This window comes from Calothrix sp. CBUCES-K 9914 (assembly GCF_059640475.1).
Window position 1 is genome coordinate 1 of sequence record NZ_JBXXZH010000028.1, and the last position, 57,671, is coordinate 57,671.

The 57,671-nt window shown below is 38.4% G+C and carries 51 protein-coding genes (1 of these 51 running past the window's edge); 23 read left to right on the forward strand and 28 right to left on the reverse strand.

All coding sequences use genetic code 11. The features are described 5' to 3' along the window. Together AC2JBO_RS08915 and AC2JBO_RS08920 are read left to right on the forward strand one after the other, a co-directional pair. Positions 1–2,702: beta strand repeat-containing protein (locus tag AC2JBO_RS08915; RefSeq protein WP_496953280.1), on the forward strand; the 2,702-nt coding region annotated here is incomplete at its 5' end. Between the two features lie 91 nt (positions 2,703–2,793). Then, positions 2,794–3,069, forward strand: coding sequence for a hypothetical protein (locus AC2JBO_RS08920; protein WP_496953281.1), 276 nt, complete (start codon positions 2,794–2,796; stop codon positions 3,067–3,069). 233 nt (positions 3,070–3,302) lie between these two features. Here AC2JBO_RS08920 and AC2JBO_RS08925 read toward each other — a convergent pair whose 3' ends face one another. Both AC2JBO_RS08925 and AC2JBO_RS08930 read right to left on the reverse strand, forming a co-directional pair. Continuing rightward, the gene (locus AC2JBO_RS08925; RefSeq protein WP_496953282.1) at positions 3,303–3,581 is read right to left on the reverse strand and encodes a peptidoglycan-binding domain-containing protein; all 279 of its coding nucleotides are present in this window, start codon (positions 3,579–3,581) and stop codon (positions 3,303–3,305) included. A gap of 78 nt (positions 3,582–3,659) precedes the next feature. Continuing rightward, on the reverse strand, positions 3,660–4,187 hold the full coding sequence (locus AC2JBO_RS08930) for a peptidoglycan-binding domain-containing protein (RefSeq protein ID WP_496953283.1): 528 nt from the start codon (positions 4,185–4,187) through the stop codon (positions 3,660–3,662). Positions 4,188–5,628: 1,441 nt separating this feature from the next. Between AC2JBO_RS08930 and AC2JBO_RS08935 the strand changes: the two genes are divergently transcribed. After that, positions 5,629–6,066, forward strand: a complete 438-nt coding sequence (locus AC2JBO_RS08935) for a hypothetical protein (protein ID WP_496953284.1) — start codon at positions 5,629–5,631, stop codon at positions 6,064–6,066. Positions 6,067–6,119: 53 nt separating this feature from the next. Continuing rightward, positions 6,120–8,432, forward strand: coding sequence for a tetratricopeptide repeat protein (locus tag AC2JBO_RS08940; protein WP_496953285.1), 2,313 nt, complete (start codon positions 6,120–6,122; stop codon positions 8,430–8,432). 93 nt (positions 8,433–8,525) lie between these two features. Here AC2JBO_RS08940 and AC2JBO_RS08945 read toward each other — a convergent pair whose 3' ends face one another. The 10 genes from AC2JBO_RS08945 to AC2JBO_RS08990 all read right to left on the reverse strand — a co-directional run bounded on the left by AC2JBO_RS08945 (position 8,526) and on the right by AC2JBO_RS08990 (position 17,322). Further along, the gene (locus AC2JBO_RS08945; protein ID WP_496953286.1) at positions 8,526–8,777 is read right to left on the reverse strand and encodes a hypothetical protein; all 252 of its coding nucleotides are present in this window, start codon (positions 8,775–8,777) and stop codon (positions 8,526–8,528) included. 95 nt (positions 8,778–8,872) lie between these two features. After that, positions 8,873–9,124 carry a hypothetical protein gene (locus AC2JBO_RS08950; RefSeq protein ID WP_496953287.1) on the reverse strand — a complete coding sequence of 84 codons (252 nt, stop codon included), beginning with the start codon at positions 9,122–9,124 and terminating at the stop codon, positions 8,873–8,875. Between the two features lie 77 nt (positions 9,125–9,201). Next, on the reverse strand, positions 9,202–9,849 hold the full coding sequence (locus AC2JBO_RS08955) for a HEAT repeat domain-containing protein (protein ID WP_496953288.1): 648 nt from the start codon (positions 9,847–9,849) through the stop codon (positions 9,202–9,204). Positions 9,850–10,010: 161 nt separating this feature from the next. After that, positions 10,011–10,505, reverse strand: a complete 495-nt coding sequence (gene cpeA / locus AC2JBO_RS08960; RefSeq protein WP_496953289.1) for a C-phycoerythrin subunit alpha — start codon at positions 10,503–10,505, stop codon at positions 10,011–10,013. Between the two features lie 80 nt (positions 10,506–10,585). Beyond that, positions 10,586–11,119: a phycoerythrin subunit beta gene (gene cpeB, locus AC2JBO_RS08965; RefSeq protein WP_496953290.1), complete on the reverse strand. Its 534-nt coding sequence runs from the start codon at positions 11,117–11,119 to the stop codon at positions 10,586–10,588. Positions 11,120–11,576: 457 nt separating this feature from the next. Continuing rightward, complete coding sequence (locus tag AC2JBO_RS08970; protein WP_496953291.1) at positions 11,577–12,899, reverse strand: DUF58 domain-containing protein; 1,323 nt, start codon at positions 12,897–12,899, stop codon at positions 11,577–11,579. A 79-nt stretch (positions 12,900–12,978) separates the two neighbouring features. After that, positions 12,979–13,929 carry an AAA family ATPase gene (locus AC2JBO_RS08975; RefSeq protein ID WP_496953292.1) on the reverse strand — a complete coding sequence of 317 codons (951 nt, stop codon included), beginning with the start codon at positions 13,927–13,929 and terminating at the stop codon, positions 12,979–12,981. 146 nt (positions 13,930–14,075) lie between these two features. Further along, positions 14,076–15,260: a DUF4350 domain-containing protein gene (locus tag AC2JBO_RS08980; protein ID WP_496953293.1), complete on the reverse strand. Its 1,185-nt coding sequence runs from the start codon at positions 15,258–15,260 to the stop codon at positions 14,076–14,078. Between the two features lie 73 nt (positions 15,261–15,333). Further along, positions 15,334–15,939, reverse strand: coding sequence for a DUF4129 domain-containing protein (locus AC2JBO_RS08985; protein WP_496953294.1), 606 nt, complete (start codon positions 15,937–15,939; stop codon positions 15,334–15,336). A 24-nt stretch (positions 15,940–15,963) separates the two neighbouring features. Then, positions 15,964–17,322 (reverse strand): pentapeptide repeat-containing protein, encoded by a 1,359-nt coding sequence (locus AC2JBO_RS08990; protein WP_496953295.1) that lies wholly within the window; start codon positions 17,320–17,322, stop codon positions 15,964–15,966. A 506-nt stretch (positions 17,323–17,828) separates the two neighbouring features. On the opposite strand from AC2JBO_RS08990, the gene AC2JBO_RS08995 reads away from it, so the two are divergent. Further along, complete coding sequence (locus AC2JBO_RS08995) at positions 17,829–18,566, forward strand: tetratricopeptide repeat protein (protein ID WP_496953296.1); 738 nt, start codon at positions 17,829–17,831, stop codon at positions 18,564–18,566. 130 nt (positions 18,567–18,696) lie between these two features. Beyond that, positions 18,697–19,437 (forward strand): diaminopimelate epimerase, encoded by a 741-nt coding sequence (dapF, locus tag AC2JBO_RS09000; protein ID WP_496953297.1) that lies wholly within the window; start codon positions 18,697–18,699, stop codon positions 19,435–19,437. Here the strand turns inward: dapF and AC2JBO_RS09005 are convergent. After that, positions 19,397–20,137, reverse strand: a complete 741-nt coding sequence (locus AC2JBO_RS09005) for a class I SAM-dependent methyltransferase (protein WP_496953298.1) — start codon at positions 20,135–20,137, stop codon at positions 19,397–19,399. The genes dapF and AC2JBO_RS09005 overlap by 41 nt on opposite strands. 172 nt (positions 20,138–20,309) lie before the next feature. Here AC2JBO_RS09005 and AC2JBO_RS09010 point away from each other — a divergent pair, with 172 nt between their 5' ends. Beyond that, positions 20,310–20,840: an NADPH-dependent FMN reductase gene (locus tag AC2JBO_RS09010; protein ID WP_496953299.1), complete on the forward strand. Its 531-nt coding sequence runs from the start codon at positions 20,310–20,312 to the stop codon at positions 20,838–20,840. An 8-nt stretch (positions 20,841–20,848) separates the two neighbouring features. On the opposite strand, the gene AC2JBO_RS09015 is transcribed toward AC2JBO_RS09010, so the two are convergent. The 4 genes from AC2JBO_RS09015 to AC2JBO_RS09030 form a co-directional block, all read right to left on the reverse strand. Then, positions 20,849–21,064 carry a hypothetical protein gene (locus AC2JBO_RS09015; protein ID WP_496953300.1) on the reverse strand — a complete coding sequence of 72 codons (216 nt, stop codon included), beginning with the start codon at positions 21,062–21,064 and terminating at the stop codon, positions 20,849–20,851. 48 nt (positions 21,065–21,112) lie between these two features. Continuing rightward, the gene (locus tag AC2JBO_RS09020; protein ID WP_496953301.1) at positions 21,113–21,274 is read right to left on the reverse strand and encodes a hypothetical protein; all 162 of its coding nucleotides are present in this window, start codon (positions 21,272–21,274) and stop codon (positions 21,113–21,115) included. 105 nt (positions 21,275–21,379) lie between these two features. Further along, on the reverse strand, positions 21,380–22,183 hold the full coding sequence (locus tag AC2JBO_RS09025) for an MOSC domain-containing protein (RefSeq protein ID WP_496953302.1): 804 nt from the start codon (positions 22,181–22,183) through the stop codon (positions 21,380–21,382). Positions 22,184–22,225: 42 nt separating this feature from the next. After that, positions 22,226–22,381, reverse strand: coding sequence for a DUF4058 family protein (locus AC2JBO_RS09030; RefSeq protein ID WP_496953303.1), 156 nt, complete (start codon positions 22,379–22,381; stop codon positions 22,226–22,228). Between the two features lie 264 nt (positions 22,382–22,645). On the opposite strand from AC2JBO_RS09030, the gene AC2JBO_RS09035 reads away from it, so the two are divergent. Next, positions 22,646–23,536 (forward strand): class I SAM-dependent methyltransferase, encoded by an 891-nt coding sequence (locus AC2JBO_RS09035; protein WP_496953304.1) that lies wholly within the window; start codon positions 22,646–22,648, stop codon positions 23,534–23,536. A 41-nt stretch (positions 23,537–23,577) separates the two neighbouring features. Here the strand turns inward: AC2JBO_RS09035 and AC2JBO_RS09040 are convergent, their stop codons facing one another. Next, positions 23,578–24,225, reverse strand: coding sequence for a DUF4337 domain-containing protein (locus AC2JBO_RS09040; RefSeq protein ID WP_496953305.1), 648 nt, complete (start codon positions 24,223–24,225; stop codon positions 23,578–23,580). Between the two features lie 207 nt (positions 24,226–24,432). Between AC2JBO_RS09040 and AC2JBO_RS09045 the strand changes: the two genes are divergently transcribed. Then, on the forward strand, positions 24,433–24,891 hold the full coding sequence (locus AC2JBO_RS09045) for a DUF2127 domain-containing protein (protein ID WP_496953306.1): 459 nt from the start codon (positions 24,433–24,435) through the stop codon (positions 24,889–24,891). Positions 24,892–25,321: 430 nt separating this feature from the next. On the opposite strand, the gene AC2JBO_RS09050 is transcribed toward AC2JBO_RS09045, so the two are convergent. Beyond that, positions 25,322–25,774 carry a DUF8738 domain-containing protein gene (locus AC2JBO_RS09050; RefSeq protein WP_496953307.1) on the reverse strand — a complete coding sequence of 151 codons (453 nt, stop codon included), beginning with the start codon at positions 25,772–25,774 and terminating at the stop codon, positions 25,322–25,324. Positions 25,775–25,780: 6 nt separating this feature from the next. Continuing rightward, on the reverse strand, positions 25,781–26,749 hold the full coding sequence (locus AC2JBO_RS09055; RefSeq protein WP_496953308.1) for a stage II sporulation protein M: 969 nt from the start codon (positions 26,747–26,749) through the stop codon (positions 25,781–25,783). 76 nt (positions 26,750–26,825) lie between these two features. On the opposite strand from AC2JBO_RS09055, the gene AC2JBO_RS09060 reads away from it, so the two are divergent. Both AC2JBO_RS09060 and AC2JBO_RS09065 read left to right on the forward strand, forming a co-directional pair. After that, a complete protein-coding gene (locus AC2JBO_RS09060) occupies positions 26,826–27,695 on the forward strand; it encodes a DUF975 domain-containing protein (protein ID WP_496953309.1) in 870 nt (289 codons plus the stop codon). Between the two features lie 7 nt (positions 27,696–27,702). Then, the gene (locus AC2JBO_RS09065; RefSeq protein WP_496953310.1) at positions 27,703–28,500 is read left to right on the forward strand and encodes an RDD family protein; all 798 of its coding nucleotides are present in this window, start codon (positions 27,703–27,705) and stop codon (positions 28,498–28,500) included. A gap of 385 nt (positions 28,501–28,885) precedes the next feature. Here AC2JBO_RS09065 and AC2JBO_RS09070 read toward each other — a convergent pair whose 3' ends face one another. The 3 genes from AC2JBO_RS09070 to AC2JBO_RS09080 form a co-directional block, all read right to left on the reverse strand. After that, a complete protein-coding gene (locus AC2JBO_RS09070) occupies positions 28,886–29,305 on the reverse strand; it encodes a type II toxin-antitoxin system VapC family toxin (RefSeq protein ID WP_496953311.1) in 420 nt (139 codons plus the stop codon). Then, a complete protein-coding gene (locus AC2JBO_RS09075) occupies positions 29,305–29,604 on the reverse strand; it encodes a helix-turn-helix domain-containing protein (RefSeq protein ID WP_496953312.1) in 300 nt (99 codons plus the stop codon). The genes AC2JBO_RS09070 and AC2JBO_RS09075 overlap by 1 nt, the downstream gene beginning before the upstream one ends. A 218-nt stretch (positions 29,605–29,822) precedes the next feature. Next, the gene (locus tag AC2JBO_RS09080; RefSeq protein ID WP_496953313.1) at positions 29,823–30,614 is read right to left on the reverse strand and encodes a TIGR01548 family HAD-type hydrolase; all 792 of its coding nucleotides are present in this window, start codon (positions 30,612–30,614) and stop codon (positions 29,823–29,825) included. A gap of 210 nt (positions 30,615–30,824) precedes the next feature. Between AC2JBO_RS09080 and AC2JBO_RS09085 the strand changes: the two genes are divergently transcribed. After that, positions 30,825–31,124: a 30S ribosomal protein PSRP-3 gene (locus AC2JBO_RS09085; protein WP_496953314.1), complete on the forward strand. Its 300-nt coding sequence runs from the start codon at positions 30,825–30,827 to the stop codon at positions 31,122–31,124. 122 nt (positions 31,125–31,246) lie between these two features. On the opposite strand, the gene AC2JBO_RS09090 is transcribed toward AC2JBO_RS09085, so the two are convergent. Continuing rightward, positions 31,247–33,025, reverse strand: a complete 1,779-nt coding sequence (locus AC2JBO_RS09090; protein WP_496953315.1) for a protein kinase domain-containing protein — start codon at positions 33,023–33,025, stop codon at positions 31,247–31,249. 327 nt (positions 33,026–33,352) lie between these two features. Beyond that, on the reverse strand, positions 33,353–35,479 hold the full coding sequence (locus AC2JBO_RS09095) for an SPFH domain-containing protein (RefSeq protein WP_496953316.1): 2,127 nt from the start codon (positions 35,477–35,479) through the stop codon (positions 33,353–33,355). 329 nt (positions 35,480–35,808) lie between these two features. Here AC2JBO_RS09095 and AC2JBO_RS09100 point away from each other — a divergent pair, with 329 nt between their 5' ends. The 4 genes from AC2JBO_RS09100 to AC2JBO_RS09115 are packed head-to-tail and all read left to right on the forward strand — an operon-like array spanning position 35,809 to position 39,456. After that, positions 35,809–36,387: a slr1658 family protein gene (locus AC2JBO_RS09100; protein ID WP_496953317.1), complete on the forward strand. Its 579-nt coding sequence runs from the start codon at positions 35,809–35,811 to the stop codon at positions 36,385–36,387. Between the two features lie 43 nt (positions 36,388–36,430). Beyond that, entirely contained in the window at positions 36,431–37,006 is a 576-nt protein-coding gene (locus AC2JBO_RS09105; RefSeq protein ID WP_496953318.1) for a slr1658 family protein, read from the forward strand. A gap of 59 nt (positions 37,007–37,065) precedes the next feature. Further along, complete coding sequence (locus AC2JBO_RS09110; RefSeq protein WP_496953319.1) at positions 37,066–37,410, forward strand: slr1659 superfamily regulator; 345 nt, start codon at positions 37,066–37,068, stop codon at positions 37,408–37,410. 30 nt (positions 37,411–37,440) lie between these two features. Continuing rightward, positions 37,441–39,456, forward strand: a complete 2,016-nt coding sequence (locus AC2JBO_RS09115; RefSeq protein ID WP_496953320.1) for a PP2C family protein-serine/threonine phosphatase — start codon at positions 37,441–37,443, stop codon at positions 39,454–39,456. 40 nt (positions 39,457–39,496) lie between these two features. Here the strand turns inward: AC2JBO_RS09115 and atpC are convergent, their stop codons facing one another. Together atpC and atpD are read right to left on the reverse strand one after the other, a co-directional pair. Then, complete coding sequence (gene atpC, locus AC2JBO_RS09120; RefSeq protein WP_496953321.1) at positions 39,497–39,910, reverse strand: ATP synthase F1 subunit epsilon; 414 nt, start codon at positions 39,908–39,910, stop codon at positions 39,497–39,499. Positions 39,911–40,016: 106 nt separating this feature from the next. Further along, entirely contained in the window at positions 40,017–41,465 is a 1,449-nt protein-coding gene (atpD, locus tag AC2JBO_RS09125; RefSeq protein WP_496953322.1) for a F0F1 ATP synthase subunit beta, read from the reverse strand. A 626-nt stretch (positions 41,466–42,091) separates the two neighbouring features. Here atpD and AC2JBO_RS09130 point away from each other — a divergent pair. The 4 genes from AC2JBO_RS09130 to AC2JBO_RS09145 all read left to right on the forward strand — a co-directional run bounded on the left by AC2JBO_RS09130 (position 42,092) and on the right by AC2JBO_RS09145 (position 48,481). After that, positions 42,092–42,910, forward strand: coding sequence for a SirB1 family protein (locus AC2JBO_RS09130; RefSeq protein WP_496953323.1), 819 nt, complete (start codon positions 42,092–42,094; stop codon positions 42,908–42,910). A 210-nt stretch (positions 42,911–43,120) separates the two neighbouring features. Then, entirely contained in the window at positions 43,121–43,882 is a 762-nt protein-coding gene (locus AC2JBO_RS09135) for a peptidylprolyl isomerase (RefSeq protein ID WP_496953324.1), read from the forward strand. A gap of 22 nt (positions 43,883–43,904) precedes the next feature. Then, positions 43,905–46,877, forward strand: coding sequence for a peptidase domain-containing ABC transporter (locus AC2JBO_RS09140; RefSeq protein WP_496953325.1), 2,973 nt, complete (start codon positions 43,905–43,907; stop codon positions 46,875–46,877). Positions 46,878–46,921: 44 nt separating this feature from the next. Next, complete coding sequence (locus AC2JBO_RS09145) at positions 46,922–48,481, forward strand: beta-barrel domain-containing protein (RefSeq protein ID WP_496953326.1); 1,560 nt, start codon at positions 46,922–46,924, stop codon at positions 48,479–48,481. Between the two features lie 88 nt (positions 48,482–48,569). On the opposite strand, the gene AC2JBO_RS09150 is transcribed toward AC2JBO_RS09145, so the two are convergent. Further along, positions 48,570–49,565 (reverse strand): hypothetical protein, encoded by a 996-nt coding sequence (locus AC2JBO_RS09150; RefSeq protein ID WP_496953327.1) that lies wholly within the window; start codon positions 49,563–49,565, stop codon positions 48,570–48,572. 639 nt (positions 49,566–50,204) lie between these two features. On the opposite strand from AC2JBO_RS09150, the gene AC2JBO_RS09155 reads away from it, so the two are divergent. The 3 genes from AC2JBO_RS09155 to AC2JBO_RS09165 form a co-directional block, all read left to right on the forward strand. Then, the gene (locus tag AC2JBO_RS09155; RefSeq protein WP_496953328.1) at positions 50,205–50,477 is read left to right on the forward strand and encodes a hypothetical protein; all 273 of its coding nucleotides are present in this window, start codon (positions 50,205–50,207) and stop codon (positions 50,475–50,477) included. Positions 50,478–50,905: 428 nt separating this feature from the next. Beyond that, a complete protein-coding gene (locus AC2JBO_RS09160) occupies positions 50,906–51,178 on the forward strand; it encodes a hypothetical protein (protein WP_496953329.1) in 273 nt (90 codons plus the stop codon). Positions 51,179–51,446: 268 nt separating this feature from the next. Further along, positions 51,447–57,671, forward strand: part of the annotated coding region (locus AC2JBO_RS09165; RefSeq protein WP_496953330.1) for a DUF4347 domain-containing protein (this coding region is incomplete at its 3' end). 2,307 nt of the annotated region lie beyond the right edge of the window; 6,225 of its 8,532 annotated nt are in view.

Sequence of the window (57,671 nt, forward strand, 5' to 3'; positions counted from 1 at the left end):
AAGGTGATGGAGGCGATATTACCATTAATGCACGCGATATAATTCAACTTTATGGTGATAGCGAGATATCAACTAGTGTTCTTGGACAAGCCGTAACTAAGGGTGGAGATATCCAAATTACTACAGGCTCGCTTTCGCTAACTAATGGCGCGAAAATTGATACAAGTGTATATGGACAAGGCAATAGCGGAAATATTATCGTGAATGCCCTTGATAACATTAGACTTGATGGTGTCGTGAATAATGCACCTGGTGGCATTAAAAGCGACTTGCTTGGAAGTGTGGGTAAGGGTGGAAACATCCAAATTGCAACCGGGTCGCTTTTGGTAACAAATGGGGCAGAAGTATCTAGCGGAACTAATGGACGCGGAGATGGTGGTAATATCACTATTAATGCCCGCGATAAAGTTACTGTTCAAGGCTTTGGAGGCAGCACGACGATTAGTCGCATCGGCAGCACTTCTGTTGGTAATGAAATCGGGAATGCTGGTGACATTCGCATCAGCACAGGCGAACTATTGCTTAATGATGGAGGTGGAATCAAAGCCTTTAGTGGCGGTTCGGGAAAAGGGGGTAATATTAATCTTGATGTTGGCAATACAACTACAATAGATGGTTTCAGTGCCTTTGGTTTAGTTAGTAGTGCAGATACTTTTACAATTGGTAACGGCGCTGATGCTGGAAATATTCAGTTGAAAACAGGGTCGCTGTTTATGACTAATGGCGGTCAAATGAATACGACAGTACTCGGTGCCGGAGGAAATGCAGGTAAGATTACAATTGTTGCACGCGATCGCATAAGTATTGATGGTGTCGCTGGAAATATCGTTTCTTTTGAAGGTGAGACTGTTAGTGCAATTAGCGGCTTGAAAAGTGGCTTGCTTAATGGTGATGGTAGAGGAGGAGATATCGAAATTACCACAGGGTCGCTTTCAGTCACGTCGGGGGCAGAGTTATCTAGCCTTACTAATGCACGAGGAAACGCAGGTAATATTACCATCAATGCCCGTGATAATGTTACTTTTGATGGTACAGGCAATAATTTTTCTAGCAATGTATCTAGTGTTTCGGGACTTGCAGTGGGTGATGGTGGCGATATCCGCATTAATGCCAAAGCACTATTTTTAACTAATGGTGGTGAAATCAATACATTTAGTTTTGGACAAGGTAATGCAGGTAATATCATTATCGATACAAGCGACAGAGTTAATATGGATGGTGTCGGCAGCAACGGTTTAGCCAGTGGTACTAGTGCTGCTGCATCTGGAAGTGGTAACGGTGGAAATATTCAAATCAAAACTGGGACTCTGGCATTAACAAACCGTGGCAACATTCTAACTTTCTCTAACCGTAAAGCGGGAAATATTATTATTAATGCCCGTGATGCTGTCATCTTCGACAGTACAGCAGGTAATGGTTTCCCAAGTGGCGCCTTTAGTTTTTTGGCGACTTCTGGTATAGGTAGAGGAGGAAATATCGAGGTAACAACCCCTTCACTTTCGCTAACAAATGGCGCCGGACTGTTTTCTAGTACTTTTGGGCAGGGCAATGGAGGCGATATTATTATCGATGCCCGCGATACAGTTAAGTTTGATGATTCTGGAGCGTTCAGCACGGTTGAAGCATCTGCTATTGGTAATGCAGGTAATATCAAGCTAACTACTGGTTCATTGTCTTTACTTAATGGTGGGCAACTTAATGCTACTACTGTTGGAAAAGGTAATGCAGGCGATATCACAATTAATGCCCGCGATGCCATTAATATTGATGGTGTTGGTAACAATCGAAATTCTGGTATATTCAGTGCAGTAGGCGCCACGGGTATTGGTAAAGGTGGAAATATCACAGTTGAATCTAGAAAACTATCTGTATCTAAAAGTGCGTTCATATCTTCCAGTGGTGCAGGATTTGGAAACGCTGGAGATATTAATATTAATTCTGGCTCGGTAAAGCTCGATAATAGAAGTGAAATCATAGCCGTAACAAATTCTACTGATGGTGGAAATATCAAGTTAAAAGCCGCAGATTTTTTACTATTACGTCGCGGTAGTAACATTTCTACAACTGCTGGACTTGCTTCTTCTGGCGGAAATGGCGGCAACATTAACATTGATACACCTTTTATTGTTGCCGTTCCCAAAGAAGATAGCGACATCACCGCAAATGCTTTTACAGGGAACGGTGGAAACGTTAACATCCGTGTTCAAAGCATTTTCGGAATCAAACGATTATCACAAGCATCTCCCAACAGCAGTGACATTACCGCAAGTTCGCAATTTGGCATACAGGGACAAGTTAGCATCCAGCAACCAGAAGTCCAACCCACTCAAGCAATTCTTGAATTACCAGGGCAAGTACTCGACGCAACCACTAAAATTAGTCAAATTTGCCCTAGGGGAAACTCAGCATCGCGTCGTCCTCTCGGCGAATTTACCGTTACTGGACACGGCAGCTTACCACCCAGTCCTTTAAACCCATTATCAGGTACAAACGGATTGAGAGAATTGGCAACATTAGAAAACAGTACACCTAGCTTTGGAGCGCTTCGACAAGTGGATGGAAATATTAAAGTCAAACTGACAAATGCAATTGTAGAAGCGCAAGGTTTGATAAAAAATGCTGACGGTACAATTTCATTAGTTGCTCAAGTACCATCTTCTACACCCACAAATCGTCCTTACGTGCCAACTTGCCCTACCTGACCGGAATGCACCTGCCTGACTACATGTAATATTATTTACTCTTTATAAGTAACCAGACAGAATTAATTACAATACTCATTCTTCTGATTCTATGCTAGGCAAGAATTTCAGCCCAGATTTTGTTCGTCCGACAGGTGCTTTTACAGATAGCAGTACTGAGTGGATTGTAAAGCTTAATTTAGACCAGTCTGGTATTTATACTTATTCAGGTCAAAATACTAAACAAGGAAGTGATTTAACTTTAAAAAATCCAGAAATATCTGGCAATAGCCAAAGTTACATTTATACTTTCAAAAATAATAACTACAAATATATTTATTACTTATCAACCAGCAGACAAAAAACATATTCGTCTCACGGTTGTTAACCCACAAGGAAGCACAATCTTAAATAAACTGATGGCTAAGGTATGAACTTATAGAGATGTTGACGTTGAGCCGAGATAAATGTAAAAACCTGCAAGATGGCCTCAAAAGGCTTAATTTCTCGTTACCAAACACGACTTTTTTAACCCTAATGTAGCAATTTATCAAACCCTTACAGGATAAGGCTTTTCAGTCCATCTTGCCGGAAATTACTTGTATCTCGGCTTAACCTCTATTAGCCAGCCCTTCTTGCACTTGCTGCTAATTCATGAAGGATTTGCCAAGTTTTAGCTCCAACAATTCCATCGACAGTTAAGTTATGGCTACGTTGGAACTCTTTGACTTTAGCTTCGGTTTCCGTACCAAAGTCACCATCAACTACTATTGGATGGCTATTAGGTTGACCGTCAACTGCATTTTTACCAAAACCATAAATCGCAACATTCAGATCATCCTGGAGATGCTTGACATTATCGCCTTTAGAGTGGAGTTTCAATATTTGGTCTTGTGGCATAACTTTCTCCTGATAAGATTGCTTAAGTGTAAAGCTTGTTTTTATACTAAAAACGAATCAGAGCTTGTGACTCGTTTGCTAAACATTGAACAGGTGTTCGCGGACAATAATTGAGGCATCAAGATTATCAAAAGTGAGGACACCAGATAAAGCTTTCCAAGTCGCACCGCCAACAACCCCATCAGCTTTGAGCTTGTACTTAGTCTGAAATTTGACTACATTTGTTGTAGTTTGCGAGCCAAAAACCCCATCAATGGCGTACTTGATTGAAACACCAGCAGTAGCATCGCCCGAATTTTCTACCTCTTGTGCCAATAATGTCTGCAAGAGTTTGACATCACTATGAACTGTACCTTCCTTTAAATTTGCTCTTTGGGCAACCCAAACATCGCGTTCTAAACTCGCCTCGGTTTCCAAGCCTACAATCCCATCGGCAGTTAAGGCGTGGTTTTGCTGAAATTTGATTACCGCCGCTTTGGTTTGAGTCCCAAATGAGCCATCGGCTGCACCTGTATATACATTGAGTGTTTTCAAACGCTGTTGCAGTTTAGTAACTTCTGCACCTGTGGAACCTTCTTTGAGAACGACAAAGGCTGTAGTAGTCATATGGTTGATTTATGTGAAAGGATGTACTCCAGCAGAAGTATACATTATTACTCTTTCTGGGTTAATAAATTCCAAAAATTTTAATGTTAATTGTTACAAAGGCCACATTTTGGATTTAAGATTTAATGAATACACCAGATAAAATCTTCCTAGCTGTCCTAAATTTTATCTGTTATGTTAAAATCCTTGAAAGCGATACCCAGAGCGGCAAGTCCTCCCAAAGTAACATATTTACAAACTTGAACAAAAGGCGTTTGTTCGCCACCGAATGTGCTAGGCGAAAATGCTACAAAACCTGTAAAAGACAGGGTAATGCCGATAGCTGTGGTTTTCCATTTTTTTAAGCAACGCACTTTTAACGGGTGAAAGTGTAGAGGTTGGGGTCTACTCTTGGGTGAAGTCCAACATTTTAACCTAATGTGTATTAGCAATTTAGACTTCTGCTCATTGATAAGCTGAAAAAGGCGATTATAGATGTCCCAAATTATCAAAATAACGACCGTTAAATTGAATTGTAAATTACCATTTTAAAACAAATATTTGTATTAATGTAACTAACAAATAGCCTTAAAAACAGATTTTTTTGAAACTTGATAAAGGCTAATACACATTGACGTTGAGCCGAGATAAATGTAAAAACCTGCAAGATGGCCTTAAAAGGCTTAATTTCTCGTTACCAAACACGACTTTTTTTAACCCTAATGTAGCAATTTATCAAACCCCCTACAGGATAAGGCTTTTCAGGTCATCTTGCCGGAAATTACTTGTATCTCGGCTTAACCTCTATAACTGGAGTTTAGACTATTTTGACAAATCAAGCCGCCAAACCCTTATCCAGCAAGGCTTTTATGATTTATTGACTGTTTCTAATTCCAAAGTCTAGAATGCTTGCTACACAAGGGTTTTAGATTATTTAGTCTAAACTCCAGTTATAAGCCCAGTAAGCCTTAATTAAACCATGAAGTCAAAAATGAGCGAACGGGCAGTAATTACTGGGACGATTCGCAGAAAAGACGCTAATTTATGGATTTCCACAATTAAATGTAAAAACTCTTGCTATAGTTAGCTTTTAGCACATTGGGCTAATGGTTGTATAAGGAAAATACCTTTTACAGTACTTTTGTTCGATTACCTAAATTGTCGGTATGCCTATGTTTATTGCTCTCATTTGCAGAAAGCCTAAAAAATTAACCCTTACAATAAACACATCCAAGATTTACCTACAGCACTATCACAGGTAACTACTGAACACTTTTAGTACATATTCTTAGCAAAAAGTCAAATGTAATATTTTTTTAACATATATATTAATTATTCTCCTGTATAATTATGGACTATTAGTAGTAAAATATTACTAAAGTTTGAATTATATTTTCTATTTTTAGCAAAATGTAATTTATAGATAAGCTTAATTATAACTATAAGCAAACCAGATAAAACAATGGATATAGCTTTACTTGTGAAGTTTTTGGCGCCATGTTTACCATTTTTACTAAAGGTAGGCAACAAGGCTGTGGAAGGTGCATCGCAGAAACTTGGTGAGGATGTTTGGCAAAAGGCAACTGCTATTTGGGGTAAGCTACAACCAAAAGTAGAAGAAAAGCCGATAGCAAAAGGAGCAGCAGAAGAATTGGCGAATTCCCCTAACGATGCAGATGCTTTAGATACACTTCAAAAACAACTCAAGAAGTTATTCGATGATGACAAAGCATTAGCTGCCCAGATAGCTGGTTTGATGTCAGAGGCGCCGGAAGTAATTTCTAAAGCTGTTAATACTTTTAATCAAAATATTAGCGGTGATGATAATGTGGTGCAAAACGTGACTGGAGACGGCAATAAGTCGATTGGAAAAGTAGGCGGTGATGCAACTATCAATTAGTACTTATTTTAACTAACAAATATACCCACACTTGACTAAATCACCCCGGTTGTATGGAAAATGAAAAAATAATTTCGGGCAATGAGAATGTAGTTCAAAATGTTCATGGCGACAATAATACCACTGTGGGTGCGGTATTTGGAAACCTAACTATCAATAAAATATTTGAGGATGTACGCGCTGGTGGTGACATTACAGTCAGTAACATTACTCAAGTTTACCAAACAATAAACAATTTAGATAATATATCCAAACCAACGGGATTTCCGCAGAATATTCCTAACAGCAGCACAGAGAAATTTGTGGGACGGGAAGATGAATTAAACCGTCTTCATCAACAGTTACAACGAAATAATGAGGTAGTAATTGCTTCAGTTGAAGGGATGGGTGGTATTGGAAAAACTGAATTAGCGATTCAATATTCACTATTGCATTTGCAATCGTATAGTTACCCCGGTGGTATTTGTTGGTTACGAGCAACAGAAGCGGATATTGGTTTACAAATAGTCAATTTTGCCCGTACAGATTTAGGTTTGCAACCTCCAGAGGATTTTGAGTTATCTGAACAAGTCCGTTGGTGTTGGAGACGTTGGCGTGAGGGTAAAACACTGGTTGTACTTGATGATGTCAAAAATTACAGCGATATCAAACCTTATTTACCCCCACAACCATCGCAATTTAAAGTATTAATTACTACCAGATTAAAGTTGGATTTAGCTGGTTCTCTATATTTGTCAGTTTTATCGGAGTTAGACGCGCGACAATTATTAGCTGAATTAGTTGGTTCCGAGAAGGTAAACCAAGAGTTAGAAAAAGCAAAAGAACTTTGTCAACGTTTAGGATACTTACCTCTGGCATTGCAACTAGTTGGACGTTACATCAAAAAACGTAAGGTAAGTTTGCTAGAAATGTTGCAACGCTTAGAAGAAAAAGGGCTAGGTCATCCTTCATTAGTAGTTAAAAACTCTGACCCCGCTTGGAATTTAGAGATTAAGCGGGGAGTCGAAGCAGCTTTTGAATTGAGTTGGTTAGAATTAACTCAATCGGCTCAAGATTTAGGATGTTTACTAAGTCTATTTGCTTTAGCTCCTATTCCCTGGTCTTTGGTCGAAAATGCTGTTGTTGAGCAAGACTCGGAAGAATTAGAAGATGCTAGACTGGAGTTAGAAAATTTGCACCTGCTGCAAAGTGAAGATAATTACCAGTTACATCAACTCATTCATAAGTTTTTTAGCAATAAACAAAACAACCTAGCGATTGCAGATAAACAAAAATATAAATTTTGTATCGCGATGGTAGAAGCTGCAAAGACAATACCTGAAACACCTACTTTAGAAGAAATCAATAAACTAGCTCCTATTATCCCCCACCTAGCTCAAGCCGCCACAGATTATAAGGATTGGTTGAGTAATGAAGATTTAATTGAGCCATTTATTGGTTTGAGTCTTTTTTATAAGGGTCAAGGAGCTTACGCGCAAGCCCTTCCTTGGCTAGAGCAATGTGTATCATTTGCAAGAGAACGCTTAGGAGAAGACCATCCCGATGTTGCCACCAGTTACAACAACCTGGCTCTTCTCTACAATTCGCAAGGACGGTACAGCGAAGCTGAACCTCTGCTTCAAAAAGCATTAGAACTAAGGCAACGGCTGTTGGGAGAAGACCATCCCGATGTCGCAGGCAGTTACAACAACCTGGCTATTCTCTATAATTCGCAAGGACGGTATAGCGAAGCTGTACTTCTGTTTCAAAAAGCATTAGAACTAACGCAACGGCTGTTCGGAGAAGACTATCCCAATGTCGCCAGCGGTTACAACAACCTCGCTATTCTCTACAATTCGCAAGGACGGTACAGCGAAGCTGAATCTCTGTATCAAAAAGCATTAGAACTAAGGCAACGGCTGTTTGGAGAAGACCATTCCGATGTCGCCGGCAGTTACAACAACCTGGCTATTTTCTACGATTTGCAAGGACAGTACAGTGAAGCTGAACCTCTGTATCAAAAAGCATTAGAACTATACCAACGGCTGTTGGGAGAAGACCATCCCCATGTCGCCACCAGTTACGACAACCTGGCGAGTCTCTACAAATCGCAAGGACGGTATAGCGAAGCTGAACCTCTGTATCAAAAAGCATTAGAACTAAGGCAACGGCTGTTGGGAGAAGACCATCCCGATGTCGCCAGCAGTTACGAAAACCTGGCTATTCTGTACTATTCGCAAGGACGGAACAGCGAAGCTGAACCTCTGTTTCAAAAAGCATTAGCACTATGCGAGAAAAAGTTAGGTCTAGCTCATCCAAGGACTATACTAGTTCGGCAGAAGTATGCATATTTTTTGAAAATGTACATGGTTAGGCGCCGATTCTAGAAATTAGCGGCTTATGCGCGAAAAAAAATTAGTAGCTTTTGCGCGAAGATTAGCGCCTTTTGCGCGAACCTACAGGTGAGTGGTGAGTGCTACTTAATTATTACATGACTCAAAGTTTGTATCATACTCGTCTTCGTCATAATCATCATCATCATCATAGTCATCGTCATCATCGTCCGACCATGTAAGTTTTAATACAGAAAGTGCCACTTTCAAACGCTGTTTATCCGCTGGGCTAAATTCACTCTCTTTTAAAGCCAATGCTGTCTCGATAAAATTGGCGGATGCCTTTGCTGCTTTGTACAGCGCATCGAGAGCTTCGTTAAAAGAATTAGAATCCGACATTATTGACTCACAAAAATGTTGAACAACTTAATAGTACTATGGACAAGTCATTCCCTTCTACTCTGTGCCCTCTGCGTCTCTGTGGTAAATATATATCATCCCAGTGCAATATCAAAAAACATCATCACTACAAAACCAGCCATTACACCAATCGTTCCTTCTTTCTCCAAACCTTTACAATGTGACTCTGGTATAATTTCGTCGCTAATCACAAATAACATGGCGCCTTTCTCAAATGCCATTGCCCAAGATAAAACAAAATTAGCAATGGTCACAACTGAGGCGCCAATAAATGTAGCCAGTTCCGCACATAAGCTTGCAACTTCACCAATAATTAAATTACTCATATCTTAATATTACTTTACAACTCAAAGTATACTCGATATGACTATGAGTTACAAGGATATATGTAAAATGGCTTTCTTTACCACTTCCTATTTTTATAATTAATTACCTGTTCTAAACGAGGTAGTGCGCTAATTGCAGACTCACGGACGTAAGAATCTACAGAGTCGTCATTGCTCAAAGATGTAAGTATTTCTACGGCTTTGGGATTACCGGAATCACCTAAAGCATTTACGATAGCAACAGCAACTGCGACATTATCTGTAGTTTGCAGAGTATCAGTTAATACTTCAAATGCGGGTTCGCCAATTTCGCCAAGTGCCATTACAGATGCAATATGAACAACAGGATTAGAATCATTAACAGCTTGCTTGAGTGCTTCGATACCAACGGTTGGAAAAGCTGCTTCGGGATGGTTGACTGCAACTTGTGCCATCACTTTCGCACAGCTAGCGCGAATAGTTGCATCTGTATTGTTGAGTAATAAATCTATCAAAGGCGCCACAGCGTCGGGTCCAATAACACCTAAAGCTTGAACAGCCGCGCGGCGATAGACTATATCATCTTCATCAAGAATGCTAATTAAACGGGGAATTGTATTTTCATCGCGATTATCAGCAATTTCTAACATCGCGCGGTTCCGCATATTCGGATTAGGATGTTTGAGTTGTTCAAACAAAGCATCATTAGCCATAAATTTTGAATGCGCTGATATAGAGACCATCATAGTTAAGGGACTTCCTGAATATAACTTCACCTGAAAGTGGAAAAGCAATATTCTGAAAGTCCCTACACATGTTATTTGCGCTCGTACTCAGTACCAACTACCAAATGCAAAATTCCCTCGAAATCTAACACTCAGCACTCAGCACTCAGCACTATAAACTCTTAGGACAAAGAGTTGATAGCGTAGTCAAGAAGCGCGCGGAATTCAAGAAGTGCTTGAGGTGACATGTCACGAGGAGAGCAAGCGCGGTCACGTGTGAACTGCAAACCAGCAACGTAAGGTGCTGTTGGTAGGTTCAAGCTGCGGTATACTTCACGGGCGCCAGCAATACCCCACTCATCGAGAGGGCCAGTACCACCAACGATTAAGGAGTATTGGATAAGACGTAAATAATGTTTGAAGTCGCGGTAGCACTTGTCTACTTTGGTTTGGTTTTCACCAGCTTCTCCAGCTTGCTTGAGGTAAGGATACTTGGTGAAACAAGCATCTCCAGCTTCTTTAGCAACTGCATCGATACCAGTAGAAAGCTTTTCAGCAGCTTCTAAACGAGCATTCGCGCGTTGGATACTACCTTGTACTGATTCTAAATCTGATAAACTTGGAAAACGACCGGCTGCATCAGCAGCTGCAACAACTGTGGTAATAACTGATTTCATCTTCTGATATCTCCAGAATAATTTTTGAATGCAGGACTTTTATTCAACCAGTGCTTGATTTACTTACTTTCAGCTTACGATTAGCTAAGAGCAGAGATAACACGGTCGAAGTAGCTAGCTGCTTCAGAAGCTAATGCCGAGCAGTCACCTTGGGGAGTATCCATCTTGCGCTTGGTTGCAGTGTTATTGATGTGAGCAACTGCACAAGCTTTCATGATTTGTACTGCGCGCGCAGCTGATGTTGCAGGTACACCTAATGCTGTGTAGGTTTCTTTCAAACCGTTCAAACAACGGTCATCTAATACGGAAGAATCACCAGACAATAGTGCGTAGCAAACGTAACGTAAAATGATTTCACCATCGCGTAAGCAAGCAGCCATACGACGAGTTGGATAACAGTTACCACCAGCTTGAATTAAGCCTTGGTTTTCGCAAATCATTCCAGATACTGAATCGGAAACGATGCAGCTAGCGTTACTAGCAACACAGTTTACTGCATCCAAGCGCTTGTTACCTTCTGCAACAAACGACTTGAGCGCAGCCAAGTCAGAACCACCAATACAAGAAGTTTTGGTATCTGCTGTAATTACAGCTCTAGAAAAAGCGTCAAGCATTCAGCGCTCCTTGATATTCACAAGAAAATAATCGGACAAATACTTATCTCTGGCTCGCCTCTGTGTTTAGAAGAGTGAGCTTAAAAAACAACATAGGGGATGAAATACCTTTGAGTCTTTTCTATGAGAGACAAAGTAACAATCTGTAACAATTATCATCAGTTCTTTGCGCTTCGTTACTAGCCCGCTTCATTATTTTGAATAATTTTGAATATATAGTACTCAAGAACTAAAAAATAGTCCCTACAAAATTTAATGGCAGAAACAGCTAATATGCTTGTATTTATTGATAACACTACTAATATTAGTAGTACATTTACTTCAATTTTACTTGCTCAAAAAGGCAGTAATAAGCCCATAATGTAGAGACGCGATTAATCACGTCTCTACAATGATTTTATTACGGTTATGCTACTTAGAGAATGTTTTAAAAGCTAAACAACGTATGAATTTTGAATTACAGTTGATTACGCGCTTTTAGCTGTAAATATCTTTCTACCAAATCATTACTAATTTGATTTGCTGGTGCATCTAATACCAATACACCACGTCCTTTAAGTTTAGCAAATGCAACTTGACGCTGTGCGATTAAATCTAAAGCAACCGCGCGTGTATAGGCGCCAGTTACATCTTGGGTAAAAGTATGCGCGATGGTATCAACTTGAGGGTCACGTAAAGCAACGCAAAACGATAAATAACGAGGTGTAAGTCGTGACAAAGCACTTAATAACTCAGCCGAAGCAGTAGTATCGATTAAATCAGTAATAACAACAACTAAACAGCGTCGAGTTTGCTGCTGGACAACGTGGGTAACTGCACCAACATAATCAGATTCAAGAAGCACTGGTTGAATTGGAGTCAAACGGTCGATAAGATGATTAAGTTGATGCTGTCCACGTTCCGGAGGAATCCAAGTATGAATTTGACGGTCAAATACACCAACTCCAACTCGATCACCACGATGTAAACCTGCTAATGCGAGCGCTAAAGTTGCATTCAAACCCCAGTCAAACCTTTGTAAACCCTGAACTTGTGCTGTCATCAGCCTTCCTCGGTCAAGTAAAATTAACAGCGTTTGCTCCTGTTCCGGTTCCAATACTCGTACAAGTGGTGATGCATTACCACTGGCGCCAATACGTCGCGCGGTAGCTTTCCAATCAATTAATCTCAAATCATCACCAGTACGATAGTTTCGTAACTCCGAAAACTCTGTCCCAATACCCAACTGGCGAAATTGACGCATTGCCCCCGATGATTGTAGCGTTAATCGAATCGAGAGATTTCTTAACCCAACTAAATCAGGATATACTTTAACCTTCAAACGTTGGGCAATTTTCCAACTATCCCACCCCAAACCCCAGGCGCCAAGTTGGCGTATTTGAATATCTCCCCAATCAAATTCTCCGCGTTTTGTTGGAAATACCGTATAAACTACTTCGTTTGTCGTATCCTTCTCAACTTTTACACGTTGTTCTGGCTGTTTAATATCAAACGTATTTGGATAATTATCGCGAATTTTAATAATAGTGCTAGCTGTAGATTTTACTAACAGTTCAACAGGATTATCACGCCCAATTGATAACCTGGGTGGTAAAGAGCGCATGACTTCAACACGATAACGGCGCGCGCGTAAACTATCGAAAATCATTAAAATTAAAATAACTACATCGTATATCAAAATAATAACGATGCCAGTTAAAACTTGAGTATAACTTGCAATAACAGGGGCAAGTACAATTCCCAAAGATAACAATAAATAAACTTTTCGAGTTGGAATCATATTTTAGATATAATAACTTGTTCTCAGCACTCAGCACTCAGCACTCAGCACTCAGCACTCAGCACTCAGCACTTTATACTTATCTTGGTACTGATACTTTATTGAGAATCGATGCAATAACACTATCAATTTGTAAACCATCGAGCATTGCTTCAGGTTTTAAAATTAATCGATGGCGTAATAATGGAGATGCAACGACTTTTACATCATCTGGGGTGACAAAATCTCTCCCTGCTAAATATGCACAAGCTTGTGAGGTTTGTAACCATAAACCAGCAGCGCGCGGAGAGGCGCCTAAATTTAAATCGGGATGCTGACGCGATGCACCAACCAAAGCGAGAAGATAATCAATAATCGCTTCAGAAACTTTGACTTGTTTTGAAGCTTGACGCGCTTCTAATATTTGAGCAACCGTAGCAACAGGTTGTAATTGAGCTATATCCAAACGACGCGCGGCAAACCCAGCTTTACGATTTAACAGCATTTGCTTTTCAGCAGCGAGTTCGGGGTAGTCTACTATTAGCTTGAATAAAAATCTATCTAACTGCGCTTCTGGTAAAGGATAAGTACCTTCAAATTCAAGCGGGTTTTGTGTAGCAATTACCCAAAATAAGTCTGGAAGCGGTAAACTCTCACCATCAAGTGTCACCTGCATCTCTTCCATTGCTTCAAGGAGTGCTGCTTGAGTTTTAGGAGGAGTACGGTTAATTTCGTCTGCCAGCAGTACTTCTGTAAAAACAGGTCCTTTTTTGAGGGAAAAGCTACGAGTATTAATATCAAATATATTAGTACCAGTAATATCACCGGGTAAAACATCAGGTGTTAGCTGGATACGATGAAAATCAGCTTTAACTAATTGAGCAAGTACTTTAACTAGTAATGTCTTACCAGTTCCCGGTACTCCTTCTAAAATTATATGTCCACCTGATAATAATCCTATTATTGTTTGTTCAATTAAAGTAGACTGCCCAACAACAACTTGATTGAGTGCAGCTTTCAAACGGGTTAGAACTGGGTTGACTTGATTCATGAAAAAATTAAGTAGGGTGCGTGACACTATCAACAATCTTAAAACGAAGCTAACTATCCTGTGGTGTCACGCACCAAAGCAAAGAGCGGAGCTAGGTCATACAAATTGTTACTAGTCATTGATAACATAATTGTGTAAGTTAGGAGTTAGGAGGAAATTTTCTTAATATTTTGCCATTTTGCTAACCAGGCTATCAAATCTTTCTCGCTCAGGCGCCGTCGTTGAGATTGTTCTTGTTGAGATTGTATTTGTAAGGCAGCTTTTAAGTCAGAGTTGGCGCCGACTTTATTTTGCCATGCGCTGAGTAACTCCTCTGAGTCGGGTGTTGTAGCATCAATGATATTTTTTTTGCCCAAACCAAGACTTTGCTGAAGTTGCAATAGTTCTTGTTTACCTATCATTTCTACAACAAAGTCGCTAGAGTCAGCTTTTTGCAATACTGCGGCAAGTGCTTCAATATATGCTTGACTGTTATCTACAGTTGGTGCTTCTACAACAGCTAGTTTACCAAACCGACGATTCTGTCCCAATATTAGTACTATGAGTAATACACTCGCTTGAACTATTGCGGCAAAAATTGGCTTCTGGATAAAGTAACTATATATATCACCTTCACCTTTGGCTTCTTTAATATCTTTGTCTTTATAACCATGTAGATATTCATTTACATATATTTTTCGAGTGTTATTATTGTCACTCACTAACTGCGCTAGGTATTCAAAATTTCCGCGTTCATCTTGGTAAGCGTTAGCAGCAAGATGTTCAGTAATACAATATATAACCTTGCCTTTACCGTATCTTTTTTGGTAAATAATCGTGCCCTGTGAATCTTTTAATAAAGGTTCCGCTTTTGGTTCTGGAATTTCAGGCATTGGAATAGGCTTTGTTTTTGATTTTACTGACGGCGGTTTTAATTCATAGCGTCGAGTAGTATCTATTTTAACATCGCCATAAGTTGTTTTATGGAGTGTAGTAAATTCTGCTGCTGTTGCTTTTCCTCCATAAACACCTAAAACTACCAATATATTGCCTTTTTGAATCCAATTTTTCAATTCATATTCACCTGAACTCCCTCCAGTATCAGCATTTACTTGTAAAAGTGTTACAAGGTCTTGTTGAGATTCAATATATGAAGTAGGTCGTTGCCAACGTTCTATTTTTGCTCCACGACGCTGCATATAACTATACCAGGCACCATATCCTTCAGGCGCCCGATTATAAGTCGAGCCATTATTGAGTCTACCGCCACTAGGAGCAGCGATTAAAGTTATTAAAATTAAAACCGCAAGAATGATTCCAGCAAATATAGTTAAACGATTTGGACGTTTCATTATAATAGTTAGGAGTTAGGAGTTAGGAGTAGAGACGCGATTAATCGCGTCTGTACAGTTAGGAATTACACATTTAATCTTGTGTAATATCTTTGTATGCCTGACGACATTGTTCATAAGTATCTTGTGCAACTTGCATTTCATCAAAACATATTTGCTCGTGGGTTGTAATTAATGCCTCGTATGGCTGCATAGAAGAATTTGATAACCGTAGTATTTGTAAATATTCTCCGTCGGTACGGCTTTTTTTATGGGGGAGGGTTTGTTTTTCGTGTAAATACTGCAACAAGGACAAGTATAAACATTTACACGCTTCACGGTAGCGCCCTTGACGATAGAGTTCCTGTGACTGTGACAGCAATGCTGCTGCTGATAATTCTTTATCGTTCTTTTTACTACTAACGTTATTTGATTGGGCTTCGTTTAACCAAGCATACAAGTAGGGGTTAAATTCTTTCCACAGGCGCCACATTAACCACAAAACAAAAAAAGTAACCGCTACCCAAAACAAAAAATTGAGTACGTTTAAAAACCATTGGCTAAATCTTAAATTAGAAGCAGCTTCTGGTATTGGAGAATCGAAGCGAGAAAGAAAATATTCTAACCCTTCTCCTGCTCGCTTCTGAAACAGGTAAAACTGCCAACCTGGACTACTAGTTTCAAATTCTTGTGTGGACATAGAGGAAGAGGGTTACTTTTCTTATTACTTTTCTATGGGCTTTTCTAACTTATTGGGAATACCTTCGCAACCACCAGGAATTGTGCTACGAGTTTTTTCACCTCCCCAAGCGCAGCAATAATAGCGCATTGGTTCAGACATTCGCTGAACATTAGTAAAACTTGCATGTTCAACTACTGCACCAGTATGTTCACCCGTTTTGTAGTTAGGGGGGTTGGTACGACTACGAGGTGATGCTGTTTCGTGAGAACCATAAAATAAGCGAGTTGTTTTCAAGTCAGCGTTGCTCAGGTCAGCTTCGTATAAAATAGCACGTGACAAATTAGCTTTAACTAAATCACAACCGCTAAGGTTTGCACGTACAAGGTTTGCTTCGGACAGGTCTGTCCAGCGTAAATCGGTATTGGAAAGGTCGGCACCTGCTAATGTTACACCCAAATCGATCACACGCAGTCCGTACATACGGTCTTCGGCGTATCCTCCGCTACCATCAAGTATTGCGCGTCCAAGAAGACGGTCGCGTCGAAGTGGAGTTAGTAATTTTGAGCGTGACAGAAAACGAAGAATTTTGGCTTTGCCACTACCATCAACACTACTAAGAATTGCAGCAGTACGTCCTTCGGCAATTGCTCGTTCTTGTGGCCAGTCTTCGAGTTGTCCTTCTTCGTCAAGAACTAAATCGGAGATACCTTGGAAGTAAGAGTCAATAGTTTGTTGCTGAGTAATAATATTTTGTTGGACGGTGAGTAAATTTTGTTGAATCGTTAAGTCTTTGGAAATAACGTACTGGCGCCAAGCTACATAAACGGCAATAATAGCGATTGAAATTTGCCCTAATGCACCGAACCATTCCCCTAATGCTCCGGAAGCATCCCAGTTAACAGTTTTTCCCCAGCGCAAAATATCATCCCCGACTCCTGTAAATTTAATGGCGCCTATGATTCCTATAGTTAATATAAGAATAGCAAATATAACCGCACGTTCTTGGGGCGAAAACCACTCGGCAAAGACTTCGCGGAACCACGGGAAAAGTATTGCTAGTGATATTATCAAAGTTAGAACTGTTCCAATGGCGCCTATAATCCAAATATTTGTAGCAAAACCAATAAAAATTAACCCAATAGAGACAAGAGAGATTAAAAATGCCCTTGGTTTGACTACTACAAGGTTATTGGAGCGGACGTGCGTATTAGAATGCACCTCTGTCAGAGCATTTGTACTTTGTTGAGATTGCAATGAACTTATTACAGCTAAAGCTTGCTGTGTAGCAAGTTTCTCTGAGGTTAGACCATTTTCGCTTACAGTATCAAAGTCATCAAGTTGCGAACTGTCTTCGGATAATTGCTCTGGTGAGCTTCTGGAGTTAGAGTTGTTATCAATCATGCCTTATGTGCCGTTATCGACTCCTTAAACGATTTTTCTTCTATGGTATCTGCTACAGGGTCTTTATCGGCAAGAACCATTACCCATTTTTTGTTGTGAAAATCATGCGTTGTAGAGATGCTCCTGAACCGAGGCGCCTTCCTCTAACATGTACACGTAATAAAGTGTTAAAAACGCTACATAATTTTGTTTATTTTTATAAATTTATCTTTACAAGTGACAAAAAATAATATTATTTAACTGTACACAAATAATGGCGTTAAAAAAAGCTTGCTTATTTGCTAGCTTTTACCAGGGATAAATAGTTGAGATTTAGCTAAAAATATGAAGTACTTGCAAAGAGTTTGTGTAAATCAGTTGAAGTCAAGCAAAAATATGCATGTGACAAAAATTATTTCATGAAAACTAAAAAGAATTTATAAAATATTACTCAATAGTAATGCATCTTACTTTTTTAATTGAAATATAAGTTTTAGCATGATATGCATGAATTCTGTGGGTACAAAATGACTTATTCAGGAAGTTTTGCTGCCTCTGGCTTAATAGCCTTATTGATTGGCTGTAGTAACGTGGCGCCATCTGGAGAATATACGAATCAAGCGGTACAGGAATCAAATGTAGCGCAGCTACTTACAGAAGCTCAAACAACTCAGCAAGTAGATAGCTTGTTTAGCCAAGCCAACAGTTTATTGAACGCACACTCATACAGTAATGCAATTACAGCGTATGACAAAGTACTAAAAATTAGACCGAACAAAGCAGAAGCTTGGATTAATCGCGGCAATGCATTAACCGCTTTACAGAAAAATGAAGATGCGATTACATCTTATGATAATGCAGTCAAAATCAATCCACAGCTTAGTACAGCTTGGTTCAACCGAGGTAACGTGCTTAGTGAACTAAAACACTATCAAGAAGCTATTGCATCTTACGACAAGTCAATTGCAATTGAACCAGACAAAGAAGAAGCTTGGATAAACCGGGGTATAGCTCTAGCAAAGCTACACCGCTATAGTGAAGCAATTGCCTCTTACGACAAAGCCATTGCCATCAATCCCAAGAAAGATTTAACTTATTACAATAAAGCATGTGCCTATGCCTTACAAAGCAATCACGAAGAAGCCATCAAAAACCTTCAATTAGCAATCAAATTAGAACCAGCTAGGTACAAAAATCTAGCCAAATCTGACACAGACTTTACTGCATTGCGTCAAGACAAGCGCTTCCAAGACTTACTCAATTAACCCAAATCTTCTTGTAGGGTGGGCATCCTTGCCCGCCCTCTGAAAAAGGAATTTAAAAATTATCGCCTGAAATAGTTTCTGCTATCGTAGCGCATTATAATAAAATCTTTGTAATTAATTGGATAGTCAAGTGAAATATTCTAAGTATCACGCACTAGGAAACGATTATTTAGTTATTGCTCATGAAGATGTGGAGATTGAATTAACGAAAGAAAATATTGAGCGAATTTGTCATCGTAACTTCGGTGTTGGTTCCGATGGAATTCTACTTGGTTCTTTACCATCCCAAAATTCAGACTTTGCACTACGCATTTTTAACCCTGATGGCAGTGAAGCAGAGAAAAGTGGTAATGGTTTGAGAATATTTTCTCGTTATTTATGGGATAAAAAGCTTGTTAGTGAGGAGTTTAGCATTAATACACTTGGTGGGAAAGTTAAAGCGCGCGTTTCTTTTGATGGCAAAAGCGTTCAAGTCGAGATGGGACATGTAAGCTTTGACAGTGAAAAAATTCCCGTTAAAGGAGAACCGAGAGAAGTTATTCAAGAAAGCATCACAGTTGGCGCCCAAACCTTTACTTTCTGTGATGCTACTATTGGTAATCCTCATTGTGTTATACAATTGCCAGAAGTGGCGCCGGATATACCGACGAAGTACGGTTCTTTATTAGAAGTTCATCCAAAATTTCCTAACCGTACCAACGTTCAATTTATGAAAATCATCGACCGTGAAAATATACAAATCGAAATTTGGGCAAATTTTTATACAAATTACTGGAACTACTGTAATACTTATAATGATAAGGTGGTGCGTGAAGGCTACAAGTGTGTAACTACGTTGAATTTTTTTGATAGCCTTCACACACCCTACTAACAATAAATATTACTGAAGCAGGCTTTTGTATTTTTGGATGGATAGGTTCACGCATCTCAATCAACCGCAACCCATTATCATTAAACAACTTTACCCAACTCTCTAAAGTTCTAAAATACCACGGCGCCGGGTCGATAAAATCATCATTAAATCCTGCCCAAGAACCTTCTCTCCAGCCATCTTGGTATGGAAAATCACCACAAGCAACTAAGGGATGAAGCGTTTGAACAATAAATAAACCGTTAGCATTTAAAAGTGTTGTAATCGTTTTAAATAATCCTTCTACAGATTCTTTGCCAAACAGCGCAAAATTACAAACAATGACATCAACAGAAATACCTAGTTTACTTTCTTGTATCTCCTCATAAGATATACTAAGGAAATTTCCCCCAGATTGTTTAGCTTGCTCAATTAATTCTGGAACAACATCGACTCCAATTACACTAATTCCTTGAGTTGCAAGTTCACGACTCAACCATCCTTCCCCGCATCCAAGGTCAAGTACAGACTGCGGAGAATAACTCATTACTGCGTCGATTATTGCTTGATTGGTAATTAGCTTGCGACTCTCAATCTCTCCAGAACGTACCGCATTTGTCCAAGGTAAAGCATTTTTATACCATGAATCAATAATTTTGTTATCGCTGAGTGGCTCAATATTCATAATGCTGAATGCTGTCTTCCAAGTTACTGCATTCATCTTAGACCAATAACATTACAACGAAAAATAGACGGGCACCTGTATGCTTACAGTAAAACAAATGCGCGCGCTAGCCAATAACAAGTTCCAAATGTCATTATATGAAGTAGTGAATGTAGAGACGTGATATATCACGTCTCCATAATTGCGCGATTTTTACAAATTGATTATTATGCAAATCCTTGCTATATCTGGTAGCCTTAGAGCAGTGTCATCGAATACAGCCGTTTTGCGTGCAGCAGCAATGTTGGCGCCAACTGGTGTAAACATTACTATCTACTCAGGACTTAGCGACTTACCACATTTTAATCCAGATAATGATGTTGACTCGGCGCTGCTACCAGTTGCTTGTTTTCGTGAGCAGCTAAAAGAGTCTGACGGTGTACTAATATCAAGTCCAGAATACGCGCATGGTGTTCCAGGTTCAATGAAAAATGCTCTTGACTGGTTAGTTGGCAGTGGTGAACTTGTTGGAAAACCCGTAGCGCTTATTAATACCTCTCCACGAGCGACTATTGCCTTAGCTTCTTTAACTGAAATTCTTACAGTAATGTCAGCAAGGATTATTAAGAAAGCGAATATTACATTACCTATTGCAGGAAGTGGCTTAGATGAAGTTGGTATTACTACACATCCAGAAATATCACATTCTTTAAAACTTGCAATTGAAGAATTCACGCGCGATATTACTTTACTAATTTAAAACCTTGATTACTTCTCGCCAGTTGCTACACCCTTTTGTACTTTGCGCGCTTCACCTCTCCAACCTGTTTGCCGCAACCAAGTTTCAAACGTCGTTAAGTTGGGATGAATTTTTCGTAGTTCTTCATGGTCACGGTAAGGACTACACTCACGATGATAACGTAGTTGGTTAAGGGCATCATGAACGTTGGGAAATCCTAATGCCAAATATTCAGCATCGCTCATATTTTCAAAGTAAGCAAGAGTTCTCAACACCGTAACATGTTTAGAATACTAACCATTAGGTATCTGTTGCATAAACTCATGGGAACGGCGCCAGTCTATTTCATGTTCGACTGCTGCTTTTGCGTCAAAGTGAGCAACAGGAATTTTATCTTCAGAAATATAAGCACAGGATTCTAATGATGAGTAAATAATGATGTGGCACGAACGCAAACAGCGCGAACCTGCTCATGAATGGTTACGAGAGATAATAGTCGAGATAACTAAAAATTTATAGTATTTCATTTTGAATATTGGGGTCAGTATAACAAACGAGCTTTATTGATTAGATGAGTGAATTCTAAGTTCATCACCAATGCAAATTGTTTTACCTTCTTCGGTAGCAGGTAGTCGCGTGTTAATCGCCAATCGATAGAAGTGATTAAATCGCGCTTTTTTTGCCCATTCCGGTAAAGTTGTTCGGCGTTGTGCCACAAAAGTTTTTTGGAAGTTTGGATAAGCTTCTCCTGTTTGGGAATCACGAGTAACTACAACACAGCGTTGACAAGGGTTAATGCCCATAAACTGTATATTCCCAATCTGAAAATTAACTGTCTCGTCTGCTTCTGTAAAAAGCTTATCCTCCCAAAAGGCAGGGACACCAGAAATTTCAATATTAGAGCGGAAACGCAAGCGAACTTCTTCAACGTCAAGTTCGGGATACCATGAGGCAATCGTTTCTAGTGTCGCTGTGCTAATTATGGTTGGGCCAGGAGACGCAGTATCATCTGGAAATCCTGTATCAAGGTTTTGCTTCACTTCTACTGGAAAACCAAAAAATTCACCTAGCCAATATTCAAGTGCTTCACGCTCTTTTACAACATGAAATACTTTTGTATGCTCTGTTCCTTGTACCCGCAAGGAAACAATGTTAGTTTCGAGGTCAAACTCAGAGCGTATGGCATGAATTCGAGCGTTACGCTTACCATTGACAAAGTGACCTGCTTGATCAAGAATTGCAAACTCGCGGTCTTGGTTCAGGGCGCCGCTTTTAAGAACATTTATACTCTCAACACCAACCCTATCCAAAGATTTAATTGGATAAATGAATAATCTTGAAACATAGGGAATTACATCAGTCATAACTAACTCCTGAGTATCCAAAGTTTAAATTTCGGCGCCAGCTTACCTTAATCGATTAGCTTTCAAAACTTCATCAACCCAGGTAGCATTTTCTAATGTCAGTGAAGGTACAGGCTCTTGAGTATAGTCAATTACCAAATCATAATTACCTTCATCGTATAATTGATTAATTAAGGACTGTATATACGATGAAGGCATCACAGCACCTCAAGATAATTTTTACTCCTAGTGGTTTATGTCATTAATTCTTGTAGGTTAGGCGTCTCGCCTGACCAGAAGCACAGGCGAGACGCCTATGCTACGAACACACCAAAACTATTGACACGAACTACTAGTAAACGCACGGGTTATAGTGATACTAAATTATTATATCTAAATCGGTAGACATTGGTTGTGCAAATTGACATAATACATAAATTAAGGTGCCAATCTACGAATCCACCAAATAGTTTAACCTTTTTTATGAATACATCAAATATAAGTAACTTTGGTAACGACATTAGTTCCACAGCGTTCATAGCTAGTTTATGCAGGCAGTTTACTAATATCCCCTATACAAAAGAATTTGCAAAACTCGTTGAAACACAAGGTTTAGTAAATGCATCATTGAGCCAACATGTTAGTAAAGCCTTTGTAAGTATTATAAATTTGGAAGCGCGTTATCAAGCTATCAATAAGCTAATTACTGAATTGCAACTTACGCAAATTATCGAGTTAGCATCTGGTTTAATACCGCGTGGAATAATAATGTCTAATGACCCAAATCTTACTTTCGTTGAAAGTGATTTATCTCCTTTAATTAATTATAAAGAAGAACTGGTACAGCAGCTAATTGGAAGGCGCACTAATCTGCACTTTCTAGAAATTGATGCAACTAACGAAAATCAACTAATGCAAGCTAGCAAGCATTTTAACATGAAACAACCTATTTTAATTATATGTGAGGGACTATTGATGCATCTCACACGTCTAGAGCAGCAAAAAATGTGTGCTAATATCCACAAAATGCTTTCCATTTCTGGTGGTGTTTGGATAACCTCTGACTTTACTTTTACATCTGGATTAAAAAAATCACGTTCATTACTTCAAAAAGATTCTATGCTTTTACCTCAAATACAAGGGATTCTTGATAGAACAATCATATCTCCAGATGATGAATTTGAGACTCTTGAAAAAGCACGGCAGTTTGCCTTAGAACAAGGTTTCAGCATCACAAAGCACAATATATTAAACTTAATAGACGGGTTAAGTTGTTTGAATATTCTAAATATAGATGCTTCTGAAGCAGAAAGAATAATTGCTGAACAATATGTTTTTGTTTTAACACCAAATCAATCTTCAACAATTATTTAATCATACTTGGCGATGGTGTCAATATTTTTGTTATCAGGCGCCTATGCAATTTTTTGTTCTATTGTTGGTTGTGAAGAATTATCAGACAACAGTTTAGTTAAAGCATCGGGATGTAGGCGCCAGCTAAATAATCCAGATAACCCCATAATTACTCCCATTGTAGTTGGTATCAAAGCAAAATATAACAGCCAACGTTTTTGAGACAGCGAAGTAATGGCAAACATTGATACAGCAATTGAGAGTGCAGCATCCGCTAAGTCAAATTGATCGTCGTGAAAATTTAACTCATCATAAGTTTTTTGGTCATTCTCAGCAGCTTTTTTCAACTCCTGCTTTTTTTGTTCTTCTCTATCAGCAAGCGTTTGGTAAGCACTAATCTGTTTTTCATAAAGCTTACGTGCGGATTCTGGTTGAGAAGTTTGTTGTAATTGAAGTTGAGTTACAGTTGCTCTTGCAACCTCCGCGCGAATGTTACGCGACTGATACCAACTCCAATCATCAATTTTATTTGCTTGTGCTTGCTGCATAGCCTGAACTATATTATCATCTTTAATTTTGCAGATTCCTAAAAACGTCGATATCAATGCAACAGCAATGGCAACAGCACTATTTAAACGGCTTTTACGTTTTTCCTTCTTAGTTTCTACTTCCGAATCATCTTCAAGCAAGTCCATTGGATTGATATCCATATTGTTTTTCGCGCTTTAGTATATATACAATTACACTTTTACTAGAACTTATTTAGTATAATCATTTCAACCTAATGAAGTTCAAGTATGTAATGTTTTGTAATGTAAAATTAAACACTTTAACTTTCGTGGTATAATTGTGTATATTTTAAATTACTTAATTACAAAACTTTATATTCTAGTTTAAGTATAAATTCATATAGCTTTATGAAAAAACGTCCATTCGGTTTAGTTGCTATCGTCTTTTATAAGTCTTTTGTTGCTTCACTATTAATGGTAACATCAATAGCTTTATTACTCGCGTTGAAAAATTATCAAAGCTTAGAGGAGTTTTCCGACTCTTACATTTTGGAAGGGAAATCACAAATTATCGACTTTGTTTTAGATAAAATTCTTAATTTAAATCCTAAAACTTTAGCATTTAGCGGTATCGGGGCAGGTATTTATGCAATTGTAACTGTAATAGAAGCGATTGGTTTGTGGTATGAAAAGCGCTGGGCACATATCTTAGTAGTAGCGCTTGTTGCTATTAGCATTCCACCAGAAATTTATGAATTAGTTAAAAGCATTACTCCGTTAAAATTTATTATTTTTGTATTAAATATATTAGTTTTAGTGTATTTAATACGTACATTTCCTAAGCATAAGAAAGAATCAAATAGCTAAGTTAAAATTCATATAGATGCTTTCGATAAGAGTTTTTACCACAGAGTCGTAGAGACGCGATTAATCGCGTCTCTACACAGAGGAGAAAGTAAGAGAAGTTTAACATCGGCGCCGACGAGAGCCACTTGCTTTTGCAGTCTGAAATGAATATCGCTACGTAACGTAAATAAACTAAGAAGAAGTTTACTGTTGTGTCAATTAGCGAAACATATTAATTGATAGAGACACCTTTGCCATAAAAAATCAAGATTATAATATTGTTATGGAAACTCATGAAACATATTGCCCTGCACAAATAGATTGCAAGATGATGACGGGAGTTGTATATAATTGCCCTAATCTTTTAGATTGTTTATCTAATTCTCGTTTGAGTAGAAACGAGGCAATGCGACTTTACTATATAAACAAAGGTGCCGACTCAGGAAGAGGTTCAGGTAGTGGAATCATTGGCTGCTGTGTTGAGTCGAACTACGCTACCTGACTTATTAGTGTGGTAAACCAGTACTTTAGAATTACCTGTTACTTTTACTTGCCAACCTGGTACTAGTGCTTGAGTACAAAGAACCCCTGGTTCAGCTAAACCCAAACAACCATCATTCCACGTGCGTGCTTCCGACGCAGTAATTTTTAACTCACTAGCAGCTTTACCTGTACGTTTAGAAGCATCCTTCAAAACGGCACTTGCAACAGCATCCGGTAATTTCTTATTTTCACTACTATTTTCACCATCGTTCCGACTAGGCAAAGATTCTACTGGTTTTTCTGCTTGAGTTGGAGGTGCCTTACTACCTGTCGTACAACCCATCAACGTGCTACTTATTACAACAACAGCAAACAAATTAACTAAAATTAAGCGAATACTTTTCTTATTCAAGCCAAACATAAAAAATCATCCGCGTTTATATCCGTTACCACGCCGACTACAATATACCACTAAAGTCGCAAACAACCCCGTCCCAACTAAATATTTTAATGGTTCAGGTACACTGGGATTGGGAGAAAAGAAACCCTCAATAATGCCAGCAATAAATAGCATCGGTATAATTCCAAATACTAACTGTGCAGCCAAATTCCCATAATACTTGAGTGCATCAAGGCGCCTATATTTCCCTGGAAACAAAATTGCACGCGCGATTAAAAATCCTGCACCTCCAGCAAAAAAAATAGCTGGTAACTCTAATGAACCGTGGGGAAGAACGAATGCCCAAAATTGATATGCAAGATTTCCCTGTCCAACCAAAGTTCCAACGGCACCGATTAGTAACCCGTTAAATAACATGATATAGAAAGTATAGATGCCAACAGTTATTCCACCAGCAACAGCTTTAAACGACACCATAATATTATTAATCATGATACCGCTTGATGCTAGTGGTTCGATGCCCAAAATAGAACCCATCCACAGCTTGCGGTCGTCTCTAACCGTTTTTATCAAATGTTCAGGTACAACTAGTGACATAAAACTAGGGTCTTGCCAAGCATACCACCAAGCTACTAAGCATCCTAAAATAAACAACGCTGTTGCAAAAGCTATATATAGCGAAGTTTGTTGTACTACCGCAGGAAACCCCCATAAGTAAAAATCCTTTACACCCTGCCATTCTTGCCGACGCGAACCTTGATAAATTTGGTTGTACGCGCGCGTCGTATAAGATTGTAAATTTTGTATAAGAGTGTTGCTTACCTGAGTTGTACGAGCTCGCGCTAAATCAGCTGCAACAGTACGGTAAAGCGAAGCCAATTCACGAATTTCACTTGATGGCAGCGATTTTAACCCAGATTTCTCGATTTTATTTAATAATACTTCAAGACGCTGCCAATTTGGCTCACGTCGTGCTATCCAACGTTGAATATTCATTAATTTAAGGGAATACTAGGTATACCTTAGCTTAAGATACCCTCAAAACAGTAACTTGATAATTGTACTAACCTGTATGTCTTTTAATCCTGGTTCTCCCCAGCCTATTCAACCGTTAAGCATTGGTAATGTCGTCAGTGCTGGACTGCGACTATATGGTGGGCATCTCAAATCCTATTTAAAACTAGCATTTATCGCTTATGCTTGGGTATTTATACCGATTTATGGCTGGGCTAAATGTGGCGCCACTTTAGGATTGATATCTCGTTTGGCATATGGCGAATTAGTTGAGCAACCAGAAAGCGAAAGAGAAGCAGGTCGTGTAATTAACACGCGGTTGTGGCAGTTTTTTGTTATGAATTTACTAATGTTTTTGATTGGCTCAGGTGTGATCGTTGGGGTAATTATCCTCTCTTTTGTTGTGGCTTTGATAGTAGGGCTAGTCTTCGCAGCACTTGTACCTGGTGGCGCCCAAAACAGTGCCGCAAGTCCCATCTTGTTTGTGGTAACATTTTTACTGACACTCTTATTCTTCGTATTTATTTTTGCTGTTATTTTATGGATACAAGCGCGCTTTATTGTAGTGGAACTGCCGCTAGCAGTAGAAAACACTGTTGATGGTACATCAACAATTGGACGAAGCTGGGATTTAACAAAAGGCAGTGTATGGCGAATTGCTGCAATTGTATTTCTCGCATATTTAATCACGTTTCCACTCCAGCTACCTTTTAGTATATTGAGTTTTGTAATTCAAGTCTATCTACAACGTTTAGCAGTCGAAAATGCAAATTATGCGTTTCTATCAGTACTAGTTAATATAATTTTAAGTTTAATCAGCGCAGCTATCGTAGTACCTTTCTGGCAATCAATAAAAGCTGTACTTTATTATGACTTACGAAGTCGCCGTGAGGGTTTTGGTTTAAAACTGCGCGAACGTGAGATTTAAGGGAATTATGCACATTTTTAATCGCGTCAAATTTGTTACACCTGAAAGTGTTGAACTTGAATTTACTTTAGCGGGTATTGGTAGTCGAACTTTTGCTCTATTAATCGACTACCATATTCTAGGCTTAATGATAGCGCTGATTATTACTGCCTTACTAACTATTTCTTACCAAATAGAGACTTTTTGGAAACAAATATTCGGTGATAAAGCTGACCTTTGGGTTTTTGCAATTGCAGGTCTAATTTTATTCGCTGTCTACGCAGGGTATTTTGTATTTTTTGAAACTTTATGGCAAGGTCAAACACCTGGTAAACGTTTTGCAAAAATTCGTGTAGTTCGTGATGATGGCAGACCTGTTGGACTTCAACAAACGACTTTACGCGCGTTACTGCGACCTTTTGATGAAATTTCTTTTATCGGCGCCTTGCTAATTATACTGAATCGCAAAGAAAAGCGTTTAGGCGATTTAGTTGCAGGTACAATCGTAATTCAAACTCAAAGTGTTACCATCTCAGAAAAACAAAAATTAATACTGTCAGAAGCTTCTAAGACTGCTTCTAGCAAAATCTTAGAAACTGCTGATTTATCACCAATGCTTCCTGATGATTTCGCAGTTATTCGTGAATATTTAGTAAGGCGCCATATCATGTCTAAAAAAGCACGAGCAGCACTTGCTATTGAATTGACTCAGCAAGTACAGTCAATAATTAAATTAGATAATATACCTGATGGAATTAGTCCAGATACCTTTTTAGAAGGTATTTATCTTGCTTATCAAAAAGACTCAGATACTCGACTGATTTAAATACTTTACCTGAATGCACACTCCGTATTAATACAAATTATTCTTGTATTCGATGAATATAGATTTAAATTCTACGTAGATTGTAAATTTTGATCCCCCAACTCTCCGTGTGGAAGCTACTGTGTACACATAAGTCTCTAAAAGTCACCTTTCTTCTCTTTTTACCCTACCCTTCGGGATATCCTTCGGATAACGGGAAAAGCTCCGCTTTACGTGTTCTTTGTGCCTTTGTGGTTCATTAAAAAAATTAACCACATAATCCGGAGGATTTCCCGCAGGGTAGACACAAAGGGCACAAAGGAGGGATATTGAGGAGGATTATTAAAGATGTGTGGGGGCTTACGTTTGTATAACCTAATCTATGCTCCGGATATAGGAGCAAATCTTAATCGACCCAATTGACAACTCGCAAACCAGGTATCTGTTTGAAATGACGAGTGTTTCGCGTTACTATGGTAGCTCTATTGGCTAGAGCAATGCTAGCAATCAATAAATCGGCTCTTCCTATTTTGCGTAGATTGGACACTGCACGCAATCGTTCAAATTCTAATGATGCTGCTTGGTTAATAGGAACTATTAAAATTCCATGCAAAAACTCTTGTGTACGAAAAAAAAGCTCTTGCGCCTTAAGCCAATCTGCCCCTGTTTCAGCTTTAAGAAGGTAATCAATGCGTCCACGTAAAATTTCAACTTTATTAATGATAGTGATTCCCACTTCTAAGTCTTCTACAGTCTTTAATCGTGCAATCACATTCATGTTTCCAGCTTGGAGGCGTGTAAGTGTGTCAGTATCAAGTAAATACATTAACTACCTGGCTTCTCATCAACTTCAGAACGTCCCCTTTCTTGATAAATTGCTGCCGTTAAGTCTATGAGAGTATCATCATCCTCGAAGGCACCTGCTCGGCTGAGGAGAATGGAGCGACTGCTTTGAAAACTCAACCAATTGTCAACAGCAACTTTTAAAAACCTCCATTCGTCTCCTATTTTGCGGCCTGGAATATTTCCTATTTGAGCTTGATGTAACACCAATTCAACAGGTAAGCGTAAATATTCGGATGTTTCTTCAAGCGTTAAAACGTCAGGTAAAGTAACTTTATCCATAATCTAAAAAAGTAGCTGTACTATATATCATATCTTATTATATTTGAACCCTCATCTACACAATTTTGCGTCATTCTATACTATGTAGAGACCGGACTAATACGGTCTCTACCCACCAATTTGTCTGAAACGATGGGTGTTACCCCTGAATCGCTCTTCTGTATTTTTACAGCGTGTAGGCGCAAGATATTAATTACTCATTTGTAGTATGCTTGTTTTTAAAGTAAACTTAATACCCGCGCGCTCGTTAAATCTTGAACGTTACAAAAAACAACTTCGGCGCCTGCATCTATTAGCATTTTTGCATAAGCTTCCCGTCGTGAAGGTGTTTTCTGGACATGAGGTGGTAGTACTCCCACACCAATCCATTTTCGCTCTGGCTGTTTTTCTCTAGCATTGACAACCGTGTACATGTCAGCTACTGTATCTCCTACATATATGATACTTGCCGTATTGTTAAAGTTAGATTCTAGACGCTGAACTGTGGCAAACAAACCTGTAGGGTCTGGTTTACCTGGTGCATCTTCCATTGCAATTAAAGTAGGTGCTTTTAAACCAAGGCGCCTTTCTAACACATAGGTAGCAGAAGCACGAGTGGCGCCGCTAAAGAAACCCCACAAAATCCCAGCTTGAGTTAAGTCGTCTAAATATTTTGATTGCAGCAATAAAGGTTCATCACAAATATACCCCGTCCAGTTTTTAGGGTCTGTACCTCTATACCGCGACTGAAAAAAAGTGACTATATTTTTATACTCAATATGAAATTGATTACGGTCTTTTCCTTGAGTTTCAAAGTATCTAAATACTAACTCCTGTGAAGCATCCCAGTCATTGTTCCAAATACCTTCTGACTTGAGTTTATCAATGTCTACTGGTGTTGGACGATACGCAAAATCGGTGAAATGCTCGACAGTATCCGCTATAGCACGACGGTAAGAACCGCTAACATCACGGATAACACCATCAATATCAAAAACAATAATCGCGCGTGTTGAGGATTGTTCGGTCATGGAGTACAACGCTCTTCTGAGTTCCTGAACTACTTTAGCCGATACTTTTTCAGTAATGCTAGTTTAATTCCTTATCCTAATTTGCTCAGATGGTAGACTATTAAGTTAAAATAGGCAATCGTTAATGTCACGCCAGCGCGACGAGCGCTCCTGTGGCTGTTTGTTTAATTTGCTTGTACCATTTTGCCCGGATGCGTCCCGGAGGTGTGATTGTCCAAATTTCTCTTAAAAATTCTCTGGTTAGATGAGAATGTTGCTCTAGCAGTTGACCAAATTGTTGGTAAAGGCACGAGTCCCTTGACCAAGTACTTCTTTTGGCCTAGAAATGATGCTTGGGAAGAACTTAAAAAAGAACTAGAGTCGAAACACTGGATTACTGATGTAGATCGAGTCGAATTACTCAACAAAGCTACAGAGGTAATTAACTACTGGCAAGAAGAAGGTAAAAATCGACCTATGAGCGAAGCTCAGTTGAAATTCCCTGAAGTTACCTTCACTGGTAGTGCTTAGTATTAGAGTGCTGAGTGCTGAGTGCTGAGTTATGAGTTATGAGTTATGAGTTATGAGTTATGAGTGCAAAATTTTAACTCCTAACTCCTAACTCCTAACTCCTAACTCCCAATTCCTAACTTCTAACTTTCCTGCTCCCACAATTTGATTGTTTTGTCGGTGCCGCAACTGACAATAAATACATTGGTATTGGCTAGAGCGATGCTGGTAACAGAGTCTGTATGACCTAAAAGTGTCACTGCTGCTTTGTTGCTATCGCTTAATTGCCAAACTTTTATACTTTTGTCTTTACTCGCACTTATTAAGATTTCTCCAGTAGAGTCAAATACGAGTGATGTAATTGACCAAGAATGTCCGGAAAGTGTAGTTATTTCTTGACAGGTGTTAACGTCCCATAGTTTGATTGTGTTGTCATCACTGCCTGTTACTATAGTTTTTCCGTCTGGACTAAGTGCTATACATGTTACTGCCCATGTATGACCTGACAAAGTATTGTGTAAGGTACAGTCAAATTTATTTTCAGATTGAGTTAATCTCCACAGGCAAGTTGTTTTATCAAAGCTGCTACTTGCTAGCAATAAACCGTCCGAACTGAATATAACTGCACTTACTTGTAGTTTGTGTCCTAATAAGACACAAATTTCTTTACCTGTTGTTACATCCCAAAGTCTGACAGTTTTATCCCAACTACCACTAGCAATTATTTTACCGTCAGGATTAAAGGCAAGTGATTTGACGGCGTGTTTATGTCCAGTAAGAGTATATACTTCTTCGTATGTATCAAGATTCCACAGTTTAATCGTTTTATCATCGCTAGCTGTTGCGAGTAGCTTTCCATCAGGACTAAATGCAACAGACTTTACAGGTTGCGAGTGTCCATTGAGCGAATGCAATACTTGTTTAGTCGTCAAATCCCATATATATACTGTTTTGTTATCGTGCCCACTGGCAATGATATTATTATTTGGGTGTATATCAACTGAATTCACCTCTGTTTTCAGGTGTGAATTTAGTGTTAAAGTATGCGAGTTAATTAGAATTTGATAGTTACGTAACTGTTCAGTAGGCGCCTGTTGTTTAGTGTTCTTTTTGAAACTCGTTATTAATGTCGAGGGTGACATACCCATTGCTTCTATAACTTCATCTACTGATTGAAAGCGTTGATTTATATCTTGGTTGATAAGTTTATCAAGAATATAACTCAATCGCGCGCTGATAGGTGATTGTAAATAATGGCGCCATACCCATTGATTATTAGCAGTATCAAATAAATCAAAGGGTGGTATCTGAGTGAGTAAAGAAATACAAGTCACACCTAAACTGTAGAGGTCGCTGGTAAAAATTGGTTTACCCTGTAGTTGTTCTGGTGCAATATACTCAGGACTACCAAATATAATATTGTTATTTTGAAGCTTATTTAGAATTTGAGCTGCTGCAAAATCTACTAAAACAAAAGTACCATCTTGATGCTGGATGATATTATGTGGTTTGATATCACAGTGAACAATTTGATTGTTGTGTAATACTTTTAGGATAGTTAATATATCAGTCAAAAGCTGCCAAATTTGATTTTCGTTGATGAACTGCTTTGAAGCTAGCTTGTTTAAATTGGCGCCTTCAAAATATTCAAATACTAAGTAATAATATTCTGAGGTGCAAACATAACTCAGTAGTGTCGGGACATGAGAGTAATTTTCTAATTGCTGTAATACTCGTACTTTTGCCTCAATATTGCTCAAAGCTTCATGCTGTAAAGATATTCTTTGAACAATGCAAGGTATAAAAGGATATTCTCCTTCATCAAGCCCAAAAAAAGTTTGAGTATATTTACCATCAGCAATTAACTGGGTTAAACGATATGATGGTTCTACAAATATAGGTAAAACTACTTTAAAATTCATTTATTTATGTTTTTTATTACCTTAGTATCAAGGAATAGAATTGATCCCCCCACCTTAATAAGGGGGGCTAGGGGGGATCAATTATAATACAAAAACTAAACCTACGTGGTATTGCTATTGTAATCGTTGATGAGGTCGATAGTAAAGATAACAGTGTTTGAAAATGTAAAGAGATTATATGTAATGTCTCTAATTACTATAGTAAAAATATAGAGATGCTTGTATAAAATCAATGCATCTCTATAAATCTGACTTTTGATTTGATGTTGTTTTAAATGAGGTAGAGACAGGATTAAACTATTGTCTCTACAATCATTGGTAAAGAAATTACTGTGTATCTGTTGGTAAATCTATATTTAAAGGTACATAACCATTACCATTTTTTTTCGGCGCCATTACAGGCACTCTAGGATACAATGGTTGCGTGTTGTCGTTGCCGTTTTGTTTAGTACTGGTTTGATTCCACAAAATCATTGAGAGTAAACCATCAACTAAACCGTTAGCGCCACCACTGTTACTATTACCGACTAATATATCAGGGATCAAGCGAACGTTACTCTCACCTACTATCTGCATCATTTGCATTGCAGTGTAACCATTTTCACCTAATGCTTCCACACCTGTACGGTATGTTTCCGCTTTTGCGTTACCTGTCGCGCGGATACCTTCAGCTTCAGCTATTGCTTTTAATTTAATAGCTTCCGCTTCACCAGTTGCTTCTTGAATTCTGGCATTAGCTTTTAATTGAGCAATTTTAACACCTTCTTCAGATGTCACTAATGAGTCCTGAATATCTGCTAATGATGTTTCTCTTACCAACAACTGACGCTGAGTTTGTGCCATTTGCTGAACTTCGTAGGTTTTACGCTGTTCCTCAGCAATTTTACGGTCTGTCAGCGTATGCATTAATTCTGGTGGTGGAGTAATTAAACCAATCAAAGAATCAACTGCTTGAACATCATACGCGCGTAAAGCTGACTTGACGTATTCTGATGCTTCGACTTGACGCTCACTCCGGGCAATTAGAAAATCTAAGATTGTATACTCTTGCGCCGAGTTGCGGAAATAGTTTCCAACAATTGGACGTAGTACTTGGTCAATTACGTTTTGCATCGAACCTAAGCGTGATATCACTTTCGGTGCATCACTAGCGCCGATATGAATAATTTGAAATACTTCTAAATCAAAGCTAAAACCGTCAAACGATAGCAACTTCAATGCTGTAAGTTTACTATCATAGCCGTGTTGACCCATGATTCTATCTGTAAAGTTTAAGACGATATTAGTCGTTGGCACTAACTCGACTTTCATTACTTTGGTATTAAGCGGATGTTTACCAGGATATAACGGCTCTACCCATACACCCTTATGTCCTTGGTTAACTAGCTGACCATGAGTAAACGAGGCGCCACTAACATCCTCTTGCTCTCTACCTACGAAGGATATAACTACTCCCACGTAACCAATGGGTATTTCCGTCATTGGCACTTGCTCAACGTTAACAAGCCAGGGGTTAAGGTTCCATGAACCAGATAATAACACCTGCTCTTGTAAACCTCTTTGTCCACCACCGTCAAGAAATCTCTGACCGTTTTGGAAATTATCGTGTCCAGAAATCGTATGTCCGGCTATTTCTCCAGACCGAATAGGCGAACCATCTAAAGTTGTAACAATACCTACTTTTTCTGGTTCTATTTGATATATGTGTAACTGCTCCGCGCGCATCCCGTGTTGACTAGCATTGTTTGCCGTAATAACTTTAAACAATGCAGTATTTATGCGGTAAGTACCTGCCGTCAGAAAACCTATTTGTCGTCCTTTTTCCCCACCATTTGTCAAAAACTTGCGTGCATCCTGAAAGTTATCAGACTCAACTATTTTACCCAATATTCTTTCAGGCGGTACTTGGGCACCGTCTGCAGCAACTATCAACGCAATTTCACCTTGCGGAATTACCACAACAGCTTCTTTTTTAACTGCAAACTGCCAAGGGAAATAACCCCAGTGCCAACCAGGGGCTAGAGTATCTGCCTGTAAACCAGCTTCTTTGTTAAGAGCAATTAATCTACCTGGGGGAAGTCCTTTACCAGAAATCGTAAACTTCTTAACAACAATTCCAACTTCACGCTCGCCGATAACTACCAGTCCACCAAAAAACAAAGGCATAAAGATAACTAAACCACCAACTACGGCAATAGGAATTAAGCCCCAGCCAATATCCATTTGTAATTGGGCTGTTTCGACTTTGTTTTCTGCTGTCGGCGCCTCTACATTTTTTGTCGCGCTTGCAACATTACGGGAGTTACTATATTCAACTTGATTAACTGATTTATTAACTTCGGCGCCTGCAACACTAACACTGCTTGCAACTGCCAAAGAAGCTGCAACCGATGCAACCAAACGAATTATCTTACTTGAAAAACGCTTGCCACTACAGGAATATAAGGATTTCATAGATTTTGCCTTCTAGGCAATTGAGTATCTTACTTATTACTTCCCGTCCACTCAAGTCGATTTCTTCATTCGTTACAATTCTTTACAATTACAATCCTGGCAACGGATGTAACGGATGGTTGATTCTAAATAACTAGATAAAGTTTGTAACTAATAATCTATCCGTTACATCCATTACATCCGTTGCCAATAATTGTATCAAATGTTCTAAATTTATTCTTTAAGTACATTTACTGAAGCAGAAAATAATCAGTCAGTGCCATATTGTGTAGTGACACTTTATTAAAAATTAACAGTATCAAAAAATATTAGTTATTATGCATACTGCCATGACACAGATCTTTGGGGACTTTATTGAAAAGCCGTTAACTAAGGAGAAATTGATATTAGAGTTTTTACCTGATTCAATTTCTGTGCAGGAATTTTGGCGTAATAATGATTATGCAGCAAATTTTATTGCTGATTTTTTGACTACTTTTATTACTAAAAACGGTACAGAAGCTAATGACTTACAGCGTTATGCAGAAGTTAAAAGTGCTACTAGCTATATTGCTAATGAGCTTTTAGAAAACGCCGTCAAGTACTCACATGAATCTTCACAAATACCTATCAAAATTAAGTTGTATTTCAACCAAGGCAAAACTCAGTTTTATATTACCCATAGTTTGAGTCATTTACGGTCAGCTAATCTTCAAGGTGTTATTTATCAATTATCAAATTCTAACCATGAAGAATTATACTTTAATCAGTTAGAAAAAAGTATAGATGATGAATATAGCTTCAAGTCAGGATTAGGCTTTTTGAGCATGATTAATGACTATTCGGCAAAGCTTGCTTGGAGGTTTGAAGCAGTTCCAGACAAACCAGCAGTGATGATTGTAACGACAATGGTTGAATTAACGGTGTAGTACCTTTTTAGTATATTACTCTAAGCAAGAAAACTCGTAGAATATGAAAGAAATATTTGGATATTACGTTGATAAACCGCTGAATAATGACCAATTAACTTTAAAGTTCTCACCATCTTCCATCTCAATAAAAGACCGTTGGCGAAATAACGGTCTTTCAGCAGACTTTATGGCAGACTATTTGACTACTTTTTTTCCTAAAGACGATAGTGATGTCGGTATTCAAAAACAAACAGAAATAAAAAGTACTGCTAGTTATATTGCAAATGAGTTACTCGAAAACTCGATGAAGTACTGTGATTACAATATAAAGTTACCTATTACTATCCAACTTCAACTTGATGCTGACCAAATTAGATTTTTTGTAACTAATAGCATTCAGAGAGAATCTATAGAGTCATTCAAGAAATTTATTGAAGAATTAGTGATTTCCGATCCAAATGAATTATATTTTAATCAGTTAGAAAAAAATGCGGAAGACCCAGATAGTACAGCTTCTGGTCTAGGTTTGTTAAGCATCATAAATGATTATTCTGCAATGTTGGGTTGGAAATTTGAGGTTGTTCAGCAAAAACCAGAAATAATTGCTGTTACAACAATGGTACAAGTTAGTATTTAAAGACATACCACTACTTTCAACCTCACTCTAAAAGTTTAATAATTGCGCTATATAAAACTATGGAAATCACAGGCGATACTTATAAAGTTTACTACGACACTAGTTCCGCAACAATTAACTTTCATGGCAGCTTACGTTTAAACGGAATGGAAGAATACACATCAATTTTAAAATTACTAACTGATGTAATTGATAGTAATCCCGCGCGAGTTACTATCAACTTAATACATTTAGATTTTCTTAACAGTTCCGGAATTACAATGCTATCCAAGTTTGTAATTGGAATGCGAAACAATAAATCTGTACATCTGATGATTCTCGGCACCAATTCGATACCTTGGCAAAGTAAGTTACTCAAAAACCTACAAAAACTAATGCCAACTTTAAATTTAAAAATGGTGTAGTTAATTTTAATATTACTTAATATTCAAGATATGAACAAGTTAAAAAGAATATTCCGTCCGGCGATTAGTTTAATGAATCGTCTAAAATATCCACAAAAATTTACTTTAATTAGTAGCGTTTTTGTGTTGCCGTTGAGCTTGGTAATGTATTTACTCATTTCCGAAATTCAATCTCGAAATGATTTTGCAGCGAAGGAAATGATTGGTAATATTTACCTACGTCCTCTACGCCAACTTTGGGCGGATATATCGCTTGCACAACTAATTAGTAACGATCAAACAACACAAAATAATGAATTAAAACAAATTCAAGCGAGAATAAATAATCAAATACAGTTATTAGTAGATGTTGAAAAAAAGTATAGCAACATATTGGAAACAACTGATAAATTCGATTCTATTAAAAATAGTTGGCGCCCCCTAAACGCAAACATTGAAGCTAACCAAGATAAAAGTAATTCCGAGGAAAGGAATAAAGCATATAATTTTCTGCGTCAACAAATTGATGATTTGAGAAACAAAGTTGGTGACCATTCAAACTTAATTCTCGACCCAGACATTGATAGCTATTACTTAATGGATGCTACCTTGTTAAAACTGCCAGAGATGCAGTATACATTAACTGAAATTCAACTAATTACTCAAAACAATATTCAAACTCAACAATATTCAATTGAATCACGCACTCTGTTAATTAAACATCTAGCTAAACTTGAAGAATATAACAGCGAGTTAAAGAAAAATATGCAGGATGCATTCAACTATAATCCTGCGGGAAATACACGTCCACAACTTGAAAGTGTTTTAAATAATTATACTAACAAAATTGACTTACTTATTACGACAACAGTACCTTTAACTGAAAATATTAACTCTTTAAGTAACCAAGTCTTTTATAGATCAGCAGAAGAAAATCTAAAACTAAATTATATTTTTTGGGATAAAGCCATTGTTGAACTTGATGTGCTTTTACAAAACCGCATCAATGGATTTGTGCAAAGGCAAATTCTATTATGTATATTTGTAACGGTTATTTTAGCATTAGTACTATATTTATATATTGCGTTCTATTTAGGCGTTAAACAAACTGTATCTAGCTTGAGTGCAGCATCCAAACAAATGATTGATGGAACTGTCACCAAAAGTATTACGCTAGAAAACCGCGATGAATTAGCCGAAGTCGTCAAATCCTTTAATAATATTGCACTTGCTTTAGTTGAAGCAAACAAAGAAGTCAATCTTTTAAATCAGTGCTTGACTGATGAAAATATTCGCATGGGCGCCGAGTTGCAGGTTACTAGTAAACTTCAGCAAATGATTTTACCCAAAGCGCAGGAATTAGAGCAAATACCCGATTTAGAAATAGCAGGGTTTATGATTTCTGCAACTGAAGTAGGTGGTGACTACTATGATGTAATTTACCATAATGGCAAAGTAAAAATCGGTATTGGTGACGTTACTGGACATGGGTTAGAAAGTGGTGTGTTAATGATAATGGTACAAACTGCGGTACGCACTTTGCTAGAACACAACGAAACCGACCCAAAAAAATTCCTCGATACCCTCAACCGCACTATCTATCAAAACGTGCAACGGATGAATTCAGACAAAAATATGACGCTGTGTTTACTTGACTATCAAGATGGAAAAGTTAGGATATCTGGACAACATGAAGAAATGCTCGTTGTTCGACGTGGTGGTTTAATTCAGCGAGTTGATACAGTTGATTTAGGGTTTCCAATCGGTTTAGAGGAAGAAATTTCTGATTTTATCGGTTATGCAGATATTCAGCTATACCCAGGTGATGTTATAGCACTTTACACGGATGGAATTACTGAAGCTGAAAATCTTGACGGTGAATTGTACGGACTGAAACGATTTATGCAAGTTATTAAGGATAATTGGCAAAAATCTGCTTTGGAAATTAAGCAAGCTATTGTTGATGATTTGTATGATTATATAGGGCAAAAAGGTCTTCTCGACGACATTACACTCGTAATTTTAAAACAAAAGCAGTTTTCGGTGCCGTCACTTATTACATCGTAGGGTGGGCAGTGCCCACCTTACCACTCGCATCAACAAAAAATTACACCATACCACCAGCAGCTTGAAAACGAGCGCGCGCACGTTTAAAAGCTTGGGTAGCTTGAATAGTTGCTTGTTTATCGTCAGGAGAAACTTGAGCAAGACGAGTTTGCGCTTCATTAAAAGCAGAACGGGCTTCTTCTAAATTGATTTTATCACCACGTTCACCACCGTTAACAAGAATCGTAATTTCGTCTTCTTCAACTTCAACAAAACCACCCTGTAAAGCAATTGCTACCCAAGGTTGATTTTTGTTAGAACGTACTCGCATTACTCCAGTATCAAGAGCAGACAATAATGGTGCGTGTCCGCTAAGAATACCAAGTTGTCCAGTTGTACTGGGTAAAATTACTTCATCAGCAGATTCATCCCAGATTGTTTTATCTGGGGAAATTACACGAACGGTTAAAGTCATGGGATTTTGGATTTTAGATATTAGATATTAGATATTAGATTTTAGATTTCAGATTTCAGATTTTCATATTTAATCCAAAATCCAAAATCCAAAATCCAAAATCAAATTAGCCTTTCATTTTTTCGGCTTTTGCTTTCGCTTCGTTGATATCACCAACTAAATAGAACGCCTGTTCAGGTAAATCATCTAACTCACCAGCAAGAATCTGTTTAAAACCTTTGATGGTATCTTCGAGCTTCACGTACTTACCAGGTGAACCAGTGAATACTTCAGCAACGAAGAAAGGTTGTGATAGGAAACGCTCAATTTTACGAGCGCGCGCTACTGTTAAACGGTCATCTTCCGACAATTCGTCCAAACCTAGAATTGCGATGATATCTTGTAATTCTTTATACCGTTGTAAGGTAGCTTGTACTGCACGTGCGGTATCGTAGTGGTCGTTACCAACGATATCAGGTTGCAACATTGTGGAGGTTGAGCCTAATGGGTCTACTGCTGGGTAGATACCTTTAGACGCTAAACCACGGGACAATACAGTTGTTCCATCCAAGTGAGCAAAGGTAGTTGCAGGTGCCGGGTCGGTTAAGTCATCCGCAGGAACGTATACAGCTTGAATAGAAGTAATTGAACCTTCGGTAGTTGATGTAATACGTTCTTGAAGGGCGCCAACATCAGTACCTAAAGTGGGCTGATATCCTACCGCTGAAGGCATACGACCGAGAAGCGCGGATACTTCAGAACCAGCTTGAACGAAACGGAAAATGTTATCGACGAACAGCAATACGTCTTGCTTGTTAACGTCGCGGAAGTATTCAGCCATTGTCAAACCTGACAAACCAACACGCATCCGGGCGCCGGGTGGCTCATTCATTTGACCGTACACTAGTGCAATTTTAGACTCGTTGAGGTTGTCATTATTAATTACACCAGACTCAATCATTTCATTGTAGAGGTCATTGCCTTCGCGGGTACGTTCGCCCACACCAGCAAATACAGACACACCACCATGTTGAGTTGCAATATTATTAATCAACTCCATCATGATTACGGTTTTGCCTACACCTGCACCGCCGAACAGACCGATTTTACCACCACGACGGTAGGGAGTTAAAAGGTCAACCACTTTAATCCCAGTTTCAAACACCGAAGGTTTGGTTTCCAGGTCGGTGAGTTTAGGTGCTGGACGGTGGATAGGAAGAGTTTCTGTATTGTTAACAGGACCTCTGTTGTCTACAGGTTCGCCCAAAACGTTGAAAATACGTCCTAGGGTTGCCTTACCAACAGGAACGCTAATAGGCGCCCCTTGGTCAACAGCTTCCATTCCACGTACTAAGCCATCAGTCGTACTCATCGAGACAGCTCGTACTTGATTGTCGCCCAGCAACTGCTGTACTTCGCAAGTTACAGAGACATCTTGTCCTGCCTCGTTCTTGCCGGTAATCTTCAAAGCGTTGTAGATAGGGGGCATTTTGCCGCCAGGGAATTTTACGTCTACAACAGGGCCAATGACTTGGGTAATGTAGCCAGTGTTAGTTTTTTCTGCAGTGGTGACCATGCTGGGTTGTTGCTTATAAGGCGATATTTCAGATTGGGTCTTATAGGCTTGAGTTCAAGCAATATTCATCTTTTAGAGTAGCACCGAACGGCATTAATTCATTGAGATAAATTCATTATTAAAATAAAAGCTTTATGCCACAGACTTCGTTACTACTGAACAGCAACATCTCAAAGTCCTTATTCTACACGATTTCTGCTTGCCTCATTTCTCTAATACGTGTCGTTTAATACTTGAGAGCTTCTCAGTATGCTCACTCAATTACAATACACAGCATAAGCAGATAAAATAAATGTAGGTTAGGCGTCCCGCCTGACCTACTACACAGGCAAGATTACAGACTACACAGGCGGGACACCTATGCTACGGGGTTATAAATAAAAAATGCTTTTGTCCCGTGCATTCGGAACAAAAGCATTGCCATGCCATTTCACTTGAATATGGACTACAACTCCATCAACCGCATTTTCGTAAAAAAAGCGGTATTTATTTTTCACTGTAAAATAATCTTCTACACGTTTTTAGTCGCTGATATAGTCTAGATTAATATAGGAGATAAAAATAATTGATCTAGCTCCAATCGCTCTATAACGAAAATTATTGGCATTTTGTTTCAGCATCAGCTTATGAACTATGTATCAGCACGGCAATATTTTTATCAAGAAATTCAGCAAGCTGATGAACATATAAACCTGGCTAGGGCAGCTTTATATATAGCTCAAGAAGAGTACCCAGACCTTGACTGTAACGAATACCTCAACGCGCTTGATACAATGGCGTTTGAATTGCAGGAACGCTTACCTGACGCGCGCTATCCAATGCGGATTGTTCAAAGTATAAATAAATACTTGTATGAAGATTTAGGGTATGCTGGGAACACAGAAAGTTACTACGACCCACGTAATAGTTTTTTGAATGATGTTATCGAACGTCGTTTGGGGATTCCAATAACCCTGGCACTAGTATATATGGAAGTCGCGCGTCGTATTGATTTTCCAATGGTGGGAGTTGGGATGCCTGGACATTTTTTGATTCGTCCAGATATTCCCGACATGGATATATATATTGATACTTTTCACGATGGCGAAATTCTATTCCAGCAAGATTGTGAAGTACGCTTAAGTCAAATTTATCAACAGCCTGTAAAATTACAACCAGAACATTTACCAACAGTAACCAAAGCTCAGTTTTTGATGCGGTTGCTATCGAATCTCAAACATATTTATCTAAACCAACAGGAATTAGAACTTGCTTTGGCAGCAGTCGAGCGTATTTTACTAGTGGCGCCTGATTCAATCATAGATACCCGCGACCGTGGTTTACTATCTTACCAACTGGGACGTTTCAACCAAGCAACACAAGATTTAAAAACGTATTTACATCGCGTACCCGACGCACGCGATGCTTCAGTCATTCGGCGCCTACTTTCAAAGTTAGAAGGATAGTTAAAAGGATAACAGGCGTAGGGCATTGACTGTATAACTGTTTACGTATTAATTAAAAGTCTTTTCGGCATTAAAACAGTATTTATACGTAAATAGCCGAATATACATATGTAAGTATACGTATAGTTACTGATGACATATATATAGCGAATTAGACAGGATATGCAAGGGAAATCATACTAATCTTACTTTTCCCAGCAGATACCCGCTATGGTTCACATTCAACTAGGCAACGAAATTATTACAGCCCCAGAAGTTATTCCGCTGTTAGCTTGCTATCAATTACTCCCACAGTTACAGCGTGAACTAATAATCGATAAAGTTATTGCCGATATAAAATTAACACCTGAAGAAAAAAATAATACTATATCTACATTTTATCAAAACAATCAAATAACTACTCCTGCCGCGCTGAATGCGGCACTTCAACGTTATTGCATGACAGTAGAACAGTTAGAAGCATTGGCCACAAAACAACTGCGGGTTGAGAAATTTAAGCAAGCAACTTGGGGAGGAACGCTTAAACTGAACTTTCTTCAACACAAACCTCAGTTAGATAAAGTTGTATATTCTCTGCTTCGTACCCAAGATATGGAAGTAGCACAAGAGTTGTATTTCCGCATCAAAGCAGGAGAACAAAGCTTTGCTGACTGCGCGCGGGAGTTTTCACAAGGTGTAGAAGCTCAAACGGGAGGATTAATAGGTCCCGTTCCGATGTCGCAAGCACATCCAGCAATTGTCCAAAAACTTTCCATCTCAAAAGAAGGGCAGTTGTGGACACCGATAAAGTTAGAGAATTGGTACATCATTCTACGCTTAGAAAAATTAATTCCAGCACAGCTAGATGATGCAACAGGTGCCATATTGCTCAACCACTTGTTTGAAAAATGGCTGGCAGAACAAATTCAACAAACCCCTATTTTAATTTCAGACCATTTAGAGACGCGATTAATCACGTCTCTACACACATAAAAAATATATACAAAACAATATAATGATATCAAGTTCTAACACTATTATTGATTTTCTAGCTACTACGCCACCTTTTGACAGGATGGATGTAGCTGATATTGAAAAACTCGCACAAAAGCTTTCACCATTACGTTATCGAATGGGACAAGCTATAGTCGTCAAAGATAGCTTGCCAGCAAAAATCGCTATTTTATATACAGGACAAGCGCGTTTGTTGGCATATACTTCAGACGCAACGGCGCCAGATACATTAGAAATTCTGAAACCTGGTGCGCTATGCGGCGCCGTTGGAATAATTCGCGGTGTAGCATGTGAAACGGTTATTTCTTCTGTAGAGTCAGTTTGTCTCACACTCAATGCAGCAGACTTTGAAGAATTGTTATCTAAACATCCCGAAATTGCCGAATATTTCCGCTCAAGGTACAGTATAATTGAAATATATGACTTGTTAACCAAAGAACTTCAACGTCGGGGTAGAGTCGTAGACAATTTAAAAGAGCTTGCAGAAGGCGCCGCAAATCATATAATTATCCTTAACCTTCCATCTGGTAAAATTCCACTTTCGCAGTTAGACCCTAACCTATTGTGGTTAGTTAGCAGCAGTGGTTCTAATTATGCAGTTGGAGATAACATAAATTTTGACAATAGTCAAGAATACATTCAAACTACGGGTAAAGGAATTCGCCTAATCGGGTTTACTGACCACACTTTATCATTTGAGCAAGCCAAAACCCAAGACCCTGAAGATTCTACCAAAGCAAATCCTTGGGAAAATGTGCCTTTTGCTCCTGAAAAACCCGAATCAATACCAAGCAAAACCAGCACGCAATTTGCAAAATACCCCTTTGTTAGCGGTCGTGGACCAGTTGATGCGACACTTGCATGTTTCCATATGCTATCAAAATATTGGGGGATGCCGTGGAGACGGGATGTTATGTACCGCGCGCTGTCCAATAATTACAAGCGAACAGGTAAAGTACCTATAGAGTTGTGCGGTGGACTGGCAGAACTAATAGGTGTAAAAGCACAACTCGTACAAGTCCCAGCAGTTGTAATATCCCAACTCCCTACCCCTGTGCTTCTCCCATATCTTGATACTTATGCGATTCTTTACAGTGCATCCGAAAAAGAATTAGTTATTGCAATTCCTGAACAAGGAATTATTCGCAAAAAAACTGCCGATTTTGTAGAGAATTACACAAAAGAATGTCAAGTTCTATTACTGCAATCTACACCTGAAACACCTAAAAAGCGCTTTGGGTTAAGTTGGTTTTTGCCCGCAATTAAAAAACATAAAGTTGTCTTAACCGAAGTATTTGTTGCTTCATTATTTGTGCAGTTACTGGGACTTGCTAATCCATTAGTAACTCAAGTAATTATCGATAAAGTAATCATCCAAAATGGAGCTAACACGCTGAATGTTTTGGGATTTGTGCTGATTACAATGGCAATTGTTGAGGGCATAATTACCTGGTTACGTACAAACCTATTTGCCGATACAACTAACCGTATTGATTTATCTTTAGGTTCAGAAGTTATCGACCATTTACTAAGATTACCATTGCGGTATTTTGAAAAACGTCCTGTCGGGGAAATCTCTTCAAGAATTCACGAGTTAGAAAACATTCGGTCGTTTCTAACAGGTACAGCCTTAACTGTTGTACTCGATGCCATCTTCTCAGTTATTTACATTGCGGTAATGGTTTTTTACAGTTGGTTGCTAACTATTGTAGCATTAGCAACAGTACCGTTATTTGCTTTGCTAACATTTATATTTGCTCCAATTGTTCGTAGTCAAACTCGTACTAAAGCAGAAAAAAATGCAGAAACTCAATCATATTTAGTCGAAGTTATATCGGGTATTCAAACGGTCAAAGCGCAAAATATCGAGTTGAACTCGCGCTGGGCATGGCAGCAACGCTACGGTAGATATATTAGCGCTAGTTTTGATAGCGTATTAACAAGCAATACTGCCAGTTCACTTAGTAACTTTCTCAATAAATTATCCAACTTATTATTACTCTGGGTAGGTGCCTATCTAGTACTAAAAGGAGAAATTACCCTTGGAGAATTAATTGCTTTTAGAATTATTGCTGGATATGTGACAAGTCCTTTACTGCGATTAATTCAACTCTGGCAAAACTTCCAAGAAACAGCACTATCACTGGAACGATTAGCAGATATTCTGGATACTCCCCAAGAATCGGAACTTGCAGGTCAAAATAATATTCCAATGCCAGTTATTAAAGGACAAGTTCGTTACGAAAATGTCACCTTTAGCTTTGCCAAATCGCCAAATCCACAACTTAATAATATCTCAGTTGAAATACCCCCAGGTTCGTTTGTTGGAGTAGTTGGACAGAGTGGCGCCGGTAAAAGTACTTTAACAAAATTAATCCCTCGACTCTACGAACTGGATGCTGGCAGAATTATGATTGATGGATATGACATCGGCAAGGTTGAGTTATACTCGCTGCGTCAACAAATCGGAATGGTGCTGCAAGATACTCTTCTATTTGATACTACAGTCCAAGAAAATATCGCCTTGACTATGCCCGACGCAACTCCCGAAGAAATTGTAGAAGCTGCCAAAATTGCCTGCGCGCATGACTTCATTATGAACTTACCCAATGGGTATAACACGCGCGTGGGTGAAAGGGGTTCTGCTTTATCTGGTGGACAAAAACAAAGAATTGCAATTGCCCGCACTATATTACAAAATCCACCGTTGCTAATTCTTGACGAAGCTACTAGCGCACTCGACTACGCAACCGAACAACAGGTGTGTTCAAACCTACAAATTGCATTCAATGGACGCACGGTGTTATTTATTACCCATCGTCTCGCCACAATTCAAAATGCTGACATCATTCTAATGATGAGTGCAGGGAAGATTGCAGAACAAGGTACACACAGTGAATTAATGAGAATGAAAGGACTTTATTACTGCTTATCACAACAGCAAGAAGCTTCAGAAGGCAAAATAACTGTTTAATACGCTCTTTGATCAATTTTCACTAATAACTACATTAATAACTTATGAATTCTAACAACAATAACGGTAACGCCAATTCTACAAATACGATATCAATGCAAGAATTGACGGCAAAACTACCACAAAATTCGGAAGAAATCAAACAAAAACCACTAAGCTCTGCAATTAGACACGTTCCCAAATTTGAGCAACCCGTAATATTAAAACAACCTCGTAAGTGGTCGCGCGCGATATTATGGGGATTAATGCTTACCATTACTGGTACAGTAATATGGGCTAACATTGCAAAAATTGAAGAAGCTGTTTCTGCTACTGGAAAACTCGAACCAGCAGGCGCCACTAAAGATATACAGGCGCCTATTGGTGGAGTTGTCAAAGATATATTTGTTGAGGATGGCGAGCAAGTCAAAGCGGGAGATAAACTGATTGTGCTTGACAACACAACCGCAAAAGCACAATTAGAATCATTACAAAAAATCCGCACATCTCTTGCTCAAGAAAACCAATTTTATACTGCACAATTACGTGGAGAATCAGTTAATTCATCAACCCTGCTACTTCCTGCGTCAATACTTGATTTAACAAAAAGTCGCGCTGCATTAGTTGCGGAAAATCAAGTTTACCGTAGCCAGCTTAATGGTGTTGCAACAGGTAAACTAACTGTTGAACAACGCGAACGCATTACCGGAAACCAAATCGAATTAGATGCACGAGTTGAAGCAGCTTCTTTACAAATCGATCAACTTCGGCGCCAGCTAGAGCAAACCGACATCCGTATCGTTTCCACAAAAGACACCCTGAAAATGAATCAGGGAATATTAAATAGTATTTCGGGACTAGCAAAACAAGGCGCCATATCGCAACTCCAATTCCTCAAACAACAAGAGGAAGTGCGAAACGCTCAATCTCAACTCGACCAATTGATCAAAGAAAAATTTAAACTACAAGCAGAAATTGCCGAGGGAAAAGCGAAGTTATTAAACACACAAGCTATTTCCCGTAAAGATTGGCTCGACCGAATTGCTGAAAATGCCAAACGTATCGCCGAAATTGACAGTCAAATGAATAAATCAATAGTCGAGAATAGCAAACGTATGGCAGAAATTGACTCGCAAATCAGTCAAGCTAAAATGAACCTTAAGTACCAAGTAATAACGGCGCCTGTCAATGGCACAATTTTTGAACTGAAGGCAAAATCTTCAGGGTTTGTAGTCACTGGCAGTGAACCAATTTTGAAAGTAGTTCCTACAGATAAACTTATCGCTAAAGTTTTTATTACCAACAAAGATATTGGTTTTGTTAAAGAGGGAATGACAGTTGATGTCAGAATTGAATCATTCCCCTTTAGCGAATTTGGTGATATCAAAGGTAAACTCGTATCTATTGGGTCAGACGCACTACCTCCCGACCAAATTTATCCATTCTATAGATTCCCTGCAAAAGTCGAACTCCAAACTCAACAGTTAAAGGTAAACGAACGTAATATTGCATTGCAGTCAGGTATGGGAGTAAGTACTAATATCAAGATTAGAGATCGAACAGTGATGAGTATATTTGCGGATATGTTTAACTCAAGTGTTGAAAGTTTGAAAAATGTGCGCTAAAAGTCTAGCGTAGGTTCAGTAGATAACGATATAGATAATATAAGGGCGGGGAAACCTGCCCTCAAAAATTTGTGTGATGCATTTATGATTATTTAAAAGCAGCAGATATAATCATAAGGATATTGACACAAACAAATGAGATACTCAAAAGATTACGTACACGACCATTAATCAGTATTGAAAACTTTTGGTATCCATTCTGATGATATATATGCGCTGCAACAGTTACAGCAACAGCCGTTAAAATATACATTAAAGTAGAAATGTGAATTGCATCAACTAATGTTAATCCACTTGTACGACCTAACATCGCCTCTGAAGATTGCATATTAATTACAACCGCAAACAAACAACCAACAAGTAAACTGATACGTGTACTAAATATATCAGAAGGTGCGGGGTTTAGAAAGAATGATATAAATGATAGGCCAAAGGCGATATAAGTAGTAGTGTTAAGCTTCAAGAAATCCATTAGACCATTTCTTACTATTTTAATAGTGACAATTATACGGGAATAAGTGCTACTACCTTTAGATTCTGGGTCTCCAAAGTTTGTAGGATATTTAAACTTATTCTCTTGAATCTTAAAATCAGTAATCCGAAATCCAGGCAAATTTATTTTATGATTGTAGCTAGAGTTAGCTGTATCTGGTACATATACTAACTTATTAATATCAGAAAGGTTATGCTCAAATTCCATTTCTAATTTTTGGCGGTCAAAAGGAAAGTTCTTAATGTTCCAATTATGACGTAAAACAGCATTTGTCTTGTGCTGCTCCCAGTAAACATTACCCTTTTTTTCAGTGGAATCTAAGGTATTATCACTGCTTTTTGCATTTACAATATCTACTTTTAAAGGTTCAGCATCTTTGGAAGGACAATTACTCCACAGCCAAAATACTGAACCAAATGACTTATCTGATAGGTTTAAGTCGTGCAGCGAAGTTATATATATACCTAAACTACATTTCTCTGGTGATGTTTTAGTTTCTGCCCTTGCGACTTCTGGCTGACCAAATATGATTACACTTACTAACAATATAAGTAGTGCGATATGTCGAAAATAAGATATGTTAACTAGCATATAGTCTGTTTTTGAACAAAAATGTGTGTGACAATGTGGGTAGGGTACTAATTTAACTTCAAGTTGCATCTTATCTCAATGTTAGCTGGCTTAATGAAATATCATAGTTAAGCAAGCTAATCAATAATCTGTATATTTAAAGATAATTAGCATGAAAACAAACTCGAATAAAATTATATTTTACTGTTTCAATAATTATGTAGAGTGTATTTACGTAATTTACACTTTTATTACAATAAATGCTTTTGGCATCAAGGTAAATACTGATAAAATGGTTAATAACTAAAAGGTTTATGCAATCTTAAATTTAGCCAAATTAATTACGAGTATTCTTGCAATTAATAGTGTAAATATTTATGTGCTTATTGTTATAAGTACAATTTAAGAATTAACAGGCGAGACAGTATTTACCTGCGCGATGCCGACGATGCTCAACTTTGGGTAGAATTATTATTTAGCAAGTCTTTTATTAACAAATAGGATTATCGCGGCTACATGTGTCTACTGGTAGATATTTACGTAATGTTTCGGATGTCATAGCTGTAAAGGTGGTGAAATACTTAACTTAATGGAAAATGTGTTACGTTAACGCTTTTTCTACTACGAGTAAGTTTGTAAAGAAAATAACAACAAAATCCAATGGCAAAGGTTAAACAGAAAGTCTATTTGGTTAGTGAGCAACAGCGCGACGCATTACTGAACTACCTCTTAAACCGTCCATACCGTGAAGTTGCAGGTGGAGTTCAGTTTTTGACTAACGCACCTACAACTGTTCTCAACTTGGAAGTTCCTGAAGAAGAATCTATCGGTATGCCAGAACAACAAGAATCTTCAGTAAGAGAAGAACAAGAATCTAAGCTAGAAATGGTGCCTTCTGCTCCAGAGCAGTACGCAGTTTTTAGTCCTGCTTAACATTACTGTTATTAGATTATTAATACTATTTACTTATTCCCGTTTTCTCCTAGAAGCCGGGAATTTATGGTGTCTATAAATCCGACGCACACAAAAGTTGTCAGAGTTCTCAAATCGTTTCTAATATCATGTCCGGGTACATAACCATAATAAAATCCTTGTAGAGACGCGATTAATCGCGTCTCTACATTGTTGGGCATTATAGGCAAGCAACCGGACATGATATAAAATCTTAGATGTACATATTATTACTTAAGTAGCCATTTTTTTGATACTTGTATCTTAAGTATATTACTGAAAACTCAGTAAATAAGTTGTTTCACTGATTACAGAATAATCTAAGTAGTGAAATACTAGATTTGTTTAAGACAATTCATGAGTCAAGCCTCACCCAACAATTTAGTGAATTAAAAAAGGATAGATAGATTATGTCAAAGGTTCAACAAAAGGTATACTTGGTAACAGAGCAGCAACGCGACGCATTGTTGAACTACCTCTTAAACCGTCCATACCGTGAAGTAGCTGGTGGGGTTCAGTTTCTGAGCAATGCCCCTACAACTATTCTCAATCTAGAAGTTCCTGAAGATGAGTCTGTAAGTATGGCAACAGAACAAGAGTCAAGACCACAAGCAGACCAAGCTCAATTAGAAGCATCTACTACTACTCTGAGTGAAGAATTTGCTGCTCTAAGTCGAGTTTAATGCAGAACTACTAAATAACAAACAAGACAGATTCCTGACGCGCTTCACTGCGTTGTCGGGAATCTGCATCCTTCAAATTGGTTGATTCTCGTCAATTTTAAATAATCAGGTTTTTTACCAATATTCATGCATTTAAGCCTCTAAGAACTATTGTTCTAAGAGGCAAATATTGCAAGAGAAGAAATTTAAGACTCATTCATAAAGCATTTAGCACGTAGATATCACGATAGTTTAAACACCAAGTTTTATTAAGAAATCGATTACAGCAATGGATACTAACAAAAATAACCCCATCTTTGAAGCTCAAAATCAGCCAATTCAACCATTACCTCTAGAAGCTGAATCATCACTATTAGGTATTCCAGCATCAAATCATTTGTATGAGGGTGTAAGTTCACCCTTGGCGCCAATACCTTTAGAGCCATCTCAACTTGGATTAGTGGAAGGATTTGGAATAAATCCTATTTACACGTTAGAAAAAAAATCACTGCTCAGTAGCTTTGATAGAGATATTTTATCGCTGAATCAGGATGGTGTGATTGTTGGTAATGTTACTGCTGGGGATTCATTGATAAATCCAGCAGCTAATTTATTTACATACAAGAGTGAAATTATCTTTATTGATGCAGGAGTTAAGGATTACCAACAAATCGTTGCTTCAATAAATCCATTTGCTGAAGTGGTTCTGCTTGATGGTAATCTTGATGGGATAGCCCAAATAAGTCAATTATTAAGCTCACGCCAAAATATTAGTAGCGTTCATATCGTTTCCCACGGTGAAGATGCAAAGTTACAGTTGGGAACGACTTCACTAACTAACAATAATTTAGGGCAGTACGCGCCGCAAATTCAAGCATGGAGTTCATCGCTGACTGATGCAGCAGATATTCTGATCTATGGATGTGATGTTGCTTCCCATGAAGACGGAAAAGAATTTGTTCGTCAATTTAGCCAACTTACAGGCGCCGATGTTGCTGCATCCGATGATTTAACTGGTTCATCGGTATTAGGTGGAGATTGGCAACTCGAATACTCAATAGGCTCGATTGAGTCAAGTGTAATCAAGAGTGATTATCGTCATGTACTGTCTACATCCATGACGGTTCAAAGCATTTATGATGCATGGCGTTCTCAAAGTCTTCCTAATTTCAATACAGTTAAATTAACGCTTGATGGCACTTCTGTACTAAACGGTGACTTTACAGTTGCTTATAACACCTCTGAATTACTCAAATTAACTGGCACCAATATAAGTTCCTTTGTAGGTACAGGACTTGGCACTGGTGATACTGCCGATGATAAAGGTTTAAATATTAACAATGGCAATTTAGAATTAAGTATAAATGCTGATAAAACTTATACTTATTCTTTGTCAGGACAAGGCGCCCTAACTAACGTTGCAGGATTAACTTTATCAATAGACAATGCCAAAGCTAGTGGTAGTGAGGCTGGTACGACTGTTGAACTCACAAATTATGAATTAGGAGTTGGTAGCGTCACTCGTCTATCTGGTGACAGTCTCGTTTACACTTCACAGAATAATCAGCTTTCATTTACGACCACGAATGCATCAGCTAACGTTGGTAACGGAGCAAATACCCAAGATACATCTGATGATGTTGGGCTAGCAATAACTAACGCTAACTTTAATATTTCCATCGACGGGCTTTCTTACAGTTATACTATCACGAATGGTAGTGCATCCTTAAATGGATTAGGTAATCTTTCGCTTTCTGTCGGTAATGTAACAGCAACAGGTAATACATCTAACATCGCACTACAACTAAGTAATTACTCGTTTGGTATAGATAGTCTTGCTCAATTAAGCGGCGCCACTCTTGATGTCACTGTTCAAAATAACAACGGTAGTCAGATTAGCTTAAACGCTACTAATGCGTCTGCTTTTGCTGGTTATGGCGCCGACTCTAACAGTCGCGTTGATGATATTGGATTAGAGATTAACAACGCTAATTTTGAATTACAGTTAAAAGCTGATAAAAGTTATACTTACAATTTAAATAGTGGCGCGGTTGCTGTTCGCGGTACTGACAGATTAAGCTTGTCTGCTGATACTGTAAATGCAACAGGTAATAATACAAGTAATAGTTTCAGTCTTAGCTTTACCAACGCTGAAGTTGGTTTAGCTAACGCTGTTAGTTTCAGCGGCGCTTCTCTAGAATTTAAGGTAGAGAAAGCAGGTGCAGACAGTACCATCTCGTTAGTAGGTGAAGATTTATCTGCGTTTGTTGGCGATAAAAAAGGCACTAGCACCACTAGTGACGATAGCGGTTTACTTATCAGCAATGCTGATTTGAATTTAAGTATAAATGCAGATAATACTTATACCTACAATCTAAATAATGCTGATATTTCCGTTCGTGGTATTGATGGGTTTACTGTTGAAGCTAATAATGTAAACGCAAGCGGGAACGAGTCGAGTAATTTTAGCCTTAAACTTGAAGATGCCTTCTTAGGTTTAGGTAGTCTTACTTACCTTAGTGGTGCCCTGATCGAACTTAATTTGAACGGAACTGGTGCCAATCAAACAGTTTTGTTTAGTGGTAAAAATCTATCAGCATTTGCTGGCTATGGAGCAGGAAATAACCAGCAAAATGATGATATTGGATTGGTAATTAGTAATGCTGATTTTGAGTTATTACTGAATAAAAATAATACTTATAACTACAACTTAAGTAGCGACTTAGTAGAAAGCCGTGGAATTACTGGATTAGAAGTTTCTGCTAGTTCAATACTAGCTCAAGGTAATCAGGATAATATTAATTTTAAGCTGAATAGCGGGAAGCTAGGTTTAGGCAATCTGATCAAACTCAGTGGTACTGACATTGAATTTGTAGTCGAAAAAGTTGGCGCAGATAAAAATATTACTTTCAAAGGACAAAACTTATCTGCCTTCGCTGGTTATGGGGCGGGTAGTAGTCAAGAAAGTGATGATATTGGCTTTATTATTAGCGATGCTGACTTAGAATTATTACTGAATGCGGATAGTAAATATACTTATAATCTAGAAACTGGCGCCATTGAAACGCGCGGTATTCCTGGATTTAGTTTAGATGTTGACTCTGCCAAGCTTATCGGTGAGAAAGATAAGCTTTCTATCAATACAAAAGCTTTTGAATTAGCTTTAGCTTCGGTTGCAGGGGTAAAGGGTGATGCACTTTCGCTCAAGATCGAAAATGGTACTATAGATATTAGTGCAGTTAATGCTTCTGCTTTGATTGGCTATGGTGCAAATACTGAAACTGCTGCCGATGATATTGGAATCTCGATTAAAAATGCAACGTTTAATGTTAATGTTCAAAATAATCAGAATTATAACTATACAATCAACCAAGCTAACGGTGCGTTAGTTGGTGTTGATGGAGTCAGTTTAGAAGTTAATCAAGTTGATGTCACAGGAAACAAAGATCAAACTACTGTAAAAACAGGTAGCTTTGAACTGGGATTAAAAGACGTAGGTTATATCAAAGGTGAAGGTCTAGCATATGACCCATCAGAAAACCTTACAGAACCTCTACGTATAGCTGCTAAAAATATTCAAGCATTTGTAGGAGTTGGTGGTGGTACTGCCCAAGAATCAGGTATTAAATTAACCGATGGCAAATTAGGACTAGTTGTATACAAAGACGGTGAGAAAAACTATGCTTTAATTGCTAGCGGTAAAGCCGGATTAGTTGGTGTCCAAGATTTAACGTTAGAAGGCGAGTTGGCTGTCCGTATTAACCGCACTGGTAAAGCTGTTAATGAAACAATTGGATTAGGCGATGGTAGCTCTGTTAATGTCAACTTTACAGAAGAACAAAAAAACCAACTGCGTGTTGAAGGTTTAGTTAATGCCAATGTTACAGGCAATCTTGCTTTTGGTGGTCAATTCTCGATGGAGTGGTTCAACGGTGAAACTCCAGGCGCCACAAATCAAAGTTCAAATATTGCAGCTAACACTTTCAACTTAGATAAGCATCAAACTACTATCAGCGAAGCTTTATACCAAGAACTGCGTTCCAAACTTGCTGCTGAAAAAGCGCGCTTAGAAGCTAAATCCACAGTTAAATCTATAAATGCTGTAATAGATAGCTTTGCCTTTAATGAAGACCGAGTTGATGTTCAGCGCGATTATCTAATTTTAGATAAACCTCATAGCTTTGTTACTGGGCAGAAAGTTCTCTACAGTGCAGGTAGTGGCAATCAAGTAATTGGTGGTTTAGTTGAAGGTCAAGAATATTTTGTTATTGCTGTTAACAATCAGACTATCCAACTTGCTACTTCCGAGGGTGGAAATGCAATTGATTTAACTAGTGCTGGTAGTGGTACCCACCAATTACGCTCTTTCATTGATTTCGCCGCCACCAACACTGTTAATGTTGACATCAAGCAAGACCTGATTTTATTTAATCAGCCCCACGGACTAACTGACGGTAGTCGAGTCGAATACGAAGCTGGGCAAAATCAAGCGATTGGAGGATTAGAAAACGGCAAACAGTATACAGTAGAAGTTATTAGTCCTACTGCTGTACGCTTGCGCTATCTCGAAGGTAACACGGTAGTTGATTTAACAACTGACAGTAATGGTGTACATACTTTAAATCAGGTTCTCAGTTTCAATACGCAAAACGAACCAAGCAGCGTTGATATTACCAAGGATACAATTACTTTTGCAGGCGCCTATTATTTACAAACAGGCGATAAAGTTCAGTACTACGACCCTGTTGATGGCGACCCTGTTGGCGGTACTTTTGATTCGTTAAACACTAGTACAGAAGTATATACATATTATGTTATTAAAGTTAGCAATACCACAATTGCGCTAGCAAAAACTCGTAATGACGCACTAAAAAATCGCGCTTTAAATCTGACTAGTGCTGGTACAGGAGAGCAAACGCTAACACTTGTTGAACGTTATATAAATGGTGTTGAAGACCGTCAACTTTTAGACTTCCACCAAAAATCAGATATTTCTTTTGTCAATAAAACTACTATTAAGCTTAATTACAGCCACGGTCTTATGACTGGACAGGCTGTAATGTTGCAGTTAGACCCAAATGCAGCTTACCCAAGCTCACCAATTACTGGACTAACAGCTGTTCCGTACTCAGCAGAACCTCAAGTTTATAGCGTCGCGCATCAAAATATTTACTACGTTAAGGTGACAGCGAAAGGAAACCTGCAATTTGCTAGAACTGTTGAGGATTTAGAAAATAATCGTTTTATTGCATTAGCAAATCCAGGCAATGGTACAGCTTTCCGGATAATGCCTACCTGGAGTTTTCCATCTGGTGGAGAACAAAGGGTAAATCTACAAAATGATGAAATATTGTTTGAATCTCCACATGGTTTAATTGATGGTGCCCAAGTTCGCTATGAGTTGAATGCAGGAGATACCGCAATTGGCGGTTTGACCAATGGTAATACTTATTACGTCAAACAAGTAAGCGCCACGGCTATTAAGTTGAGCGCAACTAATGGTGGTACTGTAATCGATATTACCAGCGATGGCAAAGGAAATCATCGCTTTGTTCAAACAGGCGCCGCGTTTGCACCACAAAACAATATCAAAGTAAATGTTGACACCGATGAGATAATCTTACCTACATCAACAAATTTACTCTTAGGTGAGGCTGTACAGTACTTTACTGGTAATTCGCAGGCTATTGGTGGTCTACAAGATGGTGCTACTTATTATGTAGTCAAAAAGAATGGTGATGCTATTCAATTGGCAGCAACACCTGGCGGAAAAGTAATCGATATAACAGCAGCAGGTGGCGCCGGGAATCATCGATTTGTACGTGAAAAATTTGAATTTGACGCTGATAATAATACTGCCCTCAAGCGTCAAACTCAAGCGGTTGCATTAGCACAGCGTCTAAGTAATGACCTTGGCATAAACGTAACGTTAACTACAGGCGATACAACCTCCATTAATAATCCAACTGCTACTGCTGACACTATTAATGCAGGTCGCAAGGTTGTATTACGTAATACAACTTTTAACTACGACGAACAGCAATCAGTAAGCGCTAAATTCCTAGCGGGTATTAGCAACGGTTATGCTTTTATGGGTACTGGTTATGGTACTCAACAGGAGACTGGTATCAAGATTAGCAATACAAATCTTGGTTTAGCGCTCTACAAAACTATTGACTATAGTTTAGAAAACGCACAACAAGCGAAGATGGGATATGCCCTAACAGGAGAAGGGGCAGCATCTATAGTTGGAGTTAATAGTTTAGAGTTAAGCGGAAACTTAGCTGTTCAACTTAACCGTACTGGTAAAGCTGTAGATGAAACAATTACTACTTCTGGTGGTGAAATTTCCTTAAAATATGTTAATCCCGATAATATTACACAAATTAATGGTACAGCTAATTTAAATGTTGCAGGTTTAGTTGGACTGTCGGGTGGCTTTACTTTCGAGCAAGTCAACGGTAAGACTGAAATTACTGGTAAAAATATCTCCACCTTTGCTGGTCGTGGTGGA

Bases quoted from the DNA above. Each gene is read 5' to 3' on its own strand.
- AC2JBO_RS09050 (WP_496953307.1), bottom strand. From the start codon at position 25,774: ATGTTTGGCTTGAATAAGAAAAGTATTCGCTTAATTTTAGTTAATTTG.
- AC2JBO_RS08985 (WP_496953294.1), bottom strand. From the start codon at position 15,939: ATGTCCACACAAGAATTTGAAACTAGTAGTCCAGGTTGGCAGTTTTAC.
- AC2JBO_RS09025 (WP_496953302.1), bottom strand. From the start codon at position 22,183: ATGACTGATGTAATTCCCTATGTTTCAAGATTATTCATTTATCCAATT.
- AC2JBO_RS08955 (WP_496953288.1), bottom strand. From the start codon at position 9,849: ATGATGGTCTCTATATCAGCGCATTCAAAATTTATGGCTAATGATGCT.
- AC2JBO_RS08945 (WP_496953286.1), bottom strand. From the start codon at position 8,777: ATGTCGGATTCTAATTCTTTTAACGAAGCTCTCGATGCGCTGTACAAA.
- AC2JBO_RS09140 (WP_496953325.1), top strand. From the start codon at position 43,905: ATGATATCAAGTTCTAACACTATTATTGATTTTCTAGCTACTACGCCA.
- AC2JBO_RS09150 (WP_496953327.1), bottom strand. From the start codon at position 49,565: ATGCTAGTTAACATATCTTATTTTCGACATATCGCACTACTTATATTG.
- AC2JBO_RS09035 (WP_496953304.1), top strand. From the start codon at position 22,646: ATGAATACATCAAATATAAGTAACTTTGGTAACGACATTAGTTCCACA.
- AC2JBO_RS09090 (WP_496953315.1), bottom strand. From the start codon at position 33,025: ATGAATTTTAAAGTAGTTTTACCTATATTTGTAGAACCATCATATCGT.
- AC2JBO_RS09055 (WP_496953308.1), bottom strand. From the start codon at position 26,749: ATGAATATTCAACGTTGGATAGCACGACGTGAGCCAAATTGGCAGCGT.
- atpC (WP_496953321.1), bottom strand. From the start codon at position 39,910: ATGACTTTAACCGTTCGTGTAATTTCCCCAGATAAAACAATCTGGGAT.
- cpeB (WP_496953290.1), bottom strand. From the start codon at position 11,119: ATGCTTGACGCTTTTTCTAGAGCTGTAATTACAGCAGATACCAAAACT.
- AC2JBO_RS08925 (WP_496953282.1), bottom strand. From the start codon at position 3,581: ATGCCACAAGACCAAATATTGAAACTCCACTCTAAAGGCGATAATGTC.
- AC2JBO_RS09155 (WP_496953328.1), top strand. From the start codon at position 50,205: ATGGCAAAGGTTAAACAGAAAGTCTATTTGGTTAGTGAGCAACAGCGC.
- atpD (WP_496953322.1), bottom strand. From the start codon at position 41,465: ATGGTCACCACTGCAGAAAAAACTAACACTGGCTACATTACCCAAGTC.
- AC2JBO_RS09145 (WP_496953326.1), top strand. From the start codon at position 46,922: ATGAATTCTAACAACAATAACGGTAACGCCAATTCTACAAATACGATA.
- AC2JBO_RS09040 (WP_496953305.1), bottom strand. From the start codon at position 24,225: ATGGATATCAATCCAATGGACTTGCTTGAAGATGATTCGGAAGTAGAA.
- AC2JBO_RS09110 (WP_496953319.1), top strand. From the start codon at position 37,066: ATGGAAATCACAGGCGATACTTATAAAGTTTACTACGACACTAGTTCC.
- AC2JBO_RS09160 (WP_496953329.1), top strand. From the start codon at position 50,906: ATGTCAAAGGTTCAACAAAAGGTATACTTGGTAACAGAGCAGCAACGC.
- AC2JBO_RS09065 (WP_496953310.1), top strand. From the start codon at position 27,703: ATGCACATTTTTAATCGCGTCAAATTTGTTACACCTGAAAGTGTTGAA.
- AC2JBO_RS09115 (WP_496953320.1), top strand. From the start codon at position 37,441: ATGAACAAGTTAAAAAGAATATTCCGTCCGGCGATTAGTTTAATGAAT.
- AC2JBO_RS09060 (WP_496953309.1), top strand. From the start codon at position 26,826: ATGTCTTTTAATCCTGGTTCTCCCCAGCCTATTCAACCGTTAAGCATT.
- AC2JBO_RS09130 (WP_496953323.1), top strand. From the start codon at position 42,092: ATGAACTATGTATCAGCACGGCAATATTTTTATCAAGAAATTCAGCAA.
- AC2JBO_RS08995 (WP_496953296.1), top strand. From the start codon at position 17,829: ATGACTTATTCAGGAAGTTTTGCTGCCTCTGGCTTAATAGCCTTATTG.
- AC2JBO_RS09095 (WP_496953316.1), bottom strand. From the start codon at position 35,479: ATGAAATCCTTATATTCCTGTAGTGGCAAGCGTTTTTCAAGTAAGATA.
- AC2JBO_RS09030 (WP_496953303.1), bottom strand. From the start codon at position 22,381: ATGCCTTCATCGTATATACAGTCCTTAATTAATCAATTATACGATGAA.
- AC2JBO_RS08930 (WP_496953283.1), bottom strand. From the start codon at position 4,187: ATGACTACTACAGCCTTTGTCGTTCTCAAAGAAGGTTCCACAGGTGCA.
- AC2JBO_RS09070 (WP_496953311.1), bottom strand. From the start codon at position 29,305: ATGTATTTACTTGATACTGACACACTTACACGCCTCCAAGCTGGAAAC.
- AC2JBO_RS08940 (WP_496953285.1), top strand. From the start codon at position 6,120: ATGGAAAATGAAAAAATAATTTCGGGCAATGAGAATGTAGTTCAAAAT.
- cpeA (WP_496953289.1), bottom strand. From the start codon at position 10,505: ATGAAATCAGTTATTACCACAGTTGTTGCAGCTGCTGATGCAGCCGGT.
- AC2JBO_RS08950 (WP_496953287.1), bottom strand. From the start codon at position 9,124: ATGAGTAATTTAATTATTGGTGAAGTTGCAAGCTTATGTGCGGAACTG.
- AC2JBO_RS09045 (WP_496953306.1), top strand. From the start codon at position 24,433: ATGAAAAAACGTCCATTCGGTTTAGTTGCTATCGTCTTTTATAAGTCT.
- AC2JBO_RS09010 (WP_496953299.1), top strand. From the start codon at position 20,310: ATGCAAATCCTTGCTATATCTGGTAGCCTTAGAGCAGTGTCATCGAAT.
- AC2JBO_RS08920 (WP_496953281.1), top strand. From the start codon at position 2,794: ATGCTAGGCAAGAATTTCAGCCCAGATTTTGTTCGTCCGACAGGTGCT.
- AC2JBO_RS09075 (WP_496953312.1), bottom strand. From the start codon at position 29,604: ATGGATAAAGTTACTTTACCTGACGTTTTAACGCTTGAAGAAACATCC.
- AC2JBO_RS09100 (WP_496953317.1), top strand. From the start codon at position 35,809: ATGACACAGATCTTTGGGGACTTTATTGAAAAGCCGTTAACTAAGGAG.
- AC2JBO_RS09080 (WP_496953313.1), bottom strand. From the start codon at position 30,614: ATGACCGAACAATCCTCAACACGCGCGATTATTGTTTTTGATATTGAT.
- AC2JBO_RS09005 (WP_496953298.1), bottom strand. From the start codon at position 20,137: ATGAATGCAGTAACTTGGAAGACAGCATTCAGCATTATGAATATTGAG.
- AC2JBO_RS09105 (WP_496953318.1), top strand. From the start codon at position 36,431: ATGAAAGAAATATTTGGATATTACGTTGATAAACCGCTGAATAATGAC.
- AC2JBO_RS08935 (WP_496953284.1), top strand. From the start codon at position 5,629: ATGGATATAGCTTTACTTGTGAAGTTTTTGGCGCCATGTTTACCATTT.
- AC2JBO_RS08980 (WP_496953293.1), bottom strand. From the start codon at position 15,260: ATGAAACGTCCAAATCGTTTAACTATATTTGCTGGAATCATTCTTGCG.
- AC2JBO_RS09015 (WP_496953300.1), bottom strand. From the start codon at position 21,064: ATGAGCGATGCTGAATATTTGGCATTAGGATTTCCCAACGTTCATGAT.
- AC2JBO_RS09135 (WP_496953324.1), top strand. From the start codon at position 43,121: ATGGTTCACATTCAACTAGGCAACGAAATTATTACAGCCCCAGAAGTT.
- AC2JBO_RS08975 (WP_496953292.1), bottom strand. From the start codon at position 13,929: ATGAATCAAGTCAACCCAGTTCTAACCCGTTTGAAAGCTGCACTCAAT.
- AC2JBO_RS08970 (WP_496953291.1), bottom strand. From the start codon at position 12,899: ATGATTCCAACTCGAAAAGTTTATTTATTGTTATCTTTGGGAATTGTA.
- AC2JBO_RS08990 (WP_496953295.1), bottom strand. From the start codon at position 17,322: ATGATTGATAACAACTCTAACTCCAGAAGCTCACCAGAGCAATTATCC.